Genomic DNA, 57,671 nt, shown 5'->3' with positions numbered 1-57,671 from the left:
GGCGGTGCTGCTGATTGAAGTGGACGGCATTCCCGAAGTGGTTCAGCGGGAAGCGGATACCGTAATCAAGGTTATTGAGAAAAACAACGGTAAAATCAAAGTTGCCAAAGATGATCAAGAACGGGACGGACTGTGGGCAGCCCGTCGGGCGGCTCTGCCGGCCCTGGCCCAGGTAAAACCCACCACGGTGCTGGAAGACGCCACCGTACCCCGCAGCCGGTTAACCGATATGCTGGTAGCCCTGCAGCAAATCGCTAAAAAATACAATTTGCAAATCGGCACCTTCGGCCATGCCGGCGACGGCAACCTGCACCCCACCATCCTGACCGACGCCCGGGATACCGAAGAAATGAAAAGAGTTCACCAGGCGGTGGATGAAATCTTTAAAGTGGCCCTGGAACTGGGCGGTACCATCAGCGGCGAACACGGCATCGGGATGGCTAAGGCCAAGTACCTGCCCCTGGAGTTTGGCGAACAGGGTGTGGAAGTCATGCGCAAGATAAAAAGAGCCCTTGATCCGGAGAATCTTTTAAACCCTGGTAAAATGCTGAGCTAAGGAGGGAACCGGGATGTCCATTTATGATGGATTAAAAGAAATTGAAGAAGAACTGATGAAATGCATGAAATGCGGCAACTGCCAGGCCGTATGCCCTATTTATAAAGAAACCCGTGCCGAAGCCAGTGTAGCCCGGGGGAAGTTAAAGTTAGCTGAGGCCATTTTAAAGGGGGAAATCGGTTATACTCCGGGAATCGCCAAACGCTTTGATCTTTGCCTAACCTGTGAGGCCTGCAGTGCCAACTGTCCCTGTGGTGTAAAGGTGCATGAGGTGATCCTGGCGGCCCGGGCGGAACTGGCACGTCAAAAGGGTCTGCCCACAGCCAAAAAAGCAGCCTTTAATTTGCTGCGGCACCCCAAATTGTTTGATTTGGGACTGCGCGTGGGGGGAAAGTTTCAGGGCCTGGCCTTTAAGAGAAAGAAGAAGGGCATGAGTCCTAGGTTTCCCATTGGTTTGGAATCCCGCCGGGTGCTGCCGTCTTTGGCGGAAAAACCGCTAAAATCTCTGATTCCCGAGGAAAGCAAGGTGAAGCAGCCCCGCCGGAAGGTTGCCTTTTTCTCCGGCTGTGTAACCAATTACATTTATACCTCTGTGGGTCAAGCGGTGGTAGAAGTGTTAAACTACAACGATATTGACGTTGTTTTTCCCAAAGAGCAGCACTGCTGCGGAGCGCCGGCTTTAATTAACGGCGACGTGGAATGCGCCCGGGAAATGGCAAAGTCTCATGTGGACTTGTTCAGCAAGCTGGATGTAGAGGCCATTATTACCATTTGCGGCACCTGTGGCGAATCCTTTAAGGAAAAATACGGCCAATTGCTGGAAAAGGATCCCATTTATGCCGGAAAGGCAAAGGCGATTGCTCAAAAGACCTATGATATTTCCGAATATCTGGTGGACGTGTTAAAGGTTGATTTCTCCAAACTGGGGCCCGTTGACATGACCTTTACCTATCACGAGCCCTGTCACCTAGGCCGGGGTTTGGGCATCACCCGTCAACCCCTGGAGATTTTACAAAACATTCCCGGTCTCATTTATAAGCCCTTGAAAGCACCTAATCGCTGCTGCGGTGGTGCCGGTTCATTTAGTTTAACCAACTATCCAATGTCTTATCAAATTCTCGGCAAGAAACTGGAGGACATCCAAGGTACCGGCGCCGACACGGTGATTACCGGCTGCGGGTCCTGCCGGATGCAGCTTGAAGACGGTCTGGCCCAGGAAAAAATGGGTCAAAACGTAATGCACATCATTGAAGTGGTGCATAAAGCGTACCAAAATCGGCAACAAAAAAAGGACCCGGCTCAAAAAGCGGGTTAATCGAGCAAAGCCCATGATTCTTCAGCCGGAATCATGGGCTTTGCTTATCTTGTTTTACCGGCCGTTTGTTGTATGTAGTCCAATATTGGTTTGAAAAATTTTCCTTTTTATGGTAATATTTTAAAGCATTCTTACTGCGGATCTTTACTGTGGGAAATCAATAGAAGAGGGAAGAAAGATGACGCCGGGGGATTTTCATTTTAAAATGCCTGCGGAATGGTCCAGGCATGCCTGCACCTTTATGGAATGGCCGGTGCATGAAGAACAATGGCCGGATTGCTACCATGAAGCCAAGGGAGCCTTTGCCGAAGTGGCCAGGACCATTGCCTCCTTTGAGCCTGTAACCATGCTGGCCAATCCGGAGCAGGCCCGGGAGGCGGCCCGTCTTTGCGGACCCACGGTCCGTATTGTGTCAATAGAACATGATGACTCCTGGATGCGGGACAACGGTCCGACCTTTGTGGTGAATCTCAAGGGGGAGGTGGCCGGGGTTAACTGGATTTTTAATGCCTGGGGAGAAAAGTTCCGTCCCTGGGCCAAGGACGATCAGGTGGCTCCGGAGCTCTTAAAACAGTTAGGGCTGCCCTGTTTTAACGCACCCATTGTCCTGGAGGGCGGGTCCGTTCACGTGGACGGGGAAGGAACCCTGCTGACCACCGAAGAATGCCTGCTGAATAAAAACAGGAACCCTCATTTAAGTAAAGAGGAGATCGAAGAAGTATTAAGAAAGTTTCTGGGTATTGAAAAATTGATTTGGTTAAAAAAAGGATTGTATGGGGATGAAACGGACGGCCATGTGGACAATGTGGCTTGCTTTGCCGAACCGGGAGTGATTTTAGTCCATACCTGCTCCAACCGCAACGAGCCCAATTATGAAATATTAAAGGAAAACCTCGCTATCCTGGAAAAGTCCAGCGATGCCAAGGGAAGAAAGCTGGAAATCATTAAAATGGAATTACCTCCGGTCCAATATTTCGGAGGAGAACGTTTAACATTAAGTTATATTAATTTCTACTTTGTTAACGGGGGGATTGTACTGCCTGTCTTTGGGGGAGAGTGTGAAGAGACGGACCGGCAGGCCCTGCAGGTTTTACAGAAGACCCTTTGCAACCGGAAGGTGGTTACGGTGAATGGGCTGCCCATCGTTAAAGGCGGCGGGAATGTACACTGCATTACCCAGCAAATGCCCGGTCCTTAGCCATAAAGCTTGGAGGAGGATAAGCATGCGTAAAATCATGGTGGCCGCGACCCAAATGTGCTGTTCCCGGGATGCCGCCAAAAATATTGCAAAGGCGGAAGGGCTTGTCCGGAAAGCCGCTTCCCGGGGCGCCAGGATTATTTTGCTGCAGGAACTTTTTGAAACCCCTTATTTCTGCCAGAAAGAAAAGGCTGAATTTTATCAACTGGCCGCTGAAACAGGAGACAATAAAGCGGTCCGGCATTTTTGCAAAATTGCCGAAGAGCTGGAGGTAGTCCTGCCCATCAGCTTTTTTGAAAGAAAGAACCAGGCACGGTATAATTCCGTGGCCGTAATTGATGCCAGCGGCGAGGTGCTGGGGGTTTACCGAAAGACCCACATACCGGATGGTCCCGGGTATGAAGAGAAATACTATTTTAATCCGGGAGACACAGGATTTAAGGTCTGGTGCACCCGGTATGCCCGCATCGGAGTAGGCATCTGCTGGGATCAATGGTATCCCGAAGCAGCCCGGTGCATGGCTCTGATGGGAGCGGAACTATTGCTGTACCCAACGGCCATTGGTTCCGAGCCCCGGAATGAGGGCCTTGATTCTAAAAATCACTGGCAGCTTTGCATGCAGGGGCATGCGGCGGCAAACCTCATTCCGGTGATAGCATCCAACCGCACCGGTGTTGAAACCATGGAGGATTCCAGGATTACTTTTTATGGTTCTTCCTTTATCGCCAACCCGTTGGGCGAAAAGGTGGCGGAAGCGGATCGCACCTCGGAAACCGTCCTGGTGGCTGAATTTGACTTGGAGAAAATTGACGCCCAAAGGGCCGAGTGGGGGATCTTTCGTGACAGAAGGCCTGAAATGTACAAAGCGATTTTAACTTCCGATGGAATTGTATAATCACTAGGCCAGCCGTTAGTTAAATTGCACCCCGGGGGTGCTTTTTTGTTTTGACACACAATTTACGATATGGTTGATAAATCAAAAATTTAAGGATGGTGTTGATTACCACATTTGGCGGAAGCCCGTTTGCTGTGCTGGGCTATTGCCAACATCATGTGCTGCTGGAGAATGGAAAAGGGGGACGAAGGGAGGCACTCCGGCAAATCCTTGGATTAGGTATGCCGTTCGTTTTGAGCGCAACCTGCAAAAAATAAATTTTTTTGCAGGATTGCAGATTTGGAATTTCTCTGTTATTATACGTTTTTAACCCTTTTACTCAGCCGATAAATTTCTCATGATTTGTGCTGTGCCGTGCAGGAGGACATCTTGTCCCGTCGAATCTTTTACGTTGCTTTATTGCCGATGCGGCCAGGGAAAAAATTTACCCGGGAAGCTTAAGGAGAGATCAGAAATAGAGGCGGGCTGGTTATTTCGGGGGTGTTATAGCTAATATAAAGGTCCGGCAATGATGTCGGCCTGGAAGGAGAAGGAAAAGAATGCCGGAGCAGGAGAGCAATCCATTACCCGGGGTATCCATGAATGAACAGAAGTTTAATAGGGGCCTTAAATCCAGGCATTTGCAGTTAATTGCCCTGGGGGGAATCATAGGAAGCGGCTATTTTCTTGGCACGGGTTATGTCATTGATTCGGCAGGGCCCGCCGCCTGTCTGGCTTATCTGCTGGGAGGTTTGATTGTTTTTTGTGTTATGCTGTGTATGGGCGAACTGGCTGTGGCCATCCCCATCTCCAGTTCCTTTGTAACCTACGCCAATGATTTTATTTCCCCGGCCTGGGCCTGCGGCATGGGCTGGTCTTACTGGCTTACCTGGGTATTTTATGTGCCGGCCGAAATGATTGCCGCGGGAATTATCATGAATCACTTCTTTCCGGCCGTCGGGACCATCTGGTGGGCCATCGGGTTTGGGTTGATCATTACCATTATCAATCTATCCTATGTGGGAACCTTTGGGGAATTGGAATTTTGGCTGGCCATTATCAAGATTTTTGCCATTATTATGTTTGTTATCCTAGCCATTCTGGTTTTCTCAGGCCTGCTGGGCAAGGAAGGATTTATGGGAACCTCCATCCTGCTGGGAGAAGGAGGCTTTACGCCCAAGGGTTCCTGGGCCGTCCTGCTGACTATGGTCATTATTCTGGTCAACTTTCAGGGTTCGGAAATTATCGGCCTGGCTGCCGGCGAAAGCAAGGAGCCGGAAAAAACCATTCCGGCGGCCGTTAAAAATGTTACCTGGCGCATTATTGCTCTCTATGTGATTCCGGTCTTTTTATTGGTTACCATCTTTCCCTGGGGCAAAGCCGGCCTGGAGGAAAGTGTATTTGCCGCGGCTCTCAATTTGTATGGTTTTAAATGGGCCGGCGGATTGTTCTCCTTTGTGGTGCTGACGGCGGCCATATCCTGTTCCAATTCCGGCCTTTACGGTTGTACCCGGGCGGTTTATGCTCTGGCCCGGGAAGGCATGGCCCCGGGTTGGCTGGGCAAGCTCAACCGCAACGGGGTTCCGCAAAACGCCACATTTTTATCCATTGCCGGGTGTTGGATTTGCGTAATGGCTTATACTTTAGACTCCAGTCAGACCATTTTTACCATTCTGCTGGCTTTATCGGGATTTTCCGGGGCCATTGCCTGGATTTCCATCTGTTGGTCCCAGCTTAATTTCCGCCGCAAGCTGCGGCGGGAAGGTTTTGATGCGGGACAGTTGAAGTTCCGCACCCCGCTGTTTCCCTATCTGACTCACTTTGCCATCTGGATACAGGTGGCCTGCCTGGGGGTTATTGCTTTTAATGAGGACCTGAGAATTTCCCTTTATATTGGCCTGCCCCTGTTGATCCTGCCCATGATCTGGTATAAGCTCTGGGGATATAAATTAAAACCGGCGGAAGTAAACCGGGTAAAATATGAAGACCTGTTTCGGGTGTACGGAAAGGATACCATATAATACCATTTTTGCAGTTTGTCAACGATGAAAAAATTTTTAATAACCAAGGCCCTCTCCTTCGAGAGGGCCTTGGTGTATATTTTAGGTTAAAAGATATTCCTGTACCGCGTCGCCAATTTGTTCTTTGTTGACAACCTTTTGGTGCAGTACCGGGCGCTGCTCCAGACCATGCAGTCCTCCCGGGATGGGCCAGCCGGTGTAGGAGGATAAATCCTGCAATAAGGCAAATTCACCTTTACCTTCCAGCGTTTCTTCACCCAGCAGGGCTTTGGCCACGCTGCCGTTGAACTTAAAGGGGCTGGCGGTGGAAGCAACCACGGTGTAGGTAGCGTCACCGGTTTCCCGGCGGTATTTTTCCAGCACGTTAACCGCTACGGCGGTGTGGGTGTCCAGCAGGTAGTTCTGCCGCTCCCAGACTTCTTTAATGGTGGCCAGGGTTTCCCCGTCGTCCGCCGAGCCGGACCAGAACAGAGCTTTCACTTTATTCCGGGTTTTTGCATCCACGGTATAGGAACCTTTGGTTTTTAATTCAGACATCCAGGCGTTAATTTGCTCTGCCTTGCGGTCGGTCAGCAGGTAGAGCAGCCGTTCCAGGTTGCTGGAGATAAGAATGTCCATGGAGGGAGACAGGGTCTTCAAAAACTCCCGGTTGCGGTCGTAGGTTCCGGTGTTAATGAAATCCGTCAGCACGTTATTGGCATTGGCCGCGCAGATAAGACGGTGGATGGGCAGACCCATGGACCGGGCGTAAAAACCGGCTAAAATATTGCCAAAGTTGCCGGTGGGAACCGCAAAGTTAATCTTTTCACCGGATTTAATGGTACCTTCTTTCACTAAATCCGCATAGGCCGAAAAATAGTAAACAATTTGAGGGACCAGGCGGCCCCAGTTAATGGAGTTGGCGGAGGAGAGATTAAAGCCCCGGTCATTAAATCGGGCCTTTAAAGCGCAGTCGCCAAAGACCTGCTTAACTCCGCTCTGGGCATCATCAAAATTTCCCCTTACCGCCACCACATGGACGTTGCCGCCGATTTGGGTCACCATCTGCCTTTTTTGCACTGCGCTAACCCCTTGTTCCGGGAAAAAGACCACAATGCTGGTCCCGGGCACATCGGCGAATCCTTCCAGAGCCGCCTTTCCCGTATCTCCGGAAGTGGCCACCAGTATCACGATATGGGTTTTTTCGCCGGTTTTCTCCAGCGCCTTAACCAAAAACCGGGGGAGGATCTGCAGGGCCATATCCTTAAAGGCGCAGGTGGGGCCGTGCCACAGTTCTAAAATCGAGGTATCGCCGGTGAGTTTTTTTATCGGAGCCACCTCGGGACTGTCAAACTTGCTGCCGCCGTAGGCAGCCTCCACGCACTGGGACAGCTCCTCGGCAGTATAGTCCGTCAGAAATTCCTTTAATATGAAAGTGGCTCGCTGACCGTAGGAAAGGGAGGACATCCTGTCAATGGCTTCCGGGCTAAAGGTTACCGGGGAAGTGGGGACAAAAAGACCTCCGTCAGGGGCAATGCCCAGCTTTATGGCTTCAGCGGAAGAAAGGACGGGACTGTTTCCGCGGGTGCTTTCGTACTTCATGAACAGGCCTCCTAAATCGTTATAAATAATGTCAATGCCTACATTAAACAATATTTTTCGATCTTCGTAAAGCAATTCCCTTTATTCCGGCCATAAATGAACTGTATACATGGTTCTTTCCTCTGTGAACTTAGGCTCCGGCCGGCGAGTCCGGTATCGCCGTAAAGGTACCGTCATACCCGTAATAAGCCATAAGGCCGTTTAGAATAGAAAGGGCGGCTTTTTCCGTGAAGTCCTCGGCCAGAATCCTTTTTAAATCTTCTGAGTTGCTTAGATAAGCAATCTCGACAATAACCGAAGGAAGCGGCAAAGCATGGTTCTTGGATAGAAATTCTCCGGTATTATTGTCATTTATCATATACATATTGCCCGGGATGCATCCCCGGTTTTGGGTCGCTAGATCTCCGACCAGGCTGCTGTGGATGCCTTCAGCCAGTTTTTTGCTCAAGGCATTATCGGCAAAATAATAGGTTTCCGTACCGTGTAAAGTCTCCGCCCTACCGGGAGGAGCGTTGTTGTAGTGAAGATTAATGATGGCGCCGCCCACCGAATAGGCAAAAGCTTTGCGCTCTTTAAGTTCCAGTTTTGTGTCGGTTTGGCGCGTTAAATAAATCTTTAGTTTGTTATCCTTGGTATGGTTGGCGATGGCTTCTATTTTTTTAGCCAATGCCAGGGTCAGATCCTTCTCTTTGGTCTCTCCATTTTCCGCTCCATTGTCCTGGCCGCCGTGAGCAGGATCAACGACAATAATTTGATCGTATACCTCCCAAGGATGCTTGGCCGCAAAATAAATATTTTCCGAGTCCTCGGAGGAAGCAAAAGCGGCAATTTGTTTCTCCTGCACGGTGAGAAGAACTTTTCCCCCTTTATTTTCAAGGGATACGGAATCAATGAGGCCTTGATGAATGGTAAAGCTTCCGGGAGTACAGGTTCCCTCCACAGCAAAAGTATATTTTTTCCCCAGATAATCATCCATTTGCTGCACATCCCCGGCAGACTTCACTTTTTCTGTTTTTTTAACAACAATCCGCTTATGAATCTCATCATAATAAATGGGAGTATCTATTTTCTTGCCCGCTTCGGATACCGTCCGGTTCAACAGGCTGATATCAACAAGGGAGCCGGCTTTTGCTTCCTTTGCTCCACCCAGAGGGTTGGTGAGAAAGAGGACCCCCAGTACAACCGCAATCACCGGAAGGATCAGGGAGCAACGTTTTTTGCCCTGATGATTTTGGAATTTGGATATCATGGTCATTCTCCTTTGCATATCTTTAAAAGATTTTCCCGCACTTACCTGGACCACCGCCGCCTTACCGGCGGCAAAGGTGGCAATGACTTTAATAATGGCCATGCCGTAAGCGGAATAGCGGGCTGGGTCCAGCCTTTTTAATACGTCTGCATCGCAGGCCGATTCACAATCACATTCCATTTTATAAAAGGCGTACCATAACAGGGGATTAAACCAATGGACGGACCGTAAAAGGGAAACCAGCCAGGTGACATATAAATCCTTGCGCTTATAATGCATTAATTCGTGCATAAAAACATACTGCAGCTCATCATCAGAAAGTTTGCTGTCCATATCCCGGGGAAGAATCAGTTTGGGGGCGGTAATTGAAAAAAATGACGGTGTACGCGCCCGGTTATCTTGAATGATTTGAATGTTTTCCCTGATGTGGAGCTTTGCTTTGGTTTCACTAAAAATTTTTTGTAAACGGAGGCTGACGCAGGGAGAGCAGCGTTTAAGATGGCGGTTAAAGCGGACCCAGGAAAAAATCAACAAACCAATCATGAAGATGAACCCAAGGAGCCATATCCCCCCTAAAACCGTTACAAGGGACAGGCTGTTTTCCGGCCCTAAGCTGGGCATCCGGCCGCCGGGTGGGTTTGGCTGCGGAGGTTCCGGGGAAGTTCCGGGTTCAGTGTTCTTCCAGTCATGCGGTCCTACAATCTCATACAGCTTTTTTTCTCCGGGTTCGTTTCCTACGAAGCCCTGGCTTTGTTCAGCGGCATATGTAAAAAGATTAAAGACACTGAAGGAGCTTTCAATATTGAAAGGCATCATCAGTCTGCAAAGAAGTAAAAACCAGATCAGATAAGCAAGGCGGGGATTCAGGCGTGAGCCCATCAGCTTTTTAAATAAGAGGATGCCCAGGGCCACCAGTGTCCCCATGAAGGATGTCTTGACAATCCACATCAGCAATAATTGAAGCAAAGCCGCCCCTCCTACCTTTTACTGTTTTCCAAAATTTTTATCAGTTCTGCCACCTCTTCCCGGGAAAGCTCCTTCTCCTGGACAAAGTTCAGCATAAAATGGCGGATGGAACCCTGATATAATTTATTTAAAAAGGTGTCTGTTTCCCTGTCCAGGTACTCCTTTTCTTCAATCAGCACGTGATAAACATAGGCATTTCCGTTGGCTGTATGGCCAATCACCCCTTTGTCCAATAAACGCCGGATCAGGGTTTTGATGGTTTTAGGCTTCCAGTCTTTGGTCTCTTGCAAGGTTTTTATAACCTCCGCCGCTTTGATGGGGGCTTTGTCCCAGAGGATGCGCATAACTTCCCATTCCGCATTGGATATTTGAGGAATATCCTTCATCCGTCTAACCTCCTTGATTAATACGCCTACAATTGTAAGCAATAAAAGATTACAATTGTAGGCGTATTTTGTCAAGGGTTTTTTGCTTAATTTTAGTCCATGCCCCTCATGTTGCCAGAACTGAAAATTATCGACAGAATGGCCAACAAGTCCCTTTTATTGCAAGGGAATGGAGGGGCTGCCGTAGAATTGTTTTTTAAAGAGAGGTTTTTCTGTTTTAAAAGAATTTTGGTTTATAAGGAGATGCCCATGGGCCTTCGATTTATCATTGGCAGGGCGGGCAGTGGAAAAAGCACCGCCTGCCTGGAGGAAATAAAAAAGGAAATTTTCCGTTCCCAAGAGGGTTCCTCCTTGATTTTGCTGGTTCCGGAACAAGCAACCTTCCAGAATGAGTATCGGCTGGCGGCGGACCCGGAACTGGGCGGGACCGTGCGGGTTCAGGTGCTGAGCTTTCGCCGTCTGGCTTACCGGGTGCTCCAGGAGGCGGGAGGAGCCGTGCGGGCCCATATTGGCGAACTGGGCAAAAGAATGGCCCTGCGGCGCATTCTGGAACAGCGCCGGTCCGAATTAAAAATATTTCACCGGGCGGCCAAACAGCCGGGATTTGCCGACAGCCTGGCGGGGATGCTGGGAGAATTAAAACTTTACCGGGTGCAGCCTGCGGATTTAAAAAAGAGCGGGGAGAAACTGGTGCAAGAGCCGGCGGCCGGCGGCCTGCCGGACAAGCTCCATGATTTGAACCTGCTTTATGGTGACCTGGAGGAGTTTCTGGAAGGACGGTTTACGGACCCCAATGACTATCTGAACCTGCTGGCGGAACGGCTGGAGCGTTCTTTGTTGCTCCGGGAAGCGGAGCTATACATCGACGGTTTTACGGGTTTTACTCCTCAGGAATTTTACGTTATACAAAAAATGCTGCCCCTGGCCAAAAGGCTAACCGTTGCCCTTTGCTTTGATCCGGCTTTGTTATCCGGCGGATATGCCGAGGCAGACGTCTTTCATCCCACGCTGGAGACGTACCATACCCTGCGGGAAATGGCCGAATCCCTGCGGGTTCCGGTAGAGCCGGTAATCGCCTTTAGCCAGGAAATCCCGGCCCGGTTTATGGATAATCGGGCGGTGGCTCACCTGGAACGCAGCTTTTTCTCCAGGCCCGCCGCCGGTCTGCCGGAAGAAAAGGGGGTAAAACTGGCGGCCTGCGCCAACCGCCGGGCCGAGGTGGAAGCGGCCGCCAGGGAACTGACGCGTCTAGCCCGGGACCAGGGGCTGCGCTGGCGGGATATGGTGGTCATGGTCCGGGATCTGCAGGCATACCATCACTTGGTTAGTACCATTTTTCAGGATTATGGCATCCCCTTTTTTATCGACCAAAAGAGAACCGTGGATCACCATCCCCTGGTGGAACTTATCCGCAGCGCGCTGGAAGTGGTCTTGCAAAACTGGGCTTATGACCCGGTTTTCCGGTATCTGAAAACAGACTTGGTACCGGTGGGGCGGGATGAAGTGGATCGACTGGAGAACTATGTTCTGGCCCACGGAATCCGGGGTTCCCGCTGGACGGACGACCGCCCGTGGACCTATTGCCGGCGCTATACCCTGGGAGAAGACCGGGAACCCGGCGAACAGGAACGCATTGAATTGGAGCGCATCAATCAAATTCGTTCCGCCGCTGCCGGTCACTTAAAAGAGTTTGCCCGGGCCATGGCCAAAGCCGGTGCGGTTCGGGAGATGACCACCGCCCTTTTTGAACTGCTGGACAGGCTTGATATTGCCGGACAGTTGGAGCAATGGGCCGGGGAAGCGGAGGAAAAGGGCCGGCTGACCGAGGCCAAGGAACATGCCCAGATTTGGAACAATGTGGTGCAACTGTTGGATGAAATAGTGGAGACCCTGGGGGAAGAAACTTTGACCCTGGAGGAATACGACCGGATACTGGATACCGGTTTGGAAAGTTTAAAATTAGGAATTATTCCTCCGGGACTGGATCAGGTGGTGGTGGGGACCCTACAGCGTTCCCGCAATCCCGATGTAAAGGCCGCCTTGGTGCTGGGAGTGAATGACGGGGTACTGCCGGCCCGGACGGTGGAAGAGGGATTGTTGTCGGATCTGGAGCGGGAGCAACTGCAAGAGCTGGGAATTCGCCTGGCTCCGGGCTCCCGGCGCAAACTGCTGGATGAGCAATACCTGGTGTATATCGCCCTGACCCGGGCCAGCCAGTGCCTCTGGATCAGCTATCCCCAGGCGGATGACGAGGGGAAAGGGCTGCATCCCTCCTGGGTCATTCACCGGATGAAGGAACTGCTGCCCAACCTGAAGGAACTTTCCGTTCCCGTAGAACCCCCGCACCCGGAGGGGGAGATGGACTTCATTGCCTCCCCGGGCCGCAGTTTATCCTATCTGGCGTCCATGCTCCGGGAGATGAAGGCCGGAAAGACGGTGGACTCTCTCTGGCTGGATGTCTATTCCTGGTTTACCCGGCAGGAGGAGTGGAGGAGCCGGTGCCTAAGGGTGCTGGCCGGGCTGGACCATGTAAACCAAGAGGCCCCTTTGCCGGGCAATCTTGGACGGAGGTTGTATGGCAGCCGCCTGAAAGCCAGCGTATCACGGCTGGAGAAATTTGCTGCCTGCCCCTTTGCCCACTTTCTTTCCCACGGTTTAAAGCTGAAGGAGCGGGGTTTGTTCAGGCTGGCGGCTCCGGATTTGGGACAGTTTTTTCATGAAGCCCTGAGGATGTTTGCGGAACGGGTTCAGGACCGGTCCCTGGATTGGGCGCAACTGACCGGGGAACAGGCCGCAGCCATGACCGAAGAGATTGTCCGTGAACTGGCTCCCCGGCTGCAGAATGAAATTCTGCTTAGTTCAGCACGGCACCGTTATTTTATTAACAAGTTAAAAAGGATTGTCCACCGGGCGGTTCTTACGCTGATGGAACATGCCAGAAGGGGCGGTTTCCGGCCGGTGGCCATGGAAATGGGTTTTGGAGACTACGGTCCTTTACCGTCCCTGGACCTGGACCTGGGAAAGGACTGCCAGATGGAAATGTCCGGCCGTATCGACCGGATTGATGCCGCCCGGGAGGGGGATCGCCTGTACCTGCGGGTAATCGATTACAAATCCGGGGAGACGGACTTAAAAATTGCCGACATCTTCCAGGGCTTAAAACTGCAACTGCTTACCTATCTGGATGTGGCCCTGCGTTCTTCGGAACTGCTGGTGCGGCAGCCGGCTCTTCCGGCGGGAATGATGTATTTTGCCGTCCGGGATCCTTTGGTTTCCAGCCCGGGGCCCCTTCCGGCGGAGCAGGCGGACAAAAACCTGCTCAAGCAGTTAAAAATGAAGGGACTGCTGCTGGCGGATCCCCTGGTCATCGCCCAGATGGACAACCAGATTAAAGGCTACTCCGAGCTGCTGCCGGTGGCCTTGAATAAAGAAGGACAATTTTATGGGAACTCCAGGGTCATCACTTTGGAACAGTTTGCAGGATTAAGGCAGTACCTGCTGGCAAAGCTCAGGGAGATTGGCCGGCAAATGGTGGCGGGGCAGGTGCAGATCAGTCCTTATCAGAAGGGCGGGGAAAAATCCTGCCGCTTCTGCCCCTTTCGGGCTGTGTGCCAGTTCGATCCCGCTCTGGAGGAGAATTTCTTTCGTTTGTTTACGGATCCGGAGGATGAAATCCTCTGGCCCTTTATAACCGGCGGTTCAGGAGGTGATTCTGCTGAGTGAGAAAAAATGGACCCAGGAACAAATGGCAGCCATCACCACCCGGGGGGAAAACCTGCTGGTGGCGGCAGCCGCCGGAGCCGGCAAGACGGCGGTGCTGGTAGAAAGGATTCTGCGCCTGCTCACCGATCCCCGGCAGCCGGTGGAAGTGGATCGTCTGCTGGTGGTTACCTTTACCAATGCCGCTGCGGCTGAAATGCGGGAGCGTATTGGCAGGGCTCTCACCGAACAATTGAATGAAAATCCCCAGGCAAAGCATTTGGCCCGTCAGGTGGCCCTGCTGAACCGGGCTTCCATCACCACTTTGCACTCCTTTTGCCTGGATCTGCTGCGCCGGTATTTCTATCAATTGGATCTGGACCCGGCCTTTCGCATTGCCGACGAAGTGGAAGCGGAACTTTTGCGGCTGGAAGTTTTGGAGGAACTCTTTGAACAACATTATGCCGGAGAGGACAACGGCGGTTTTACCCGTCTGGTGGATGCCTACGGAGGGCAGAAAGACGATGCCCGGCTGCAGGATCTGGTGCTGGAACTCTATCGTTTTTCCACCAGTCATCCCTGGCCCCGGTCCTGGCTGGCAGGCCTGGCGGATCCCTTTGAACTGCCGGAAGCCCCGGAGGAGATCGAAAAACTATCCTGGATTAAGCAAATCAAGGATCATATCGCCGAGGAAGTCTCCAGGGTTCTGGCCCTGCTGGAACAGGCGGTTTATTTGGCCCGGCGGCCCGGCGGCCCGGAACCTTATATCGGGACCCTGGAAGAAGACATGGTCCTGGTCCGGGAGTTAAGGGACCGGTGCGGCGGCAGTTGGCAGGAAATGTACAAAAGTTTTTCTTCCGTGCAGTGGGGCCGGCTCAAGGCCTGCCGGGGTGAGTACGATGAAGGATTGAAAGACCGGGTGCAGGGCCTGAGAAACCGAGCCAAAGAAAAGATGAAAGCCCTGCTGGACACCTATTTTTGCGCAGAACCGGCCGAACTTTTCCGGGATCTTGGGACCCTGGTTCCCCTGATCCGGAAACTGTCCTCCCTGACCATTGAATTTACGGAAGCCTACCGGCAGCGGAAGAAGGCCCGGGGACTGGTGGATTTTGGCGATTTGGAACATTACAGCCTGTCTTTGCTGCTGGACGAGAGCAGCCAACCGGGCCGGCTAATTCCTTCCCGGACAGCTCTGGAACTGAGAGAAGCTTATGCAGAGGTGCTGGTAGACGAATATCAGGATATTAACGAGGTTCAGGAGACCCTTTTGCAACTGGTGGCTAAACCCAACAACCGGTTTATGGTGGGGGATGTAAAGCAAAGCATTTATGGTTTTCGTCTGGCGGAACCGGGCTTGTTTTTAGAAAAATATCACCGCTATGCAGCGTCTTCCGAAAATGGCTGCCGGATTCTTTTAAGCCAAAATTTTAGAAGCCGGTCCGGCGTCATTGACGGGGTTAATTTTGTCTTCCGGCAGATTATGACCCGGGAAACCGGAGATGTGGATTATGACAGCGCGGCGGAATTGAAATACGGAGCCCATTATCCGGCTGCCGAAGATGAGCCCCTTGGACAAGAGGCGGTGGAACTGCACCTGATTAACCGAGAAGAGAAAGAGGAAGAAGTTCTTCCACCGGCTTCCGGCGGAGAAGGGGAAAGTATCAATGGCGCTGAAGAGCCGGAGCTGGACAGTGATCAGGCGGAGGCCAGGCTGGCGGGAAAGAGAATTCTGGAACTGATCCAGGGCGGCGCAGGGGCGGGTCCCTGCCGGGTCTGGGATAAAAATACCGGCACTTACCGACCCATCCGTTTCAAGGACATGGTGATCCTGCTGCGGGCCACCGCCGGACGGGCCAATACCTTCTTAGAGGAACTAAGGGGCCTGGGCATTCCCACCTATGCGGAACTGGGGACCGGATACTTTGAGGCCATTGAGGTGGAAACCTTTTTATCCCTTTTAAGAATTATTGACAATCCCCGGCAGGATGTTCCCCTGGCGGCGGTGCTGAGATCACCCATAGTGGGACTGAAGGCCGTTGATCTGGCCAGGATCAGCCTGTGCGCCGGGGAGGGCGATTTTTATGACCGGCTGCAGCGGGCGGCCCGGGAAGATCTGGGAGCCCTTGCTCAAACGTTGTCCGATTTTTTGGTACAGTTGGAAAAATGGCGTTCCTGGGCCCGCAGAGGGTCCCTGGCGGACCTGATCTGGAGGCTTTATGGGGAAACCGGGTATTACGATTATGTGGGCGGCATGGTGGGAGGCAGCCAGCGGCAGGCCAATTTGCGGATTTTGTACCACCGGGCCAGGCAATATGAGTCCACTTCCTTCCGGGGGCTTTTCAAATTCCTGCGTTTTGTGGAGCGAATCAGGGCCACCGGAAGCGATCTGGGTTCTGCCAGAACCCTGGGGGAAAATGAGGACGTGGTCCGCATCATGAGCATCCACAAAAGCAAGGGACTGGAATTCCCGGTGGTTTTTGTGGCCGGATTGGGCCGGCAGTTTAACCTTACCGGTTTAAATAAAGAGATGCTAATGCATAAATCCCTGGGCCTGGGACCCCAGATCATCAACTTGGAAACCCGGGTCAGCTACCCCAGCCTGCCCAAATTAATGATGAAGGAACGGTTAAAAAGGGAAGCCCTGGCGGAAGAAATGAGGGTGCTGTATGTAGCCCTGACCCGGGCCAGAGAAAGATTGGTACTGCTGGGGTCGGTAAAAAATCTGGGCCGTTCCCTGGAACACTGGTGCGGCGCAGTGGGTCAAGGGGGATGGCAACTGCCCGAGGCGGAGCTCCTGCAGGCTAAGACCTTTCTGGACTGGATCATTCCTGCGGTAGCCCGGCACCGGGAAGGCAGGGTTCTGCTGCAGCGGGCGGAGACAGAGGCTCTCCCCCCGGCTGTGGTGGCGGAGGACCGCTCCAAGTGGAGGATTGCCCTGTGGAAGCGGACGGAACTCCAGGACCAAGCCAGGGAAAGTAACTCCCAGGCAGAGTCTCTATTGGAAAAAGTGCGCTGTCTGGAACCTCTGGAGGATGCAGGACAGCGGGAGGAAGTAAGCAAAAGGTTAGGATGGCGTTATCCCCGGGCGGAAGTGGCGGCAAAAGCCGCCAAGGTGACGGTTACCGAAATCAAACGGAGATTTGATTCCCTGGACCATTTGGAAGAAAACTTTGAAACAGTGATTCCCAGGCTGGCCCGACGGCCGAAATTTTTACAGCAGGACCGGGGGCTGACCGGGGCCGAAAAGGGAACCATCCTGCACACGGTGATGCAGCATGTGGATCTCCGGGAAACTCCGGACCCGTTAAAAATCAGCGTTTTGCTGCAGGATCTGGTAGACAGGGAAATTTTGCTTCCGGAACAGGCCGCAACCGTTGATCCCCAAAGCATTGTACGCTTTTTCCAAAGCCCCCTGGGCCAGCGGGTTCTCCGGGCTAAAGGAGTTAGCCGGGAACTGCCTTTTACCTTAACGGTGCCGGCAGGGGAAATCTATCCCGATTTGCCGCCCCAGGGAGAACAGGCAGAGGTGGTGCTGGTGCAGGGGATTATTGACTGTTTGGTGGATGAAGGGGATGGCTTTTTATTGGTGGACTATAAATCGGACGCAGTTCGCCCGGGACAGCCTCCGGTAGCGGAACGGTACCGCGGGCAGATCAATTTGTACAGCAGGGCGGTGGAGAAAATTTTGCAGAGACCGGTGAGGGAAAGGGTTATTTATTTGTTTGACACCGGTGAAACGGTTTGGCTGTAAGTCTTGGGGGTAATTTTTGGGGGTCTAGTTGTTAGTCTTAGGGGTAATTCTTTGAGGTCCTGTTGTTAGCCTTAGGAGTATTTCGTTTGGATCCTGTTGTTGGTAGGTACTTGCAGGATCCAAAAGAAATGCGGCATTAGGCCAACAACAGGACCCAAAGAAAGGCAGTATGAGTCTAGACTATTCCGGCCAGGAGGCTTGGGGGGATTTGGTGAATTTTACTTCCCAGAACACCCTCATTTTCAGAGTGTCGTCCTTCTCAATATTACCGGACAGTTTTTTATTGGAGACCATCACGTCAAAGACACTGTTGACATAGGAATCGAACAACAGCTTGCCGGCTTCTTCCTTGCTGAAGGCAATGGGCAGACGGATGCCGTTCTGCCATTTTACCAGCAGAAAATACATGTCCAGTTCGGGATCATAGGCCCAGTTGGTGAAGTATTCACCGTCAGCCCTTTCCAAGGGTTCCGTCCAGGCCGGATGGACCAGAACCATGGTGGTCCGGGCCATATCATTGCCGTTTTCATCTTCATATTGCAAGTCCGCCCAGGCGCCAAAATCCGGGCTGTAGGCTGTGGCTCCGTATTCTTTAATAATATCCAGTTGTGACTGTTGCATTTTGAATTCCTCCTAAAAAATAAGCTTTATCCAAATTCACCCTGTGCCCATTATTCCCTGCTTAAAAAAATTCAATCTGCCGGTACTTGTTTTTTATCTGATCTTCCAGGCGAACCTTTAAATCAGGACGTCCTTCGCGCAGCCATAAGTTATAGCCCTGGGATTGCTCAATGCTTTCCCTGCTTTTTCCTGCCGTCATGCCCAGGTAGAAGCCGTCCAGGCGCCAGATGTACAGGAAGATTTTATCCGAAGAAGGACTTACCTGAACCTTGGCAATGCACCACTGATTCCTGTGCCACCAGTAAATGTAGCGTTGGTCGATATCCTGGGTAATCAAGGGCCGGACCCCCAAAGTAATCATATCTTTTCCAAATTCGCCAAACCTATGAAATTATCCTTTTTACAAAGCATCATTGTTTTTAAATAAGGGTTTATTGCATTTTTCTTACGAGGCAGGTTATGTTAGGAAACAGGGAGAATAAAAGCTTTTAAATCATAAAGCAGGAGGCTATGCCATGGGAATAAAGGATAAAGACTGGGGTGTTAACGTAGACCACCTTCCGGATTTCTGGGTGGATCCGGAAAAATTGTCTGTAATTCAGGATCTTATGTTTTCCGGGATCAATGTCATGCTGACGGGAGATCCCGGAACCGGCAAGACAGAGCTGACCAAGAGGCTGGCCCAGGCTCACGGACTGCCTTTTCACCGGGTCAATGTAGGGGCTATCCGGACACCCCGGGATTGGTTCGGCCACTGGGAGTTCATTGCCGGACAGACGGTTTTTATCCAGTCGGAACTCGTTGCCGCCATTCAAAGACCGGGGCTGGTGGCACTGGATGAATTCAACCGGGTAACCCCGGACATCCATAATTCCATCTACACCATTTTGGATCATAACCGGGAAGTCTATATTGAAGAAACCAAACAACATATTGCCGTTCATCCCCGGTGCATTTTCATCTCTACCGAGAACCGGGGGCGCAGCCATACCGGAACCTTTATGGAAGATACCGCAGTGGATGACCGTTTTGAATCCATCCGGTTGGAACTGCCTCCGGTGGAGGTCATGGCCGGACTGCTGGAGAAGGTTTACCAAGCGGACGGAGATCAGGCTCTGCTGTTAGCCAGAATCACTCATAAATTAAATGCCCTATTCCATGAGGAGAGCTTGAGCCGGCCCACCGGTTTCCGGCCGGCCATTTCCGCCTGCGCTTTATTAAGGCGGGGGCAGCCTTTAAAAACAGCCTTAAAATATACCTTCGTCAACCGTTTCTCCCCGGAGGGAGGCGTGGACAGCGAACAAACCACCGTGCTCCAGGTAATTCAGGCTTACCTGCCCTCCGGTAAATAAAGGGAAGTCTAAGAATAGAATATCCCCGAAAAGGTTAAAAAAGCTTATTTGAATGGAGGTGAGTTTGTTGACTGCAGTGAATCCAACAGAAGGCTGGAAAACAAAAAGTCTTTCGGATTTTTGGCTCTCCGGCCGGGGATTGGAAGGCGACGGGGCGAATCACGGGAATTGCGCTCTTTTCAGTCACCGGCTGTTGGCCTCGGAGGATATGGATGCCCAGGCTATGGTCATGACCGCTATTCTGGGAGCGGTTTCCAGGGTGGTGGATATCGTTCACGGCCGGAATAAATTTACCGTTCATTTCTCTTCCAAAGAGACCCGGACGGATTTTGCCAGAAAGCAAATCGCTCTCAGCGCCGAACCCCTGATGGACCCGCCTCCTTGTTATTTATTGCCGGATATTGTGGATGTTTTAACCGGCATGGCTCTGCACCAAGCGGCCCATGCCCAGTTCAGCAGTCCGGAATTCTATACCGAAATGCCGGGAAATCCTTTCATGGCCGTCATACGCAAGGTGGTAGAGGAGGTTTTTGTGGAGCATTTAACCTCTCTTTATTATCCCGGCTACAGGGGATATTTCTGGAAGTACCGCCGGTACGAATTTGATCTTGATCTGGAGAAATGGGCCCACAAACCCCGTAAGAATTTAATGGAGAACGAGTTAAATCTGCGTGCCACCGAATTTTTGCTGGCTCTGAGATCCACCCGGGACTATAAACCCTCGGTGGCCAGGGTTCAACAGGTGGTAGACCTGGTAAAAAAGGCGGTTTTAATCGACAATCCGGATCGTTTAAAAAGATTAAGCACCCGCAACCTAGCCAAAAGGGCCTATAATGAACTGTTCGGGAACATGATCCAGCATGATATTGCTTATTCTCTCCCCAGCTCACTGCTGGATTACCAGAATCGGGGCGACTACCAGGCAGAAACAGGAAGTGCCGGTGCCAAAGATAGAACCAACATTCCCAGTGATTTGCAAAACTTGATCCAAAATATGCGCCAGGAACAGCTTCAGGTGGCCAATATGGCGGAAATTATGGAAGCAGGTCTGGATCCCGATTATCCCCCGCCACCGCCTCCCATGGTGGTGTTTCGGAGGCCAGTGATGGATGAAGGGGCCGCAGAACGCTACGAAAAGGCCAGAACCACCGTGAAGCCCTTTATTATCCGGTTAAGAAACCGATTGTCTTGGGCCAATACCCGTCAGGTCATTCACCAATACCACCTGCCCAGCGGGGAACTGGACGAGGACGCCCTTTATCAGGCGGCTTACTCCAATAAGCTTTTCCAACGTTCGGAAGTGATTGAAACGCGAACCCGCAATTTAGATATGGCTTTATTGATCGATACCAGCGCCTCCATGGTTTACCCGGCCGCCGAAGGAATATCCAGAATCGAACTGGCTAGAAATCTGGCCGCCTTGTTCGTGGAAGCCATGGAACCGGTGGATTCGGTGCAGACCTGGGTCTTTGGATTTAACCTCAAAGTGGCGGTAAATATGCAGGAACTGTATTCCCCCTCCCTTACCCAGAAGGCACGCCTGGGCATGTCCGGAGCGGAAGGAACCACCCCGGAGGGCAGTGCGGTAAAATATTGCGCTCTCCGGTTAATGTCCGAGGGCAGAAGGTGGGTGCAGAAGGTTTTAATTGTTATCACCGATGGAAACCCCAATCCGGGACCTGAAACCAAGCTGGTTAAAGAACAGGTGCGCCGCCTGAAGAACCTGGGATGTAAAACCATTCATATTTCTGTGGGAGATCGACCGGGGGACTATGGGTATGAACACAGCATCCCCTGGAGTGATTATAATACGGTGGTTATTGAATTTGGCAGATTGCTCAAAAAACTTGTTGAAGAAGAATAGGTTACAACAAAGAATGAACCCGCCGGCAACCATGGCGGGTTCATTCTTTGTCATCGGAGAGGGGCTTTTGAAGTACAAGCTTAAATAAATAATTTTGTCAATAGTTTTTTAAAAAATATTTTTTAAAATTTTATAATTGGTAAATTTAACTTTGACTTCCAAAAAACAGGAGTAAGATAAAACAAAAATTCTAAAATTGTCGTACAAATCCGGGTAATGACAAATGATTTTTGTCATACAGACGATAATGTGGTTATATTGGATATAGTGTGATGAAAACATCGAAAAATAGCAAAAGAAAAATTGAATTTGTGCAAAATAAAACTTGAAATCAAAAAAACCTTTTGATAGCATAACCCCAAATAATAGACCACAAAGAAGAATTTTTTCATAACAAAAGCATAAGATTATCTTTTTAAATTTTTTTAAAAAACTAAGTAGTTTTTGATAAAACTTAATGTCAATTGGATTACGAACTTTTTATGAAATTACAAATTTTTTAAACGGGATAAAGGGGGGAAGACCTTGTTTTTCCGTAAAATTACCACCAAAAAAAACGGCAAAGAGTATGTTTATGTAAAACTTATTGAAAATTACCGTATGGAAGGTAAGGTAAAACAACGTGTCATTGCGAACTTTGGCAGCATTGATAATCTTTCTCCCGAAAGAATTAACTATTTGATTGCCAGCCTGAGAAAACTGCACAACGAGCTGGATATACAGGATAAGGAATCTGCAATGTCCTTGGGGGATAGCCGGATTTCCGAAGTACGAAATATTCTTTCCAGTACAGGCATAAAAGGCGGCTTGGTCCAGGTGCTGGGAGAAGGTCAAACCTATGAGGTGGCTGAAGCCATGCTGCTGAAGTCATTGCTGGCCGGAGAAGTAAACAGCCCTATTCAGGAGTCCTGCAAAGAATTGGGATTCATCAACGCCACCAGTTTGCAATTCTATCAGATTATGAAGCAGTTGGGGGAGGAAAGGACCAGGGCTGTCCTAAATACCGGGGGTCTGCTTTACGCCGGAAGTAATGAAATTATTCACAAACCAAGATTTGTCAGTTTAACCACTGGGATATTTGAGGGCACTTCTTTTGAAATGGATCTTCCGGGGAGCCTTTTTTACCCTCAGAATTATCAAAAACCCTTTATTCTTTTGTTAGCCTGTGACATTCAAGGCTTCGTTATGGATTTTGAATACGCCGAGGAAAAAAAAGAAATACAAGATCGTTTACATCAACTAATTGATCGATTAGCCTGTAAAACGGACCATCCCATGCTTGTTCTGGACGGTGAAAACCTTTTAAGCACCGGGGCTGCCAATTATCTGGTGGCTAGAGAAGTTCCGGAAGACATTAACAACAACCAGAACCACGAAGTTCTCCAGGGAAAGCAATTCTTTACTACGGTTTCTTATGAACAAAAAAGTCCAACTCAAATGAAAGAGGTTAAAGCCAATTTGGCCAAGGCCTGTGCGGGGTTGGAAACCATTAAAGCAGATATTTTGCTGGGGAATGTAAATAAAGAGGCGGTTGTCAGGCGCAAAGCCGAATCCGTGATCAAAACCAATAATTGCCAGGATATGGTATCCTTTAGCTTTAATGAATTAACTCAAACCTTTGAGTATCAAATTAATGAAGAAGCGGTTAAACAAAAAAATCAATCCATTATTACTCAGACCTGGGTTGTTGAACCCACAGCCGCTTTTGTGCCTGTATTCGACAGTATTCCTGTGAAAACAAGCACTTTTAGAGTAATAACCGATCAATTAAAAATGCCGCCCATTAACATGTATGTAGATTACCACTATTCCCCGGAAATTATCTCGGGTCACATTCAACTCGAGATTATTAAACAAAAAATAACCAGGACTCTGAATGAATCACGGCAAGGGGGTGAAGCCTAAGGCGCAAATAAATTTTCAACTGTTAATTTTGCTATTCATTTTAAATTGTAGCACTTTATAGGGCTTTATTCAAGAACTGCTTGCCAGAAAGTACTAAATATTTGTCACTACAATCCGGATAAGAGTTAGAAAGTACTTTGTATGAACGCTAAAGGAGGTTGCCTGCATGAGGGGAATATTTAATGCCCTGATGTCTGCATCCAGAGCCCATGCTAAATGGGAACTGGAAATGTCCAACAACATTGTCCGCAACAGAAAGCATTTGCTTATTTTAGCTGTTATGATGCTTCCCTTGATTATTCCTGCCATTGGCCACGCGGCGGACCTTCCCGCATTTATCGGAGGGAAAAGCGCCTATGGACCTTCCCACTATAATCCGGTTATGTTTTACGGCTCCATGGCAGTGGGTGTTTGTGCCGGATTGATTACCGGCTGTATCGGTGCCGGCGGTGGCTTTGTAATCACCCCTGCATTAATGAGCTTAGGTGTTAAAGGGATTCTGGCCGTAGGTACTGACCAGTTCCATATTTTTGCCAAGGCCATTATGGGTACGGTTATTCATAAAAAATTAGGGAACGTGAATGTGGCTTTGGCCATTGCCTTCCTGGTAGGTTCCGGTATCGGGGTAACCGCAGGCGGAACCTTGAACCGGGCTCTGTTTAACGCTAACCCGGTAATGAGTGATTTTATGATTAGTTCTGTTTATGTCGTCATGCTGGGCTTCCTGGGCTTTTATTCCATGTATGACTTTCTTAAATCCAGGGGCGACAAGAACCAGAGCCAAGACGTCCACGGCGGTCCTGCGGGTTTAACCCCGCTGGCGGTTAAACTGCAAAAAATTAATCTTGCACCCATGGTGACCTTTGACGAAGACATTACTCCCGGCGGCCGCAAGATTTCCGGCTGGTTTGTAGCCGCTTGCGGTGCTGTAGTGGGCTTTGCCGCAGCTATCATGGGAGTGGGCGGCGGCTTCCTGACCTTCCCCATGTTTGTTTATGGTCTGGGTGTTTCTTCCTTCACCACCGTAGGAACCGATATTCTGCAGATTATTTTTACCGCTGGTTATAGCTCCATTGCCCAATATGCGATTTATGGTTATATCTTCTATACTCTGGCTATGGGCATGCTGGTGGGTTCCTTGCTGGGGATTCAGATCGGCGCAGCCACCACCAAAGTAGTTTCCGGTATGTATATCCGGGCGTTCTACGCCATTGCCATTCTGGCCGGTTTTGTTAACCGCTTGTTTGCCCTGCCGGAAAAAATGGCTCAGATGGGCTATATTTCCATGGAGGCTTCCACCGGTAAACTGCTTGCGGATATTGGTGCCTGGATTTTCTTTGGTCTGGTCATTGTCTTTGCCGGCTGGATTATTATTAGCTTTATCAAAGGGATTCCCATCTTGAGGGCTGAGTCTGACAAAGGTGCTGTAACCGCCGGCGGGAAAGGAGTGAGCCATTAATGATTAGAGACAGTAAAGCCTTTATCATTGGCGTGGTCATGATGGTGTCCTTCCTGGGCATTTACCTGTATATGATGAGTCCCTCCTTTGGAAATGGCAGGAATGGATTGGAGTTTGCCGACGATTTGTTTAATTCTATCTCAAAAGGATCCGTGGAAAATGTCATTGGTGCCGAGCTGGAGAAAACAGCGAAGTTTGACGGTACTGAGATTGCTGTGGAGCTGAAAGGCAAGGATGAAAGCCAGGCCGAGCGGTGGTCCCAAGTTCTGCAAAAAGTTGAAGGTGCCGAGGTCAGTGTGAACAAGGAAGTAGTCTCCTTTAAAGGGGATCTGGGTAAGGTATTTGCGAGTATTTCCGCAGACTGCCAGGCCATGTTTGAAAATAATGGCGATGTAATACAACAGAAATACAATACCGATCCCAGGGATGCAACCAACCGCTGGTACAATATTACCAAGGCCATGACCAAAAGTCTTGACGCACAGGAGAGCTTTAAAGAATCTCTGGCACTTCAAAGTTATCAACAGAAGGTTATCGAACCCGCCTATAACTATTACGGTGTGGAGATCCTGCATGTTTCCGAGCATGCACCTCTGATGACCTTTATGATGGTGTTTTATATGGTTTACACCCTGTGGTATGGTTTCGCCATTTATTACCTGTGCCAGGGTCTGGGTATCACCATGAGTAAGTCCGGGAAAAAAGCAGAAGCATAAAAGGTGTTTATAAAAAATAATACCCGCCCAAGGCGGAACACGGTAGGGAAGTTTCTCATTTCCCTGTCAGAAAAGACACAGGTTTTATCCTGTGTCTTTTCTGCGTTCATTTCATTGTTATCTATAAATGGACGGCAGAATGGGTTAAATAAAAAGATCAACAGAACAATTTTTGTCAATACATTTTTTGAAAAAAGCACAAAAAAAGTATTTTAGCCTTTAGAAGTGCTAAATTTAATTCGGAAGTGGAGCAAAAACTGGTAAGCAACAGAAGAAACTTAATGACGATATTATTCTGTCACATCAATTATAATCATGATTAAAGGCTATTTATTCATGACAAATAAAATAATTGGCTAAAAAAGTTTTTGTTTTGTGCGAAAAAGTGCTTGCATTCAAAAATACCATTTTATATCATTACCCCAAAATAGAAAGACAAAAAACCTTTTTAAAAATCGTTTGAGCTTAGTTAAAATATTTTTTTTAGGATATGAAATATGCTTTTAAATGAGAAGAGGTGATGGGGTTTGTTTTTCAGGAAAATTACCACCAAAAAAAATGGTAAAGAATACGTCTACATTAAGCTTATTGAAAATTACCGTTTGGATGGCAAGGTTAAACAGCGAGTGGTGGCAAACTTCGGGAGTATTGAAAATCTTTCTCCTGCCAGGATTAATTACCTGATCTCAAGCCTCAAAAAACTACACAACGAATTAGAAACGCCGGAGAATAAGGTCAAAGAATTACCGTTCTCTGAATCCTGGGTGGCGGAAGTAAAAATTGAGTTGGAGCGTTCCCGGGTGAAAGAGGCTTTAATAGAAGTTTTGAATGAAAACCAGTATAAGCTAGCGGAGGCTCTCATTATTAAAGGGATGCTGGCTGGGGAATTGAATCGTCCGGTGCATGAGGTCTGTGGGGAATTAGGTCTGGTGGAAGGCACAAGCTTACAATTTTATAACCTGGTAAAAAGATTGGGAGAAGAAAAGATAAGGCAGGCTTTAATAAAAACCAGGCTTTCCAGCATACAAGATAGGGAAAAAAATCACAATTTGATTTTCATTCACCTGTTGCCGGGAGTATTTGAAGGAACCACCTTTGATGTGGATGTTGCCAGTAACATCTATATTCCTCAAAGTTATCACAAGCAAATCAACCTGCTTCTTGCCTGCCAGGGGAATGGCAGCCTGATTGAATTTGAGGTTGCCGATTCGGCTGAGCATTACCAGGAGGAACAATTGCAAATACTGGTCAACCGATTGATTAATTCATTCGATGGTACGGTTGTTGTTTTGGATGGGGAGGACCGCATCAGCGGTAAAAGTGATCGGTATGTGATCGCCAGACCTGCCGGTGAAATTCCGAAAGAAAAGATCACCGCTCTGGACAGCGGAAGTGTGGACTTGGAACATCAGATTTGCTTTAAAGTGAATTGTTATGAACAAAAAAGCAAGGTCCGGATAAAAGAAATAGAGGCTAATCTGGCCCGGGTTTCCGCAGGGCTGGAGACCCTTAAAGCAGACATATTGTTAGGAAAGTTAAACAAAGAAAGCGCGGTCCGGAAAAAAGCGGAAGCGGTCATTAAAGCCAATGAATGCCAGGAACTGGTAAGCTACAATTTTAGCGAAGCCACACAGAAATTTGGCTATCAGATTCATGAGGATAAAGTAAAAGAAAAGTGCCGGTCCATCGTTACCAGCACCTGGGCCATTCAAAAGCAGGATTTAAAAAATACCATCCTTCCTGCCATTACAACGGTTCATATCAAAACAGACTGTTTAAAAACCATCCGAGACCAACTAAAGGTTCCTCCCATGAATCTGTATGTGGATTATCACTATTCTCCAGAGATTATCTCAGGTCATATACAACTTGAGATGATTAAATATCAACTATCAAGGGGCCCAGTGAAAGGAGGTGAGGCTCCGGAAAGCTCAGTAAGGCCATAACTGACTAATACCTATTTTAAGAAATAAGCACCTTGAACAACAGGAAAAAGCACTATTCTGGGATTTTGCAATGGTTATGAATAACGCAAGCACATTTTTTAGTACAAAATAACCGAGTTTAAGGAGGTTACCTAAATGAGGGGATTGTATGAGGCTCTAATGAGTGCCTCCAGGGCCCATGCCAAATGGGAACTGGAAATGTCCAATAATATCGTCCGCAACAGAAAACATCTGCTGATTTTGGCGATTATGATGCTGCCCCTGATTATCCCCGCCATTGGTCATGCCGCCGATCTGCCGGCATTTCTTGGCGGTAAGAGTGCTTTCGGACCGTCTCACTTTACTCCCTTTATGTTCTACGGGTCCATGGCGGTGGGTGTTTGTGCCGGCTTAATTACCGGCTGCATCGGCGCCGGCGGTGGCTTTGTTATTACTCCCGCCCTGATGAGCCTGGGCGTAAAAGGGATCCTGGCCGTAGGTACAGACCAGTTCCATATTTTTGCTAAGGCCATTATGGGAACCGTAATTCATAAGAAACTGGGCAACGTTAACATTCCTCTGGCCATCGCTTTTCTCTGTGGTTCCGGTATCGGCGTAACCGCCGGCGGTACCCTGAACCGGGCCCTGTTTAATATGAACCCCGTGTTCAGTGATTTTGTCATCAGTGCCGTTTACGTAGTCATGCTTGGTTTCCTGGGTTTTTACTCCATGTATGATTTTCTTAAAACCAGAGGGCAGGCAGCCAAGGGCGATGCCCACGGCGGTCCTATCGGCATGACCAAACTGGCCCTCCGGTTGCAGAAAATTAAACTTGCCCCCATGGTGAAGTTTGATGAAGACCTGGGCGGTCGTCAGATTTCCGGTTGGTTTGTAGCCATCTGCGGTGCTGTGGTCGGTTTTGCCGCAGCCATCATGGGTGTGGGCGGCGGCTTCCTGACCTTCCCCATGTTTGTTTACGGTCTGGGCGTATCCTCCTTCACCACCGTGGGAACGGATATCCTGCAAATTATTTTTACCGCTGGTTATAGTTCTATCGTACAGTACGCTATTTACGGTTACATCTTTTATACCCTGGCTATGGGCATGTTGGTTGGCTCCCTGCTGGGCATTCAAATCGGCGCAGCCACCACCAAGGTTGTACCCGGTATCTATATTCGCGCTTTTTACGCCATTGCCATCCTGGCGGGTTTTGTTAACAGGGCCTTTGCTCTTCCTGAGAAGATGGGTCAGATGGGTTATATTAAGCTGACTCCTGAAACCGGAAAACTCCTTGCTGATATTGGCGCCTGGATTTTCTTCGGCCTGGTCATTCTCTTTGCCGGCTGGATTATCCTCAGCTTTATCCGGGGAATTCCCACCCTGAGAGCCGAAACCGCCAAAGCCGATGTAACGGACGGGAAAGGAGTGAGCCATTAATGATAAGAGATAGTAAAGCCTTTACCATCGGGCTGATTATGCTGATCTCCTTTTGTGGCATCTATTTCTATATGATGACCCCTTCCTTTGGTAACGGAAGAAACGGCCTGGACTTTGCCGACGATTTGTTTAACTCCATCTCCAAAGGCTCCGTGCAGGATGTAGTTACCAGTGAGGTTAAAAAAGCAGCCAACTGGGAAGGAACTGAGATTGCTGTTAATTTGAAGTGCAAGGATGAAGAACAGGCTGCAAGATGGGCTGATGCCCTGCAAAAAGTTGAAGATGCAGATGTTCAAGTGGATAAAGCAAACGTTGCTTTAAAGGCGGATATGGGTAAGCTGCTCAACAATATTTCCGAAGACTGTATGAACATGTTTGAGAATAAAGGGGATGTGGTCCAGCAGAAATACAACACCGATCCCCGGGATGCCACCAACCGCTGGTACAGCATTACCAAGGCCGTGGCTAAGGATTTAGAAGTTCAAAAGAGCTTCACTGAATCCGTGTATATTCAAAACTACCAGAAAAAGATGATTGAACCGGCCTATAATTATTACGGAGTTGAAACCAAGTTTGTTAGTGAAAATAAAGGGATCATGAGCTTCATGCTAATCTTCTACATGATCTACACTCTGTGGTATGGCTTTGCCATCTACTATATCTGCGGCGGGTTGGGAATTACCATGACCAAGGGAGGAAAAAAATCCGAGGCCTAGTAAGCCCAACGTCAACAATTCTGAACACCCTGAAAAAGGGTGTTTTTTTATTTCGTTAAGAAAAGTACAGGTAAATATATATGCTGCCAAACTGAAATATTTAATACACATTTGAACAGATATTAAAACAAAGATAAAAAATCCGTGTAAATCCGCAGAAATCCGTACAATCCGCGTTCTATTGGTTTTTTTCTTTTTTAGGAGTATGTTAAGATCAATTAAAGTGGATAAATTTTTCCCCAAACATTTGTTCACCCATGGTATGATAGACTTATCCTCTTTTATATTAAAATTATTTACCGAGGTGACTGTATGGATTTGTTCAGTTCGACCAGGAGCAGCCTGCAGGCGGCTCCCCTGGCTGAAAGGCTCCGCCCTCGCAATTTGGATGAATTTACCGGACAGCAACACATTGTCGGCAGGGGAAAGCTGCTTCGCAGAGCCATCGAAGCGGACCAACTGGGGTCGATTATTTTCTATGGTCCTCCGGGCACCGGCAAGACCACTCTGGCCAGTATTATATCGCAAATGACCTCCGCCAATTTTGTTAAAATGAACGCGGTATCTGCGGGGGTTTCAGAAATCCGGGAAGAAATAAAAAAAGCCCGGGATCATTTAAAATTTTACGGCAAGAAAACCATTTTCTTTATTGATGAAATTCACTCCTTAAAAAGAGGAACCCAACAGGACTGCCTGCTGGAAGCGGTGGAAAAAGGAGAAGTGGTGCTTGTTGGAGCCACCACCCAAAATCCCTACTTTGAACTAAATGGCGCCCTCCTAAGCAGGTCCCGCATCTTTCAACTTTTGCAGCACTCCGAAGAAGACCTCAACACGTTGATTCAGCAGGCTTTATCCGACGAGGAACGGGGATTGGGCGGCTATCGGGTGCAATTGGAGGAGGCAGCCCGGCAGCATTTTATTAAAATGTGCGGTGGTGATGCCCGGAACCTTTTAAATGCCCTGGAGTTGGCAGTGTTATCCACAGCCCCCGCTGAAGACGGCTACCGGCATATTACCCTGGAGGTAGCCGAGGATTCGACCCAGCAAAGGTATATCCACTATGATAAAACAGGAGATCATTATTATGATGTCATCTCCGCCTTTATCAAGAGTATCCGGGGTTCAGACCCGGATGCCGCGCTGCATTATTATGCCCGGATGACGGCAGCCGGAGAGGATCAGCGTTTCATTGTACGCCGGTTAATGGTTCACGCCTCTGAGGATGTAGGACTGGCCGACCCTCAGGCCATGTTGATGGCCCATGCGGCGTGGAATGCCCTAGAAACGATAGGCATGCCGGAGGCCCGGATTCCCATTGCCCAATGTATCATTTACTTGGCCGCCGCTCCTAAAAGCAACAGTGTGATCAATGCCATTGACCGGGCGATGAAAGATATTAAGGAAAAAAACATCGGTGTGGTTCCGCCGCACCTTCGGGATACCCATTATAGAGGTGCCAAGGGACTGGGCCATGGGGGCTATAAATATCCTCATGATTACCCCGGGCACTGGGTGGCTCAGCAGTACCTCCCGGATAACCTAAAGGGCAGGATTTACTATGAGCCGTCAGACCAAGGTAAAGAAAAATTAATGATCAAGAGAGAGAGCTAGCAAGGATTACTCTTGAGGGTGGAGAATTATGTAATTAACTGTTACTTTTTGGGGGAGGGATCAGGGTGAGCGACTTTATGACCAGTGCACAGGATTTTTCCAAGCGCCGGGTTCAACTGGCCTACTTGGACATCACCGAACAGGAAACGGAATTAATGGCAGCCCATAAGGACCTGTTTATAAAAGAGGCCGAGCGGGTGGTAGAGGGCTTCTACCAGCACTTGCTGAACTTTTCTTATTTAAAGGAACTAATTGAAAAACATAGTACCGTTGAAAAACTAAAGGGAGTTCAGAAAAGATATTTTATTTCCCTGTGTGATCCCCTGGATCATGCCTATATAGAAACAAGACTGGCCATTGGCAAGAAACATCAGCAAATCGGACTGTATCCCAAGTGGTACATGGGAGCCTATCAGATTTATCACAGTGAAATCCAGAGGATTTTGGCAGAGCACCATGGAGCCGGAACCGAGGCATACAAGCAGGCCCTGGAAGCCTTTATGAAAAGAATCAATCTGGATATGCAGTTAGCCATTGAAAATTATATTCTGGACCAACTGCAGCAGCTTATTTCTTTCCAGCAGGACATTGGTTCCGTGGCGGAAATTATTGATGACATTGCCGAGCAGACCAACATGCTTTCCTTGAATGCTTCCATTGAGGCTGCCAGGGCGGGGGACCACGGACGCACCTTTGCGGTGGTGGCCCAGGAGGTTCGCAAATTGGCCGAGAGGTCCTCTCAATCCGCCAGGGATATTGCCAAGATGGTTTCTTCCAACCAGGAGGCCATTGAGAAGATGAAGAAATCCTCGGAAGAGTAAAGAGCGATAAAGGGAGTATCCAAGAACCATCGACCAAAAGGAAATGGAACGCGGATTTAACGGATTGTACGGATTTGCGCGGATTTTATTTTAAAGATAATTCAATCCTTGAGAATCGGTAAAAATCCGTACAATCCGTGTTCTGTTATTTTTTTAGAAAATAAGGAACTGCACATTAGCAACCCTTCAGGGTTCTTTTTGCAGCAGTACCTTTATTACAAAGATATTTTACTAAAACAGCACCGCTGATGAGGTGATGGAATGGCCACGGTTTTAAAATGGCCCGGAAAAGAGAAATCCAAAGCAGGAAAGCCGCCTTCCCGGTCCGGAGTACTTGGTTTTTTCCTTGGTTTGTTTGACCCGGTTGAACCCATGGGCAAGGGGCTGGCCGGGGAGATAAAAGTTGCCCGCCAATTAAGCCGGGATCTAGGAGATGCCTGGATCATCATCAATGATTTTAAAATCATCACCGCCGGCGGCAGAACCCAGATCGATCATTTGGTGCTGGGGCCTCCCGGTATTTTTTGTCTGGAAACCAAGAACTGGCAAACTGCTGCCTGCAATGACCAGGGTCACTGGTTTCGTTGGCAAAGGGGGGGCTGGCTGCCGCAAAAAAGTCCGGTGGAACAGAACCAGGGAAAAATTAAAAGGCTTGAGGAAATGCTCAAGCCGGTGGACGCCGGGGTAAAGGTTCAGGGAATCATTGTTTTCGCCAATCCGGGAAAGTTTGATTTTTCCCTGGCCCGGCTGCCGGATGATACAAAGGTTTTTGGGTTGCCGGGTTTGCTTCAATGGTTTAACGGCCTGGAACAGGAAAACAGGGTTTATTCAAAGGAAGCCCTGGAAAAATTCATCCCTGTGCTTATGAAATAAAACTTCTCGGCCGGACAGTGAATTTAAAAGTGAACCATGCTCTAATCCATGATATAGCCGATCTTAGAGAAGATATCCTTGGCCCGAATAATCCCCACCGGTTTTCCGTTTTCAACCACAGGCAGGGTGTTTACCTTGTTGTCGACAATCATTTCAACAGCCTTCATGATCTCATCGTCCGGTCCGATGGAAAAGACTTTGCGATCCTTCATAATTTGCCGTACCGGGATTTCTTCCGCGGATTCATAGGATTTTGTAACAAAAAGAGTCCAAAGATAGTTGGAGGGAAATTCTTTGCCCTTTTCATGCATCATCAATGCCTTTAAAATCCCGCGTATGGTTAAAATCCCCACCAACTTGCCGGAGGGATTGGTTACCAAAATGGAGGTATGTCCACGGGTGACGCCTTTTTCATCTAAAGAAAAGGAGGATTGCAGCTTTTGAATGGCATCTTTTACCGTATCTAATTCATTTACCGTAAGATAATCTTCCGGGCTAATCATAATCTCTTTGACCGATACATGTTTCATTGGATTCCCTCACATCGTTAATAAATTTGACCGTTCAATTTACCTGCCTAGAAATAAACGGTTCTTAAATAACCATTTATTATAATATGACAACTATACTGAATACGTCAATCATTCTTATCAAAGCAGCCAAACACGATTTTTTTACAGTTTCCCCCGTTCTCGTTTTTTCTTGCTTACGGTGTCCGCGAAGTATGAATTTAGAAGGTTTCTCCGCGAACTGCATGGTCTGTTGTCATACAGAATAGAGTGCTTAAGTTTCCGATAATTCCACCCATTCTTCCAAATAACCATCCAGGGTGGACCTGCGGCTGTCTAATTCTGCACTAAGTTTTAAACAGGATTCATAATCCCTGGTTACTTCCGGGTTTTCCAATGCTATTTCAATTTGCCTCACTGCTTCTTCCGTTTGCCGAATCAAACTTTCCAATTCCTCAATTCTTTTGAGACGCTTTCTTTCCAAACGCTGGGCTTCTTTGTTTTCCAAATAACTTTTTTTACTCTCCTGGGGGTTTAAGGATGCCGTTTTTTCTTTTAGGGGCAGACCCTGCTGATCCCTTTTTTCCAGATAGTAATCATAACCGCCCGTATAATTGTGAATGCCATCCGCAGTAAGTTCGATAATCCGGGTGGCCATTTTATTTAAAAAATAACGGTCGTGGGAAACAAAAAGAATGGTTCCCGGGTAATCCACCAGGGCGCTTTCTAATACCTCCCGGCTTAAGATGTCCAGGTGGTTGGTGGGCTCGTCCAGAATTAACAGGTTTGCCTTTTGCAACATTAATTTAGCCAAGCTGAGGCGGGCTTTTTCCCCGCCGCTTAGATTATCAACTTTTTTATAAACGTCTTCTCCCTGAAACAGAAAATTGCCCAGCAGGGTCCGAATGTCCCTTTCATCGGTGAGCCTGTAAGCGTCCCAAAGTTCATCCAGCACCGTTTTACCCGAAGAGAGCCTTTCCTGCTCCTGGGAATAATAACCGATGCTGAGATTGCTGCCCTGGCGGATACTCCCGCCCAAGGGAGCCAATTCGCCCACCAGGGTTTTCAGCAGGGTAGTTTTGCCGGTGCCGTTAGGACCCAGCAGGGCGACGCTTTCCCCCCGCTCCACAGAAAAAGTAATATTTTGGGACAGGGAAATCCCTCCGGGATAACCGATCTTTAGATCGGAAACCTGCAGTACATCCTTGCCGCTGGGATGATGAATTTGAAAAGAAAAGCATACCCGTTTTTGAGCGGCCGATGGGGCGTCCAGCCGTTCCATTTTTTCCAGGGCCTTTAAACGGCTTTGCGCTCTTTTGGTGGTGGAGGCCCTGGCCATGTTGCGCTGGATAAAATCTTTGGCCCGGTTTATTTCCTCCTGCTGTTGTTCATACTGCTTCAGTTGGCTTTTCTGTTGCTGGGCTTTGAGCTCCACGAATCCCGAATAATTGCTTTTATAGGTGGTGGCCTGGCCATATTCCAGTTCAACTACTTTGCTAACCACTTTATCCAAAAAATAGCGGTCGTGAGAGACCACCAGAAGAGCGCCGGAATAGTTTTGCAGATACTGCTCCAGCCAGGCCAGGGAGTCAACGTCCAGGTAATTGGTGGGTTCATCCAGGATCAACAGGTCCGGCTTAAGCAATAAGTTCTTGGCCAGGGCCAGTCGGGTCTTTTGTCCGCCGCTTAAGACCGAAACCGGCGAGTTGTCCTGCACCTCGGGAAAATCCAAGCCCTGCAGGATGCCCCGGATGTGGGAACGATAAGTGTATCCTCCCTGGTGGCGGAAATTTTCCGCCAGGAGAGCGTATTGATTCATAATCCGCTGGTGGCGGACGGGATCTGACTTGCTCTCGGAATCTCCCATCATTTCCTCCAGCCTGCGCATTTGCTGTTCCTGATCCACTAAATGCTGAAATACCGAGATCATTTCTTCATAGATCGTTCGGGTGGATTCCAATCCCGAATCCTGGGCCAGGTAGCCGGTGGTCAAGCCGGCACACCGGTTAATTTCCCCGGCATCGGGAACCAATTGGCCGGCTAATAGCTTTAGCAGGGTGGTTTTACCGGCCCCGTTCACTCCCACTAAACCAACTCTTTCATTTTTCTGAATAGACAGATTTATATGATTTAATATTTGTTTTGCACCAAAGTATTTAGAAATGTCCTTCGCTTGTAGTAAAATCATTGTTATACTCCTCCAATTACTCAGTTTACCCTATGGGAGAAGTCAAAACAAGAACGGAACTTTTCTTTATATCTTCCGTGGACAAAATAAAAAATGGCAAAGAGGCTGGTGCCGCCGGCCCGGTTTCTTTGCAAGAAATCAACAGGGTGGGGAATAATGAAAAATTGGGACAGTCAATTTACCAGGGCTTTAGTGGGCTTATTTGTTTGCTCTTGTGCAACCTTTGCGGACATTTATTCCATACAGCCCCTTTTACCGACTTTTACGGAACATTTCGGAGTTTCTCCTACAGTATCCAGCCTTTCCGTTTCCCTGGTGGTGGTGGCCATTGCCTTATCGCTATTTTATTATGGCCCCCTTTCGGATGCCGTAGGGCGGAAAAACCTGTTGACCCTGGTGTTGATCGGGGCCAGTGTGCCAACCCTGGCTGCGGGTTTTGCCCAAAATTTTCATTTTATTTTGCTTACCCGGTTCATCCAGGGATTGATGCTGGGAGGGCTGCAGTCGGTGGCCATGGCTTATATTGGTGAGGAAATTGACAAAAAGCGGCTGGCTTTGGCCATGGGCCTTTATATTAGCGGAAATTCCATCGGGGGGATGGCCGGGAGGATTATCAGCGGGTCCATCGCCTATCATTTTTCCTGGCAGGCTGTATTTTGGACCTTTGGCTTATTCAATCTGGTGGCAGGGATGCTGGTATTGATCCTTTTGCCCCCTTCAAAGAATTTTCAGCCGCATCCCTTTAATTTAAGAAGCGGCCTGATAGATATGATGGCTCACTTAAAAAATCCGGCACTGGTGGGTTGTTATTTAGTGGGTTTTTGTTTGATGTTTAGTTTTGTAGGGGTTTATAATTATGCTAGTTTCCTGTTGGCAGGGCCTCCTTATTTTCTGTCCACCCGGGCCATCGGCTTGATTTTTTTGACCTATCTGGCGGGAACCGTCAGCTCTACTTTATCCGGAGCTTTAGCCAACCGCTGGGGCAACCCCGCAACCATTGCCTTGAATACTCTGATTTCCATGACCGGGATGCTGCTGACCTTCAGCAATAATATTTACCTGTTTATTCTTGGGCTGACCCTCTTTTGTTTTGGCTTTTTCGGAGGGCACTCGGCGGCCAGTTCCTGGGTCAGCATGAATGCCAAAGGAGCCCGTTGCGGAGCCTCGAGCCTGTACTTGGTAATGTTTTATTTTGGCGGAGGATTGGGCGGCGTCCTGCTGGGACCCCTTTGGATCAACTGGAAATGGCCGGGAGTGATGCTGGGAACCATGGTTTGCCTGGCTGTTGCCATTGGGCTGGCTAAATATTTGCAAGGCTTAAGAAGATTCGCAAGAAGTTAAGCAAAGAGCCAAAGGCAGGAGGATAACTGAAAAGAGAGACCAACTATATGAAGTCAAGAGAAAAATAAGAGAAGGAAGTAAAAAAGTAGTAGCGAAAAAAGGCATGCTTAAGCAAACTGTCGGGATATCCGGCAGCAAAAAGAGAAAGGAATGGTTAGGCCTGAGGGATAAAAATGGAGTTGTTTTTAAGCAGACTGAAGATCACACGAACAAGTTTTTTGCCGACATGGCTCAAAGCGACAAATTGATGCTTACCCTCGGATTTTTTCTTCGCCATATAAGACTTGAAGGTGGGGTCGCGCATGGCAATAAGTCTAGCGGCGTTTATTAAAGCCCAGCGGAGATAAGAGGAACCGCGCTTGACCATCGGAGTGGAATTGGCGGAGAACTTACCGGACTGATAAGTAGAAGGGTCCAGACCGGCAAAAGCAAGGAGCTTAGCCGGAGTGGCAAAGCGAGTAATGTCGCCGACCTCGGCCAGGATGATGGCTCCAAGGGTATAAGATATGCCCGGTACCGTGAGAATGGGAGAATCAAGCGCCACCATAACCTCCCTGATACGGGCATCGATGGCAGAGATCTGAGTCTGGAGAAAACGGACGGTTTGAATCGTCTGGACCAGCTCGAAGCTGAGCGCAGGAGAGCAGGAACCGATAGAAACCTTGGCAAGCTCACGAATCTGGATCGCCTTCTCTCTGCCATACCTTCCTTGTGAGGCTTCTGCAAGGAGGCTCGTAAGGCGAGTCAAATGACATTGGGCGATGGCCTGAGCGGAGGGGAACTGGCTGAGGAGGGCAAGACAAGAATTCTGATGGATGGACCAGACGGCCGTATGAAGCCGGAAAGAGGATCGTAAGCTGCCGGTTATAGGACGTTTTCAGTTTAGAGCGTATAGAAAGCAGACGAAACCGGTGCCGGGTTAGTGCTTTCAGCTCGGAGATATGATATGATGCGGGAGAATAGGGCTTGGTGTCATCGGAGAAGAGCATGGCAGCCAGGAATCTTGCATCCGACTTGTCGGTCTTGGTTTTTCTCAGAGTCTGTGCCTTACGGTATAGATTGACATGGAGGGGATTGAAGGTAGTGACTTCAAACCCCTGTCCAATGAGAAAGTTTGTGAGATTCGTGCTGAAATGGCCGGTGGATTCCAGCCCTATTTTTACGTTTAGAGATCCGGAAGCCGATTTTAAGGAAACGATGTTGCTTATCAGCGTCTCAAAACCGTTGCGGTCATTGGTAAAGGTGAAGTTTTCAAAGAGGGCGGAGCCATCGCGATTCAGGATGCAGCAGTCGTGTTTCCGGGACGCTACATCGATACCCACGTAGATCAAAGAATCATCTCCCATTGATTGATTTTGGCGCTGTGTGTCCACGCACTTCATGCTGAATGTATCCTTGTCCGATATGAAGCGTCCAATGCGCTATCCAACCGATAAACAAATGAGCATGAAGCTGTGGTTGTAGCCTCTAAGGTATAACCAGTCGGCCGTACCGCTGTAGGTGATCAAACCAATCCACAGCGCAGACAACATTTTAACCCATAATCGGGAGAAAGGTAATGGAGCCCTTTCCGGACTCCATTATACAAGGTGTAAAGATGGAGCAAAAGGCCCCTCTTTGGACAAAGGATTTTGTTTTAATTTGCCTGACCAATTTAATGGTATTTACCAGCTTCTATTTTTTATTGCCCACACTGCCGGTTTTTGTAACCGATATGCTGGGAGGCGATGAGAGTAATGTAGGGTATATCATCGGCGTGCTGTCCCTAACGGCCGTTTTGGTTCGCCCGCTGTCCGGGTTCCTTCTGGATGCCGTTGGCAGGAGAAAAATACTCTTTTTCTCCCTGGTGGCCTTTTCCCTGGCCATGGGCGCCTATTATTTTGTCACCAGTTTAACTTTATTGTTCCTTTTAAGAGTGCTGCACGGTCTTTCCTGGGGCTTTACCACCACCGGAGCGGGCACCGTGGCTGCGGATGTTGTGCCTCCCGCCAGAAGAGGAGAGGGATTGGGCTATTACGGGTTATCCAATACCCTGGCCATGGCCTTGGGACCCAGTGCGGGCCTGCTCATTCTGGACAGGACTAGTTTCTCCATGCTGTTTATCGCCGGGTTTATCATCGCAGTGGCCGGGCTGCTAGCCTCCCAGGGCATCGCCTACCGGCATGAAGTTAAGGGGAAGATCCGCAGCAAGCTTTCCTTTAGCGATTTTTTTGAACCCAAGGTATACTCCCTTTCCTGGATCATGTTTTTTACCGCTGTGGTTTACGGCGGGATTGTATCCTTCATCACCCTTCTGGGCAAGAAAATTGGTGTAGGCAATCCCGGTATTTATTTTTTAATTTATGCTCTGACGCTTTTGCTGGTAAGGCCCTATGCCGGGAAAACCTTTGACCGGAAGGGCCCTCTGCCCATCATGGCCGCAGGCTTTGTGGCCATTGCCCTGGCCTTTGTGCTACTCTTTGCGGCCCGGGGAGAGTGGCTGTTTTCAGCCTCGGCGGTGGCCATGGGCATTGGCTTTGGCATCGTTCATCCCACGGCCATGGCCATGGCCATTAACCGGGTAGAGCCTTTCCGGCGGGGTGCGGCCAATGGGACTCTTTTTAGCGCCTTTGACCTGGGGATTGGTTTGGGTTCCATTTTGCTGGGTATATTATCTGAAAAAGTAGGACTATCCTACATGTATTTGACCTGTGCCGTAATTATCTTGATTCCCTTAACCTTGTTTTATCTAAAGGACGCCAAAGCATATTACAGGGAAAAGCAGTGGGACGGTTAACAGGAATCTCAAAAGACCTCCAGAGTCACTTCTATAGTGGCCCCGGAGGTCTTTTTAAACTTTACGTATATTAAGTGCAATAAGGGTAATTTAACCTTCTTTTATAAATATTATTAAATATAGATTTAATTAGTGAAAAATATATTGTTGTTATTTGTAGGATAAGGTATTTTATATATAAAGAATAATTTTAAATATGATTAGAAAGGAGTTGCTTGTTTATTGTGAGTTTATTTAAGAGGATCAGCGATAATATCAGGGCCAATATCAATTCCCTGCTGGATAAAGCAGAGGACCCGGAAAAAATGTTGGATCAATATCTGAGGGACATGGCGGAAGACATTACCGATGCCGAGGCTGCCGTGGCACGGCAGTTGGCGGTTGCCAGGAAGTTCAAGGCGCAGATGGAGGAGGCCCTGAACCTGGTTGAAAAACGAGGGGATCAGGCAGTAGAAGCCTTGCAAAAAGAACGTGAAGATCTGGCCCGTAAAGCCCTGGAAGACAAAAAAGTGAACAAAGTCAAGGCCGAGAACTATCGGCGGCAGTATGAAAACAACCAGTCCACGGCCGAATTACTCAAGTCCCAGTTGAAGGAAATGAAGAGTGAATATGAGAAACTGCGTGTCAAACGGGAAGTTCTGGCAGCCAGAGCACAGTCAGCCAAAGCACAAAAAGAGATCTACGGGGTTATTGGTAGTTTTGGTCAAGAAAGCGCCCGGCGGGACTTTGAGCGGATGGAGGATAAAGTCTTGCGGATGGAAGCAGAGGCACAGGTGGCCGCAGAATTTTCCGGTGCTGAAAAAAGCCTGGATGAAGAACTGAAGGCTCTGGGCGATGATGATATCGATCAGGAATTGGCCAGCCTGAAAGAAAGTCTGCTAACGAAGAAAGAATAATGTTTCATTACCCGGATAGTTCACCGGCCGGAAAGTGTTCCGGGGAGGGAGAGGGATGCTGACTTTTTATTGGATTTGTCTAATGGGCGGGGTGCTTTTTGCAGTGATTACCATTGTTTTTGGAGACATTCTGGGCGACCTGCTGGACGGTTTTTTTGAAGTCCTGTCCATGGACGGCCTTGATCTTTTCCAGCCGGTGGTTTTAGTCGGCGGAATTACTGTCTTGGGCGGAACCGGAATTATGCTCGATCAGTCTACAAACTTGGAAGCCTTCCCGATCCTGCTGCTTTCTCTCATGGCCTCGGCAGTGATTTCCCTGCTGGTTTATTTTTCTTATGTTAGGCCGATGAAAAACAGCGAAAATTCCACCGGTTTTTCAATGCAGGATCTGGTGGGTAAAATCGGTGAAGTAACGATTTCCATTCCGGAGGCAGGCTATGGAGAGGTGCTGATAAAAGTGGGAGCCGGCAATACCAATCAGATTGCCGCCAGTCTGGATGAAGAAGAAATTCCCGCCGGAGCCAAAGTAGTGGTTATAGAAGCTAGAGACAGTACTGTCTATGTTTTCCAATATGAAGATGAATAACAAGGGGGAGAGGTTATGCTGGGAGGTTTGGCATGGGGGATGATTTTCATTCCGTTGCTGGTTTTAAGCGTCATTATTGTCCTTGGATTGGCTTTTTGGGCTAGGTATAAGACGGTGGGACCCGATGAAGCGATGATTGTTACCGGTTCTTTCCTGGGGATAAAAAATGTACATACCGACGAATCAGGACGCAAAATTAAAATTGTTCGGGGTGGCGGGGCTTTCATACTGCCTATTTTTCAGCAAGGAGAGTTTATTTCACTATTGTCCCATAAGCTGGATGTAACCACACCGGAGGTTTATACCGAGCAGGGCGTGCCGGTGATGGCGGATGGGGTGGCCATTATTAAGATCGGCGGTTCGGTGGAAGATGTGGCTACAGCAGCGGAACAATTTATGGGTAAGTCTACGGAGGACTTAAAACAAGAGGCCCAGGAAGTTCTGGAAGGGCATTTGCGGGCAATTTTAGGTACCATGACCGTAGAAGAAGTATACCGCAACCGGGATAAATTCGCCCAGGAGGTACAAGGCGTGGCGGCGAAGGATTTGAAAAAAATGGGTTTGCAAATTGTATCCTTTACTATTAAAGATATCCGGGATAAAAACGGCTACCTGGAGGCCCTGGGAAAACCGAGAATTGCTGCGGTTAAGCGGGACGCCGAGGTGGCGGAAGCGGAGGCCATCCGGGATGCCCGGATACAGAAGGCCAAGGCGGACGAAGAAGGTCAAAAAGCCGAATTGCTCAGGGATACAAATATTGCCGAAGCCTCCAAAGAAAAAGAACTCAAGGTGGCTTCTTTCAAAAAAGAGCAGGATACGGTTAAAGCGGAAGCCGATCAGGCTTATAATATTCAGGAGGCACGTTCTCAGCAGCGGGTTACCGAAGAACAAATGAAGATTGCCATTGTGAAAAAGGAAAAAGAGATAGAACTGGAAGAAAAGGAAATACTACGCCGTGAGAAGCAATATGACGCCGAGGTAAAGAAAAAGGCGGATGCCGACCGGTATGCGGTAGAACAGTCTGCCGAGGCCGATAAAGCCAAAAAAATGCGGGAAGCCGATGCGCTCAAATATAAGATTGAGGCCGAGGCCAAGGCCAGTGCCGAACAGAAACGTCTGGAAGGACTGGCCATTGCCGATGCGGAACGAGCCAAAGGAACAGCGGAAGCAGAAGTGGTGAGACTCAAGGGTCTGGCTGAAGCCGAGGCCAAGGAAAAACTGGCGGAGGCTTTTGAAAAATTCGGCCAGGCGGCGGTACTGGACATTATCGTTAAGATGCTGCCGGAGCTGGCCGGAAAAGTTGCGGCGCCCTTAAGCGCCATTGATAAGCTGACGGTTGTAGATACAGGCAGCGGAGAGGGGGCTGCAAGGTTAAGCAATTATGTAACCTCTCTTATGGCCACCACTCCGGAGATGTTAAAAAATGTATCGGGTATTGACTTAGAAGATTTGGTCAAAAAACTAACCCGGGAGACCGTGATTTCTGCCGAAAAGCAATTGGAAGATACAAGGACGGCATAAAAGCATCCGCTCCAAATGACTGGCGGATAACAGGCATTTTGAGGTGATCTTGATGTATCCAAAGGATCAATGGTATGAGGCGATAACATTCAGGCGCTCCAGGCGAGCCTTTCAAAACAGGGAAATACCGGACCCGTTAATTAAAAATTTGCAAAGACTTTGCCAGGAATTCCGGTTTCCCGAGGCCAGGGCGGCAATGGTCCTGAAACCTGCAGATGAAATCTTTAAAGGAATTCTCGGCTCCTATGGCAAAATTAAAGGGGCTCCCGCTTATATTGCCTTTATCGGCAATACCGGATATCCCTATTTTCAGGAAAAAGTGGGCTATCTGGGGGAAGGAGTCATACTGGAGGCCACCGGACTGGGCTTGTCCACCTGCTGGGTAGGAGGGTTTTTTAAACCGGATGTACTGGCGGAACATCTTTCATTGGCTTGCGGAGAGAAAGTGCTGGCCGTTACTCCTGTGGGTTACTCGCGGGAGGATTACTCCCTGGGGGAAAAGGTAATGAGCGGGATGGTAAAGGGAAAAAAGAGAAAAGCGCTGGCGGAAATGACCGAAGGACTGGCAGAGGTTCACTGGCCCCGGTGGATAAAGACCGCCCTGGAAGCGGCCCGTCTGGCGCCCTCGGCGGTAAACCGCCAGCCCTGGCGGTTTAAGGTGGAGCCGGAACAAATTACCCTTTTGCTGGATTCCATGGAGGATACCTATCAGATCTCCAAAAGGCTGGATTGCGGTATTGCCATGCTGCACCTGGAACTGGGGGCCAGGGCTGCCGGGGTATCGGGGAACTGGGAGTATCCTGGAGAACAGGCGGTGGGCATTTTTACCCTATAAAACCAGGAACCGCCGGCAAAAAGCCGGCGGTTCCTCAGAAGTGGGGATGAAGATTAGTTCACGGCGCACTCGGGACAGTTAGGATGAATGGCGCATTTTATTTTTTTATAGCCTGTAAGCGCAGGAGCGACGACAAAGTAGATAAACATCATGGTCAAAGGGTTAACGACGGATAAGTATCTCATAATCGGAACCTCCTTGGAAATGTTTCTGGATTTATAGTACAATTTAGAATATTTAAATAACGTCATCTCACTGACGTTATTTTGTCATTCTTCTGACCTCAAAAGAAAATATGAACTTATTTTTACAAGGTCGAGAGAAGGTAATTGGCATTGATTTTAAAAGGATTGCTCAATTATTTTTAAAAAATGATTTTGCTTTAGCATTGCTGATTGGTCCATAGGGGCGATCTTTGTACAAAAAAAAACATGATTAACCCATAAGGAGAGGATCATTTTGTCTACAAAAACCAAAATTACCGTGGTTGCCGAAAACTCCGTTACCAAGAGGAATTTGCTGGCGGAACATGGTTTGTCTCTTTATATTGAGGCTGGAGGATATAAATTGCTCTTTGACTGCGGGCAGGGTCTGGCCATTGATACCAACCTCAAAACCCTGAAAATCAATCCCGGCGAGATTGATGCCATTGCCCTCAGCCACGGTCACAATGACCACACCGGCGGTCTGCAAAAGGTGCTGGCCTTGAGCGGCCCCAAGCCCCTTTACGGCCACCCGGATATTTTTAATGAGAAATACGCCACCACTAGCGAAGGAAATTACCGGGCCAACGGCATTCCTTTTACCCGCAATGAACTGGAAAAGCTGGGAGCGGATATTCACTTAAGCCCGGGTCCGGTGCAGTTAACCGAGAATGTTCTCCTTTGTGGACAGGTTCCCCGAGTAACGGATTTTGAGGAAATAAATCTTCATTTTGCGGTAAAGAAGGAAGGCAGGTATCAACCAGACCCGCTGCTGGATGACCAGGCCTTATTTATAAATACACCCGGGGGATTGGTGGTGGTGGTCGGCTGCAGCCACTCCGGCCTGATTAATATTCTGCGGTATGCCCGGGAAATTACAGGGCAGGAACGTATTTTTGGAGTGGTTGGCGGCACCCATCTTGTGGCCGCCAATGAAGAACGCCTGCAGAAGACCATTCAGGCCTTGCAGGAAATGCAGGTGGAGTTGGTGGCGGTTTCCCACTGTACGGGATTTCACGCCCAGGTTAAATTGCAGGAAGTCTTTGGAGACGGATTTGTGTTAAACAATGTGGGGAATACCCTTTATTTCTAGCAAGGAAGGAAAAAGGAAGGGCACCGAGGGTAAATGGGTTGCCGCTAGGACTCCTGCCGCACAATGAGCCGCAGCTTTTGTTCCCGAGGGAGTTCTTTAATTTTTTTCTCCCGGGAGAGGGCTTGCCCCCGGGTATACCCCTCTTCCATATAAACAAGCACTACCGGCAGTCTTCCCCGGGTAAATTTACTGGCCTTGCCCAGGTTATGCATTTTTAGTCTTTGCTCCAGATTGTTGGTAATGCCGGTATAAAGAGATTGGTCGGCACAACGCAATATGTAAACCACATAGTTCAGGGGTTCCGTTAACTGATTTTGTTCCAATTGCATTTAACTCCTTTTTAATCGGTGAATCTAGATAAAATTGTAATAAAAATGAGGACATCTTTCTAGCTCAGGAGGGAATTTAATCCCTCCTGATAGACAGAAAATCTTTAATTTTGGAGGAAAATTGTATGACGGAGAAAGAGAAAGCCGCCAAAGGATTTTTATATAACGCAAACCATGATGTTTCTTTGATGGAGGAACGCCGCTGGTGCGCCAGCTTGTGTTATGAATACAATCAACTGCATCCTGCAAAGACCGAGGAACGGGAACGCTTGCTGCGCCGAATTCTTGGGCAAGCCTCTAACAATTTTGTAATTGAGCAGCCCTTTCTATGCGATTACGGTTATAATATCAAAATTGGTGAAAATTTTTATGCAAATCATCATTGCACCGTTTTAGACGGTGCAAAGGTTGCCTTTGGAGATAATGTATTTATCGCTCCTAATTGCGGGTTTTATACAGCAGGGCATCCCTTGGATACCGAACAACGCAATCAGGGATTGGAGTATGCCTATCCTATAACTGTTGGGGATAATGTCTGGATTGGAGCTCATGTTGCTGTACTGCCCGGAGTCACCATTGGCAATAACTCAGTCATTGGAGCAGGCAGTATTATTACCAAGGATATTCCATCCGGTGTAATTGCCGCAGGAAATCCCTGCAAGATAATCCGGGAAATAACGGAAGAAGATAGAAAAAAATATTGGAAAGCTTGATGGATTGAAGCTTGACCTTAGTTGATAGACCGAAACAGAGTTCGATCCCGGGAGAACCAACCTGAAAAAGAAAAAAGAACGCTCTTATGTCACTGGATAAACAACCAGGTCTGGAAAAGGACCTGGTTGTTTTTATATTGCAGTTGGATTCAGCGTATTATTTTTTGCCCTTTATCATGTATTCCTGCCGGGGACAGGAGCCTTTGCAATCTCTGTAAAAATTATAACAGGTGAAGAATAACCAACCCACCTGGGTTTGGCCGCTTTCATAATCCATTTTTGGTTCAATGGTAATATTCTTCTGGATTTTTTCGCAAAATTGATCCGCCATTTTTTCACACCTCCTTATTCATCAACTAACTTTAATAAGTATTATATTCCATAAATGGTTACAATACAACTTAACTAGTAGATAATGCAAGGTAAAATAATGTATTAACATTAATAAAAATAAAAGTAATTATCTATAATTTAAATTTATAACAAATAGATAAAATTAGTTTATATATAAAAAACAGTTGATGATAGTAAATTGTATTTTGTCAGAACAGAAGGAACCGGACAGAAAGCAGCGAAGTAAAAGAAATTGTCTTAAAGAATGGAAATATTGATTTCCGTATACAAAGGAAGGAAAATCCATGCTAAGAATCTCCGGAATTAAATTATCCCTGGATCAGGATGAAAGGGATTTAAAAAATGTTCTTCTGACGAAATTAAAGATAAAAGAAGGGGAACTCAAAAAACACCAGATTTTTAAGCGCTCTGTCGACGCCAGAAAAAGGGAAAACATCTATTTGGTTTATACCGTGGATGTTGAGGTAAGCAATGCCCATAAAATACTGGCCAGGCACGCCAGGGATATTGATGTTGCGCCCGCTCCATCATTAACTTATGAATATGTGGAACCCGGCAAGTCGCCCCTGGAGAATCGACCGGTGATTATTGGTACCGGACCGGCAGGCCTTTTTGCCGGCTTAATTTTGGCCCAGACGGGTTACCGCCCTTTACTGCTGGAACGTGGGGCGGATGTGGATCGGCGAACGAAAAGAGTTGAGGATTTCTGGGCCCAAGGAAGACTGGACGGCGAATGTAATGTCCAGTTTGGCGAGGGCGGTGCGGGAACTTTTTCCGATGGCAAACTGACCACCCTGATCCGGGATTTGAGATGCCGCAAAGTTCTAGAGGAATTGGTGAGGGCCGGCGCTCCGGAAGAAATTTTATACGCCCATAAACCTCATGTGGGAACCGATATTTTAAAAACCGTGGTGAAAAATCTCAGGCAGGAAATTATTCGGCTGGGCGGGGAAGTCCGTTTTCAGGCCAAGGTGACCGACCTGCTGGTGGAACAGGGAGCGGTGAAAGGCCTGGTGGTAAACGAAAGTGAAAGCATTGCGGCGGGCTTAGTGATCCTGGCCATTGGCCACAGTGCCAGGGATACCTTTGCCATGCTCCATAACCGGAAGGTAGTCATGACGCCCAAGGCCTTTTCCATCGGTGTGCGCATTGAACATCCCCAGCAGTTGATTAATGCAGCCCAGTATCGGGAATTCGCCCGTCACGAGAAGCTAGGTCCTGCGGAATATAAGCTGGCCTACCACTCTCCGGGAGGCAGGTCCGCTTATACCTTCTGCATGTGCCCCGGGGGAACGGTGGTGGCGGCGGCTTCTGAAAAAGGAGGGGTAGTGACCAACGGCATGAGCATACACGCCCGGAATGGAGAAAACGCCAACAGTGCCCTATTGGTCAGTGTTACTCCTGCTGATTTTGGCAGCAGCCATCCCCTGTCGGGTATTGAGTTTCAGCGGCGTTGGGAGCGCCTGGCCTTTGAACTGGGAGGGAAAAATTATCACGCTCCGGCTCAATTGCTAAGGGATTTCCTGGCAGACCAGTCTTCTTGCTCAGGTCTAGGACAAGTTCAGCCTTCTTACCGGCCGGGGGTGACCATGGTGGAATTAAAAAAATGCCTGCCGCCCTATGTGGTATCTGTCTTAAGGGAGGCCATTCCTGAATTTGATAAAAAAATGAAAGGGTTTGCCCTGCCGGATGCAGTCTTAACCGGCGTTGAAACCCGCAGTTCCTCTCCGGTGCGCATTGAAAGGAATGAACGGCGGGAAGCCAGTGTTTTGGGCCTTTATCCTGCCGGCGAAGGAGCCGGGTACGCTGGGGGAATCATTTCTGCCGCCGTAGACGGAATCCGGGTGGCGGAGGCGGTGTCAAGCCAATACAAACCAATGGAGGATGGAGCCGTTGTCTAAGGATAAACCGCTTAAAATCGTGATCGTTGGCGGGGGGGCCGCAGGCATGTTGTCAGCCATTACCGCCGCAGCCAAAGGGGCCCGGGTAACCCTTTTGGAAAAAAACCAGAGGATTGGCAAAAAGCTTTTGGCCACCGGAAACGGCAGGTGCAACCTGACCAATATCCACATGCATCTTTCCCATTTCCATGGCCGCAATCCCAAGTTTGCCTACTCCGCTTTAAACCGTTTTAATCAGGATCAGACCATCCAGTTTTTCGAGCGTCTGGGTGTTTGCCATAAGATAGAGGACGGAGGAAAAGTATTTCCTTTTTCCAACCAGGCTTCCAGCGTGCTGGATGTGTTAAGATACGAACTGGATTGGCGGGGAGTGGAGGTTATGGTTGACTCCGAAGTGAAGGATATCCGCCAAGAAAAGCAAGGCTTTGTGCTTACGTTGAAGGGAAAGGAACCCCTGAGGGCCGACCGGGTTATTTTAACCACCGGCGGAAAGGCGGCGCCCAACCTGGGAACCACCGGAAGCGGTTATCTGCTGGCTGAAAAACTGGGTCATAAAATTGTTGACCCCTTCCCTTCCCTGGTGCAGTTAAAATTAGCAGAGCCTTTTTTAAAGCAGATTATGGGAGTTAAGTTTGAGGGAGCAGCGGAAATCATCGTTAATAATAAAACCCTGGCCCGGTCAGCGGGAGAAATTTTGTTTACCGATTACGGAATATCGGGTCCGGCCATATTCCAATTAAGCCGGACAGCGGCTCAACAGCTTAAAGGGCAGGAACCGGTCTGGGTAAAGGTTTCTCTGGTAAACCATCTCCCGGAGGATGAACTGAGGCAATATCTGGCCAAGCGTTTTGCGGAAGGGCCGCAAAAAAACCTGCTGTTTAGTTTGGTTGGTTTTATACATAAAAAGCTTATACCGGCTTTGCTGAAACAGGCCGGACTGCAGGATGTCAACAAGAAGGCCGCCGACCTGGCTCCGGAGGAAAAAGAGAAAATTGCGGTCATTCTTCAGGATTGGCGCTTTCAGGTAACCGCCACCAATACCTGGACTGCGGCCCAGGCAACCGCCGGCGGGATAGAAACCGGGGAAATCCATCCCCAGACCATGGAATCCAAGCTGGTGCCGGGTTTGTTTTTTGCCGGGGAAATTATTGATATCGACGGGGATTGCGGCGGCTACAATCTGCAATGGGCCTGGTCTTCCGGGTATGTTGCAGGCACCAGTGCCGCTGCCTGGTAGAATTGTTCCAGTTCCAGGCAGGAGTTCCAGGCTTAGCCTAGAAATATTTCTTAATTATCAGTTTTCATTAAGATCCCTGAAATTTGAGAGTTGGAGTGATATTTTTTGAATGAAGCCGCCCAAAAAATAAAAAATAAACGGTTAATCTTTGTCCTTGCCTTTATTTTCCTGACCTTATTATATAAATTTGTCAATCTGCAAATGGTTGATATGAAGGTGAGTGAATCCATCCAGCAATACGTGATACTGGCCCAGCGGTTGACCTTTGTTGTTTTATACCTGTGGTTCGGTTATTCCGTGGGAATCAACAAACAAACCACCTGGTTCATGAGTATGCTGGCAGTTCTACATCCCCTAACCCCCCTGATCGGTTTAATGGTCTTGCTGTTTAAAAGCGGGCAAATGCAAATCCAAGCCGCCAAAGGAATATCTTCCAAAGCCGTAGAGGTCAAAGGCTCGGAGAATAAAAAGGAAAGTGAAAAGGGCCGATCTGGCTCCAGGGAGTCTCAACGGAAAAAAAAGAACAGAAAGTAACAAAGGTGGCGTAAGCGCCACCTTTCCTTTTGACGGAAATCATCTTTAAAGAAAGCCATGGCCCGATGAGAGAAACATACTCTGATTAATTTGCGGAATAATAGGAAAAAGAGTCTTGTTCCAGGAGGCTGTCGTGACCAACTTAACTTACGATCAGATATTCAGCAAGCTGGTAAAATCCGCTTATGACGGGAACCTGTCCGAGGAAATTGATCGGCTGCAGCAAGAGCAGGATGAACAGCTAAATCAGTATATTCATTATGCCACCGGCAAAGGAGATCCGGAAAGGGTTGTTTTTAAAGTAAAGGACTGTGGTTTTGACTGTGGGTGCGAAGAGGACGGCTGTCAGGTCTCCTGCCTGCTGGAAGCCATTGAAAGGGACGAACAGGGCCGTGTGGTCATCAACGGCAACACCTGCACCGACTGCGGGCAGTGTGTGGATGAGTGTAAATATGGCTGCCTGGTGGATAAAAAGGAGTTTATTCCTTTGGTGGAGGTCTTGAAAGATCGCAAGGTACCGGTTTTTGGCATTATCGCCCCTGCTTTTATCGGACAGTTTGGTCCGGACGTAACGCCGGGCAAGATGCGGGCCGCCCTAAAGAAGCTGGGTTTTTACGGCATGGTGGAGGTTGCCCTTTTTGCGGATATATTAACTTTCAGAGAAGCTTTGGAGTTTGACAGCCATGTGCACAAAGAAGGGGATTTCGTTATCACCAGCATGTGTTGTCCCATGTGGGTGTCCATGATAAAAAGGGTTTACCGGAAAATGGCTTTCCATATTACTCCGTCTGTTTCCCCTATGATCGCCTGCGGCCGGGGAGTGAAAAAATTGCATTCCGAGGCCAAAGTGGTCTTTATCGGACCCTGCATAGCCAAAAAGGCGGAGGCTAAGGAGCCGGATGTCAAGGACGCTGTGGATGTGGTGATTACCTTTAAAGAGTTAAAGCAAATCTTTGAAGCCACGGGGATTCAGCCGGCGGAGATGCCCGAAGATGAAAAGGAACATTCTTCTACCGGGGGAAGAATTTACGCCAGAACCGGGGGAGTCAGCAAAGCGGTGGCGGACACGCTTAAACGAATCAGACCGGATAAACCAATTCAAATAAAGGCTGTGCAAGCCCATGGGGTGAAAGCCTGCCGGCAAATGCTCCAGGAGGCCCTGGAGGGCAAAATTACAGCCAATTTTTATGAAGGAATGGGCTGTGTGGGAGGTTGTATCGGGGGTCCCCATGTATTAATTGATGCTGAAGAAGGGAGGAGATGGGTTGATCAATACGGGGAAGAAGCCAGCAGCCTTACCCCTGCGGATAACAAATATGTATTAGCTCTTTTAAAGAGTTTGGGGTTTGCAGAAATCGAGGATCTTTTTAATGAGGAAAAATCCAAAATCTTCAGCAGAAGTCTTAACGAAGAAAAAAGCCTTGATTAAGGCTTTTTGTCTTAGTGGTCCTTGTGCATAAGAAAGGTTAATATTTTAGAGAACTGTATGTTCACCAGTTCACTGACCGGGACCCCGGTTTCCTCGGAGCGTTTTTCAATAACGTGCAATTGGTTGCGCAGAAATTCATAAATAATGTACTCCGCCACATCCTCGGGGGTAGAACCTTGTTTTTCCGCATACTGTTCAAGCATTTGCTGGGTTTCATCGGATAAGTTCAGTTCAAATTCTTTGTTTTCGTCCATAGACTCCATCCTTTCAAAAATTGGTGACAAGTTAAGATTCGAGGTTCATTTTTTATAACCTTCTAAAAAGTACATAAAAGTACAAAATAAAATAAACTTCTTACTTGGACTATTATTTTATCTTTCCAGGGATTCTTATTCAGCAGACCGCTTATGTCTTGGTTATACGGTTAAACCCGGGAGTGTACCCGGACCCGGAAGAGCGGAAGGAAGAGCCAATTAGACCTGCGCACCTTTTAAAGCTACAGCACAAAATCCAGCAACTGCAAATCAAGATGGAAAAAGCAGCGGTGGCTATCAGGATCAGGCAAAGGGCGGGTAAGCCCATCAGTGTCCATAGGGGAATCAGCCGACGGGTTAGCATAGCAGCAGCCTCCTTATGTGAAATAAATCACATTTTTGCTTGTAATATACCATAATTTAAAAATTTATTAATAAGAGTTAGCTATGTTCTAATAGAAAAATTATAAAAACAATACTGATAATTTGCTGTTGATTTGTTTTGATTGGTAGAAAAACAAGGGGAGATAAATAAAATATTCACAAGGGGTTTGGGCAGGGAGTGTCGAAGAACAGGATAAATATGCTTATAAAGCAAGGGGAGATACGAATGACGCTTCACAATTATAAACAGCAGTTGATGCAAAAACTGGATGACGGTTCTTTGCCGGGAATCTCCTTAGATCATGAGTTTACCTTTGCGTGCAAGGACCAGTGCATGGGACGGTGCTGTAACACCATAACCATCCTACTGGACCCCTGGGATGTGGAAATCATGGCCAGGCATTTAGGCATTTCAGGTCGTGAGTTTGTTGCGGAATACTGTAAATATGATTTTGGTCAGGGATTAAAATGGCCCTATGTGCGCTTAAAACATGCTGAAGATGGCCCCTGCATCTTTATGCTGCCGGGCGGGCGCTGTGAAATTTATCCTGTGCGGTCCCGAAACTGTAGAACCTATCCCATCGGACGGGCTGTTCGCTTTGAGGAGAAAGGCACCAAAAGGGACAAAATTTTTATGATTGAAAAAATGGACTTCTGTCTGGGGCATAACTGTGATCAACCCTGGACCGTTAAAAAATGGTTTGAAGATGCCCAGTGCCAGAAATTTTATGAATTGTCGGACTTATATCTGGAAGTCATTGACTACGCCACCAAACAACTGGACAGTCCCAGGTGGATGAACAGAAACATTGCCCAGATGCTCATGCCCCTGCTTTACGGGCCGGATCTGTTGCGTCAAAAGCTGAGTATTAGCGAACAGGAAGTTGACCATGAGGAGTTTTACCGCCGGCGGATGAAGGCTTTAAAAGTGATCTTGACAGATATTGCCGCCGAATTTGGCTACGGACCCTGTGCCCGACAAAAGGAGAGCGACGATTCCCCAGCCATGCCCGGTGGAAGTTTAATGGATCGAATGAAAGTAGTGCTTATTACGGGTAAGGAGTAAATAAGACTTTCGGAGAGAGGACAAAAGGGCTTTGCATCGCAACGGAAGACAGCAGATAACCGGGCGGCGAAAAACGGACGAATAAGCAATAGAACACGGATTGAACGGATAATACGGATTTCCGCGGATTTTATTAAAAATTTATAAAATCCGCGAGAATCCGTGGAAATCCGCAAAATCCGCGTTCTATTTTTTATTTTTGGGAAATGAAGGGCGCGCAATCCAACCATCCGGTTTTTTTGCAGCAACCCTCCTTGTATTTCTTAAAGATTAAGCGGTTTTGTGCTGATCGTCGTGGTCAAGAATCTTAAAGTTTTCCACAATGAAGCAGTAAGCCAAGACACCGATGGAGACCAGGCCGATGCTTACAAACCATTCCCACACAGAGGGGAAGTAGGAGCCGCCGGAGGCGCCGGACATGCCGGTGAACACAACATTCATACGGTTTAAGATCAAGCCGCCGCTGACCAGTAAACCATAGATGAAGAGGCCGGAACGGGAGGCGCTCATACTGCTGAAAACAATGATGATGGGGATGATAACCCCTGCCACCAGTTCAAGCAGGAACAGGTTGCCTTCCAGGTTTCCGGCAAAGACCAGATTCCATACATTGCGGTTGGATAAATCGAAGATCTTCAGAATTAAATAGAGGATCATGAAATACCCGCCAATTCTGGCCAGTCCCCGGATAACATCAATGGGTACCTTATGCTTATAGGCATTGCCCGCCAGGGTTGTTTCCACAGCAATCATGGCCGGACCCACAAAGAAGGACGAAATCAGGAAGAAATAAGGAATCAGCGTAGACCACCAGAGGGGGTACAATTTGTCGACAGCAATGAGATAGAGACCCCCCAGGGAAGACTGGTGCAGGGTGGGGAAGATAATTCCCACAATGAGCAGTACCGGCATGGCTTTTCTAAAGAGATTATTCCATTTGATGCCGACCCGCTCGGTGAAGATTTCTCCAAACTCCAGCACTTGGATGGTGGTATAGCAGGATACGCACCAGAAAACTTCAAAAAGTACCGAAGTGTGTCCCCAGGATACAAAGGGACGCCAGAAATTGAACCACTGGCCGATATCCAGGAACAGACCGGCCATGACCAGCAGGTAGCCCAGCAGTGAAGTCAGCATGGCGCTGCGAGCGATGGCATGGAAATGGTCCCGGTGTAATACATGAACAATAATTGCGGTAAAATAGCCGCCGCCGGCCAAAGCAACGCCGGTCAGGACGTCAAAGCCGATCCACAAACCCCAGGGCCACTCGTCATTTAAATTAGTAACCAGGCCCAGGCCGGTGGCCAGACGGAAAATGGAGATAGCCACTGCCAGTGCGGCCAAAAGAATCAATAATTTTCTTATGGGAGTTAGTTTAAAACTCCAACCTTGATTGGCCATTGCGTTCCCCCCTATAGGTTTTTTAATAGGTATCAAAGAGAAGATCCAATTATAGTTTAACGTTTTTATTTGAGTCTTTGGCTATTTCATTACGTCGTTTGGTGTAATGATAAAGTCCGGTTAAAATGACACCCCAACTGACGGCTACAATGGGTGTGTACTTCAAGAAGTTATGAGAATAGGTAGGCAGAGGGATAGTGCCCAGATTTACGTTAAAGCCCAGTGTGGCGAAGGGAACATCAGAGATATACAGCCAAGAAGTGCCTCCAGCCTGGTTTTCCCCATAGACTTCTTTTATATATCTATTATCTTGAATAATAGCAGACTTTGCGGCTTTAAGCATTTCATCCCGCTCACCAAAGGTAAACACGCCGGCAGGGCAGACGGAAACGCAGGCAGGGGCTTCACCCTTGGCCACCTTGGTAGAGCACATCTGGCATTTAGAGACCAGGGGGAAGGTTTTCTCCCATTCATATTTGGGAATGTTAAAGGGACAGGCAATCATGCAGTAACGGCAGCCAACGCACAAATGAGGATAATAGACCACCGGGCCCTCGGGAGTTTTTTGCAAGGCCTTGGCAAAACAAGCTGAGGCGCAGGCAGGTTCCTGACAGTGCAGGCACTGCTGTTTTACAAAACGCCAGACGGGTTTACCCTCCTGAGAAGCCACTTGATTAAAATGAACCACCGTCCAGTTTTTGTCCGATAACTTGGCTTTATCGCCAAGGGTAGGGTTTTTGTCATCGTATTCTAAATCGTTCCAGAGTTTGCAGGCTACTGTACAACTGCCGCAGCCCACACACTTGGTAAGATCAACCAATACACCTTTTGCCATTTATTTCACCTCCGAAATTAAACTTGCTTTTTAACGGTTAGGGTATCGCCGCGATCGGTATACTCGGTGTGCAGCAGTTCTTCGGCCAAATGGCTCATAGGCTGCTCCAGGTAATTCTTATACAACTGCAGAACCTCGCTATTTTCATGGCTCAGGCGCTTTTTGTACATTTTGGCGTCCATGGTGTACAGGCTGTTTAGACGGGCTTGGCGTACCTGGTCAGAGGGAGGCAATGATGTTCGGGGTTGACCGCCGCCGCCGATGCAGCCGCCAGGACAGCTCATAAACTCAATAAAATGATAACGGGGTGGATTGCCCTGTTTCAAATCGACCCGCAGTTGATCCAGAATTTTACGGGCATTGCTAAGGCCGGAACAAATGGCTACATTGACCTGACCCACGCCGGGAATTTCCAGGGAAGCCTCTTTAACGCCATTCAAGCCTCGAACGGGAGTCAGGTTCAATAACGCGTCCGGAGGATTTTGCTTGGTAATCAGGAAGTAGGCGGAGCGGACGGCCGCTTCCATGACGCCGCCGGTGGTGCCGAAGATAACCGCGGCTCCGGTGCCTTCGCCCAGGATGGAATCATATTGAGCGTCTTCCAGCTTGGTCAGGTCGATGCCTTTGGACTTAATTAACCGGGCCAATTCGCGGGTGGTTAATACAATATCAACGTCCCTGATCTGGGGCTTGCCGATTTTATGGCCGGCATCGTTCATTTCCGGGCGCTGACATTCATACTTCTTGGCCGTACACGGCATGATGGAAACAGAAACAATCTTTTCCGGGTCAAGCCCCTTTTGCTCGGCATAATACGTCTTAACCACCGCGCCCAGCATTTGCTGGGGAGACTTGGCTGAAGACATGTGTCCCAGCAGGTCCGGGTAAAAATATTCACAGAATTTAACCCAGCCGGGGCTGCAGGAGGTAAACTGGGGCAGAGGATGATCTAACTCGCCGGTTACCCGTTTGACCAGCTCGGTGCCTTCTTCCATAATGGTCAGATCTGCAGAAAAATTAGTATCAAAAACCCCATCAAAGCCTAGTTTTTTAAGGGCGGCAACCTGTTTGCCCTCTACAATGCTGCCTGCCGGCATACCAAACTCCTCACCCAGGGCAACCCGGGTGGCCGGGGCGGTTTGTACCACTACGTGTACATTTTCGTCCTCCAGGGCTTTGACCACCTTATCAATATCGTCCACTTCAGTGATGGCCGCAGTGGGGCACCACAGTGTGCACTGGCCGCAGTTTACACAGGTGATGTCGTCTTTAATGGGAGTCTCATAATAGCCATAAACCGTTTGGATCCTTTCACAGGCCTCAATGCATTGGCCGCAGAGGATGCATTTTTGATCATCCCGGGTGATGGAAGGATTGTTGGGATCAATAGGAATGCGGCCCTTCACTTGTACGGGCCAGGAACTGGCTACCTGATACTGCTGGGGCAGCCATCCTTTGCCTCCGGCTTGATCCGTACTGCAGCCGGTAATGGTTGCGGCCACACCGGCTAATCCGACTCCCCCAAGCATCTTGAGGAAACCACGCCGGGTTACGGGTTTTGGCGTTGTCGTGCGGTTTTCCATGAACTTTCCTCCTTTGTGTTTTTTATGGAAAAAATAAAAATAAGGCAAAATTTAAAATCTTTTTTATTTATATGTATTAAAGAAGAAACAAAAATAGGCCAGGCTGTGCGGAAAACACATGGCTGGCCCAAGCATGTAAGTTCCTTCCGCACCTTTGCCATGAAGTCACTTTAGTAAGCCCGGTGATTAGGATAAATGTGTTGTTTGAGAAAAAGAATACAATCATCAATTAGTTATTCTTCGGAATATTAGTAATTCCTTCACTAATTGAAATTTTTTGAACATTTTTTTCAATCGTATTTTATGCTTATAAAGGCAGCAATAAAATGTGAAAGACAACCCCTTCCGGATCACCTTGTTTTAATTGACAGGCCTTAATCATAAGGAAAAATAAAAAATCTACCCAAGAGTTAGAGGCAGTCCTTTTGGGTAGATTAATTTTCTTATTGGCCATCCTAGGAACGGCATAACGTGATTGGCCCTTTTCTGCGGATTATTCAATAGTTTATTCCGTCTCCTGGGCATGAATAAAGGAAAGAAAGGTTTCACACGGAGGGGAGAGGTTGCGATCTTTCTTGAAGATCAATGAAAAATTCCGCACAATGGTTACATTGGCTATTTTGCAGACTTTTACCGTTTTTAGCTGAATCTCTTTGCTCACAGCCAGGGCCGATAAAATACTGGCGCCCAGTCCGGCTTCCACCGCGCCAATGACCGCCTGGGTATTTCCCATTTCCATGACCGTATTCAGTTCCGAAGGATCTAACCCGGCTGATTTCAAGCTATCTTCCATCACAACCCTGGTTC

At 48.4% G+C, this 57,671-nt stretch carries 49 protein-coding genes (2 of these 49 cut by a window edge); 31 read left to right on the top strand and 18 right to left on the bottom strand.

Annotated features, from left to right (window positions below; genetic code table 11):
- The 5 genes from DESRU_RS13400 to DESRU_RS13380 form a co-directional block, all read left to right on the top strand.
- A protein-coding gene (locus DESRU_RS13400) for an FAD-binding oxidoreductase (protein WP_013842628.1) crosses the window boundary here: on the top strand, nucleotides 1-556 show its end. It extends 824 nt beyond the left edge of the window; only the last 556 of its 1,380 coding nucleotides appear in the window; its start codon lies off the left edge, out of view; its stop codon occupies nucleotides 554-556.
- A gap of 13 nt (nucleotides 557-569) precedes the next feature.
- On the top strand, nucleotides 570-1,871 hold the full coding sequence (locus tag DESRU_RS13395) for a (Fe-S)-binding protein (protein WP_013842627.1): 1,302 nt from the start codon (nucleotides 570-572) through the stop codon (nucleotides 1,869-1,871).
- Between the two features lie 178 nt (nucleotides 1,872-2,049).
- Entirely contained in the window at nucleotides 2,050-3,069 is a 1,020-nt protein-coding gene (gene aguA, locus DESRU_RS13390) for an agmatine deiminase (protein WP_013842626.1), read from the top strand.
- 25 nt (nucleotides 3,070-3,094) lie between these two features.
- A complete protein-coding gene (aguB, locus tag DESRU_RS13385; RefSeq protein ID WP_013842625.1) occupies nucleotides 3,095-3,964 on the top strand; it encodes an N-carbamoylputrescine amidase in 870 nt (289 codons plus the stop codon).
- 539 nt (nucleotides 3,965-4,503) lie between these two features.
- The gene (locus tag DESRU_RS13380) at nucleotides 4,504-5,964 is read left to right on the top strand and encodes an amino acid permease (protein WP_013842624.1); all 1,461 of its coding nucleotides are present in this window, start codon (nucleotides 4,504-4,506) and stop codon (nucleotides 5,962-5,964) included.
- A gap of 81 nt (nucleotides 5,965-6,045) precedes the next feature.
- Here DESRU_RS13380 and thrC read toward each other — a convergent pair whose 3' ends face one another.
- From thrC to DESRU_RS13365, 3 genes are all read right to left on the bottom strand, one after another.
- The gene (gene thrC / locus DESRU_RS13375; protein WP_013842623.1) at nucleotides 6,046-7,545 is read right to left on the bottom strand and encodes a threonine synthase; all 1,500 of its coding nucleotides are present in this window, start codon (nucleotides 7,543-7,545) and stop codon (nucleotides 6,046-6,048) included.
- A gap of 130 nt (nucleotides 7,546-7,675) precedes the next feature.
- Nucleotides 7,676-9,760: an N-acetylmuramoyl-L-alanine amidase gene (locus DESRU_RS13370; protein ID WP_013842622.1), complete on the bottom strand. Its 2,085-nt coding sequence runs from the start codon at nucleotides 9,758-9,760 to the stop codon at nucleotides 7,676-7,678.
- 11 nt (nucleotides 9,761-9,771) lie between these two features.
- The gene (locus DESRU_RS13365) at nucleotides 9,772-10,146 is read right to left on the bottom strand and encodes a BlaI/MecI/CopY family transcriptional regulator (protein WP_013842621.1); all 375 of its coding nucleotides are present in this window, start codon (nucleotides 10,144-10,146) and stop codon (nucleotides 9,772-9,774) included.
- Nucleotides 10,147-10,395: 249 nt separating this feature from the next.
- On the opposite strand from DESRU_RS13365, the gene addB reads away from it, so the two are divergent.
- Both addB and addA read left to right on the top strand, forming a co-directional pair.
- Complete coding sequence (gene addB / locus DESRU_RS13360; protein ID WP_013842620.1) at nucleotides 10,396-13,869, top strand: helicase-exonuclease AddAB subunit AddB; 3,474 nt, start codon at nucleotides 10,396-10,398, stop codon at nucleotides 13,867-13,869.
- Entirely contained in the window at nucleotides 13,862-17,596 is a 3,735-nt protein-coding gene (addA, locus tag DESRU_RS13355) for a helicase-exonuclease AddAB subunit AddA (protein ID WP_041275785.1), read from the top strand. The genes addB and addA overlap by 8 nt, the downstream gene beginning before the upstream one ends.
- A gap of 180 nt (nucleotides 17,597-17,776) precedes the next feature.
- Here the strand turns inward: addA and DESRU_RS13350 are convergent, their stop codons facing one another.
- Nucleotides 17,777-18,217 carry a hypothetical protein gene (locus tag DESRU_RS13350; protein WP_013842618.1) on the bottom strand — a complete coding sequence of 147 codons (441 nt, stop codon included), beginning with the start codon at nucleotides 18,215-18,217 and terminating at the stop codon, nucleotides 17,777-17,779.
- Between the two features lie 61 nt (nucleotides 18,218-18,278).
- Nucleotides 18,279-18,578 (bottom strand): hypothetical protein, encoded by a 300-nt coding sequence (locus DESRU_RS13345; protein WP_013842617.1) that lies wholly within the window; start codon nucleotides 18,576-18,578, stop codon nucleotides 18,279-18,281.
- Between the two features lie 154 nt (nucleotides 18,579-18,732).
- Here DESRU_RS13345 and DESRU_RS13340 point away from each other — a divergent pair, with 154 nt between their 5' ends.
- From DESRU_RS13340 to DESRU_RS13285, 11 genes are all read left to right on the top strand, one after another.
- The gene (locus DESRU_RS13340) at nucleotides 18,733-19,569 is read left to right on the top strand and encodes an AAA family ATPase (protein ID WP_013842616.1); all 837 of its coding nucleotides are present in this window, start codon (nucleotides 18,733-18,735) and stop codon (nucleotides 19,567-19,569) included.
- Nucleotides 19,570-19,645: 76 nt separating this feature from the next.
- Nucleotides 19,646-21,433 (top strand): vWA domain-containing protein, encoded by a 1,788-nt coding sequence (locus DESRU_RS13335; protein ID WP_238446297.1) that lies wholly within the window; start codon nucleotides 19,646-19,648, stop codon nucleotides 21,431-21,433.
- A 525-nt stretch (nucleotides 21,434-21,958) separates the two neighbouring features.
- Complete coding sequence (locus DESRU_RS13325; RefSeq protein ID WP_013842614.1) at nucleotides 21,959-23,338, top strand: hypothetical protein; 1,380 nt, start codon at nucleotides 21,959-21,961, stop codon at nucleotides 23,336-23,338.
- Between the two features lie 166 nt (nucleotides 23,339-23,504).
- The gene (locus DESRU_RS13320; RefSeq protein WP_013842613.1) at nucleotides 23,505-24,797 is read left to right on the top strand and encodes a sulfite exporter TauE/SafE family protein; all 1,293 of its coding nucleotides are present in this window, start codon (nucleotides 23,505-23,507) and stop codon (nucleotides 24,795-24,797) included.
- Nucleotides 24,797-25,513: a hypothetical protein gene (locus DESRU_RS13315; RefSeq protein WP_013842612.1), complete on the top strand. Its 717-nt coding sequence runs from the start codon at nucleotides 24,797-24,799 to the stop codon at nucleotides 25,511-25,513. Before DESRU_RS13320 ends, DESRU_RS13315 begins: the two co-directional genes overlap by 1 nt.
- A gap of 527 nt (nucleotides 25,514-26,040) precedes the next feature.
- Nucleotides 26,041-27,459: a hypothetical protein gene (locus DESRU_RS13310; RefSeq protein ID WP_013842611.1), complete on the top strand. Its 1,419-nt coding sequence runs from the start codon at nucleotides 26,041-26,043 to the stop codon at nucleotides 27,457-27,459.
- 135 nt (nucleotides 27,460-27,594) lie between these two features.
- Nucleotides 27,595-28,875 (top strand): sulfite exporter TauE/SafE family protein, encoded by a 1,281-nt coding sequence (locus DESRU_RS13305; protein WP_013842610.1) that lies wholly within the window; start codon nucleotides 27,595-27,597, stop codon nucleotides 28,873-28,875.
- Complete coding sequence (locus DESRU_RS13300; protein WP_013842609.1) at nucleotides 28,875-29,591, top strand: hypothetical protein; 717 nt, start codon at nucleotides 28,875-28,877, stop codon at nucleotides 29,589-29,591. Before DESRU_RS13305 ends, DESRU_RS13300 begins: the two co-directional genes overlap by 1 nt.
- Nucleotides 29,592-29,903: 312 nt before the next feature.
- On the top strand, nucleotides 29,904-31,202 hold the full coding sequence (locus DESRU_RS13295) for a replication-associated recombination protein A (protein ID WP_013842608.1): 1,299 nt from the start codon (nucleotides 29,904-29,906) through the stop codon (nucleotides 31,200-31,202).
- A 77-nt stretch (nucleotides 31,203-31,279) separates the two neighbouring features.
- Nucleotides 31,280-32,023: a protoglobin domain-containing protein gene (locus tag DESRU_RS21525; protein ID WP_041275784.1), complete on the top strand. Its 744-nt coding sequence runs from the start codon at nucleotides 31,280-31,282 to the stop codon at nucleotides 32,021-32,023.
- A gap of 261 nt (nucleotides 32,024-32,284) precedes the next feature.
- On the top strand, nucleotides 32,285-32,896 hold the full coding sequence (locus DESRU_RS13285; protein WP_013842606.1) for a nuclease-related domain-containing protein: 612 nt from the start codon (nucleotides 32,285-32,287) through the stop codon (nucleotides 32,894-32,896).
- Nucleotides 32,897-32,937: 41 nt separating this feature from the next.
- On the opposite strand, the gene DESRU_RS13280 is transcribed toward DESRU_RS13285, so the two are convergent.
- Both DESRU_RS13280 and DESRU_RS13275 read right to left on the bottom strand, forming a co-directional pair.
- A complete protein-coding gene (locus DESRU_RS13280; RefSeq protein WP_013842605.1) occupies nucleotides 32,938-33,426 on the bottom strand; it encodes a CBS domain-containing protein in 489 nt (162 codons plus the stop codon).
- A 253-nt stretch (nucleotides 33,427-33,679) separates the two neighbouring features.
- Nucleotides 33,680-35,593: an ABC-F family ATP-binding cassette domain-containing protein gene (locus tag DESRU_RS13275; protein ID WP_013842604.1), complete on the bottom strand. Its 1,914-nt coding sequence runs from the start codon at nucleotides 35,591-35,593 to the stop codon at nucleotides 33,680-33,682.
- A 156-nt stretch (nucleotides 35,594-35,749) separates the two neighbouring features.
- Here DESRU_RS13275 and DESRU_RS13270 point away from each other — a divergent pair, with 156 nt between their 5' ends.
- Complete coding sequence (locus tag DESRU_RS13270) at nucleotides 35,750-36,934, top strand: MFS transporter (protein WP_013842603.1); 1,185 nt, start codon at nucleotides 35,750-35,752, stop codon at nucleotides 36,932-36,934.
- Nucleotides 36,935-37,088: 154 nt separating this feature from the next.
- Here the strand turns inward: DESRU_RS13270 and DESRU_RS21660 are convergent, their stop codons facing one another.
- Together DESRU_RS21660 and DESRU_RS21655 are read right to left on the bottom strand one after the other, a co-directional pair.
- Nucleotides 37,089-37,481 carry a transposase gene (locus tag DESRU_RS21660; protein WP_337998875.1) on the bottom strand — a complete coding sequence of 131 codons (393 nt, stop codon included), beginning with the start codon at nucleotides 37,479-37,481 and terminating at the stop codon, nucleotides 37,089-37,091.
- Between the two features lie 124 nt (nucleotides 37,482-37,605).
- On the bottom strand, nucleotides 37,606-38,280 hold the full coding sequence (locus DESRU_RS21655; protein WP_337998876.1) for an IS110 family transposase: 675 nt from the start codon (nucleotides 38,278-38,280) through the stop codon (nucleotides 37,606-37,608).
- 212 nt (nucleotides 38,281-38,492) lie between these two features.
- Here DESRU_RS21655 and DESRU_RS13260 point away from each other — a divergent pair, with 212 nt between their 5' ends.
- The 5 genes from DESRU_RS13260 (at nucleotide 38,493) to DESRU_RS13240 (ending at nucleotide 43,548) form a co-directional block, all read left to right on the top strand.
- On the top strand, nucleotides 38,493-39,710 hold the full coding sequence (locus DESRU_RS13260; protein ID WP_013842602.1) for an MFS transporter: 1,218 nt from the start codon (nucleotides 38,493-38,495) through the stop codon (nucleotides 39,708-39,710).
- A gap of 224 nt (nucleotides 39,711-39,934) precedes the next feature.
- A complete protein-coding gene (locus DESRU_RS13255) occupies nucleotides 39,935-40,606 on the top strand; it encodes a PspA/IM30 family protein (RefSeq protein ID WP_041275782.1) in 672 nt (223 codons plus the stop codon).
- A 55-nt stretch (nucleotides 40,607-40,661) separates the two neighbouring features.
- Nucleotides 40,662-41,192 (top strand): NfeD family protein, encoded by a 531-nt coding sequence (locus DESRU_RS13250; RefSeq protein ID WP_013842600.1) that lies wholly within the window; start codon nucleotides 40,662-40,664, stop codon nucleotides 41,190-41,192.
- 15 nt (nucleotides 41,193-41,207) lie between these two features.
- Entirely contained in the window at nucleotides 41,208-42,713 is a 1,506-nt protein-coding gene (locus tag DESRU_RS13245) for a flotillin family protein (protein ID WP_013842599.1), read from the top strand.
- A 52-nt stretch (nucleotides 42,714-42,765) separates the two neighbouring features.
- Nucleotides 42,766-43,548, top strand: a complete 783-nt coding sequence (locus DESRU_RS13240) for a nitroreductase family protein (RefSeq protein WP_013842598.1) — start codon at nucleotides 42,766-42,768, stop codon at nucleotides 43,546-43,548.
- A 53-nt stretch (nucleotides 43,549-43,601) separates the two neighbouring features.
- Here DESRU_RS13240 and DESRU_RS21520 read toward each other — a convergent pair whose 3' ends face one another.
- Nucleotides 43,602-43,733 (bottom strand): hypothetical protein, encoded by a 132-nt coding sequence (locus DESRU_RS21520; RefSeq protein ID WP_013842597.1) that lies wholly within the window; start codon nucleotides 43,731-43,733, stop codon nucleotides 43,602-43,604.
- Nucleotides 43,734-44,007: 274 nt separating this feature from the next.
- Between DESRU_RS21520 and DESRU_RS13235 the strand changes: the two genes are divergently transcribed.
- Nucleotides 44,008-44,844, top strand: a complete 837-nt coding sequence (locus tag DESRU_RS13235) for an MBL fold metallo-hydrolase (protein WP_013842596.1) — start codon at nucleotides 44,008-44,010, stop codon at nucleotides 44,842-44,844.
- A 44-nt stretch (nucleotides 44,845-44,888) separates the two neighbouring features.
- On the opposite strand, the gene DESRU_RS13230 is transcribed toward DESRU_RS13235, so the two are convergent.
- Nucleotides 44,889-45,173: a GIY-YIG nuclease family protein gene (locus tag DESRU_RS13230; protein ID WP_041275420.1), complete on the bottom strand. Its 285-nt coding sequence runs from the start codon at nucleotides 45,171-45,173 to the stop codon at nucleotides 44,889-44,891.
- A 125-nt stretch (nucleotides 45,174-45,298) separates the two neighbouring features.
- Here DESRU_RS13230 and DESRU_RS13225 point away from each other — a divergent pair, with 125 nt between their 5' ends.
- Nucleotides 45,299-45,886 (top strand): sugar O-acetyltransferase, encoded by a 588-nt coding sequence (locus DESRU_RS13225; RefSeq protein WP_013842594.1) that lies wholly within the window; start codon nucleotides 45,299-45,301, stop codon nucleotides 45,884-45,886.
- 157 nt (nucleotides 45,887-46,043) lie between these two features.
- Here the strand turns inward: DESRU_RS13225 and DESRU_RS20905 are convergent, their stop codons facing one another.
- A complete protein-coding gene (locus DESRU_RS20905) occupies nucleotides 46,044-46,217 on the bottom strand; it encodes a hypothetical protein (protein ID WP_013842593.1) in 174 nt (57 codons plus the stop codon).
- A 307-nt stretch (nucleotides 46,218-46,524) separates the two neighbouring features.
- Here DESRU_RS20905 and DESRU_RS13220 point away from each other — a divergent pair, with 307 nt between their 5' ends.
- The 4 genes from DESRU_RS13220 to DESRU_RS13205 all read left to right on the top strand — a co-directional run bounded on the left by DESRU_RS13220 (nucleotide 46,525) and on the right by DESRU_RS13205 (nucleotide 51,341).
- The gene (locus DESRU_RS13220; RefSeq protein ID WP_013842592.1) at nucleotides 46,525-48,141 is read left to right on the top strand and encodes an NAD(P)/FAD-dependent oxidoreductase; all 1,617 of its coding nucleotides are present in this window, start codon (nucleotides 46,525-46,527) and stop codon (nucleotides 48,139-48,141) included.
- Nucleotides 48,134-49,378, top strand: coding sequence for a BaiN/RdsA family NAD(P)/FAD-dependent oxidoreductase (locus tag DESRU_RS13215; RefSeq protein ID WP_013842591.1), 1,245 nt, complete (start codon nucleotides 48,134-48,136; stop codon nucleotides 49,376-49,378). Before DESRU_RS13220 ends, DESRU_RS13215 begins: the two co-directional genes overlap by 8 nt.
- Before the next feature lie 105 nt (nucleotides 49,379-49,483).
- Nucleotides 49,484-49,912: a hypothetical protein gene (locus DESRU_RS13210; protein WP_013842590.1), complete on the top strand. Its 429-nt coding sequence runs from the start codon at nucleotides 49,484-49,486 to the stop codon at nucleotides 49,910-49,912.
- A 133-nt stretch (nucleotides 49,913-50,045) separates the two neighbouring features.
- On the top strand, nucleotides 50,046-51,341 hold the full coding sequence (locus tag DESRU_RS13205) for a [Fe-Fe] hydrogenase large subunit C-terminal domain-containing protein (protein WP_013842589.1): 1,296 nt from the start codon (nucleotides 50,046-50,048) through the stop codon (nucleotides 51,339-51,341).
- Between the two features lie 11 nt (nucleotides 51,342-51,352).
- Here the strand turns inward: DESRU_RS13205 and DESRU_RS13200 are convergent, their stop codons facing one another.
- Both DESRU_RS13200 and DESRU_RS13195 read right to left on the bottom strand, forming a co-directional pair.
- On the bottom strand, nucleotides 51,353-51,595 hold the full coding sequence (locus DESRU_RS13200; protein ID WP_013842588.1) for a hypothetical protein: 243 nt from the start codon (nucleotides 51,593-51,595) through the stop codon (nucleotides 51,353-51,355).
- A gap of 151 nt (nucleotides 51,596-51,746) precedes the next feature.
- Nucleotides 51,747-51,959 carry a hypothetical protein gene (locus tag DESRU_RS13195; RefSeq protein WP_013842587.1) on the bottom strand — a complete coding sequence of 71 codons (213 nt, stop codon included), beginning with the start codon at nucleotides 51,957-51,959 and terminating at the stop codon, nucleotides 51,747-51,749.
- 246 nt (nucleotides 51,960-52,205) lie between these two features.
- On the opposite strand from DESRU_RS13195, the gene DESRU_RS13190 reads away from it, so the two are divergent.
- Nucleotides 52,206-53,045 (top strand): YkgJ family cysteine cluster protein, encoded by an 840-nt coding sequence (locus DESRU_RS13190; protein WP_013842586.1) that lies wholly within the window; start codon nucleotides 52,206-52,208, stop codon nucleotides 53,043-53,045.
- A 270-nt stretch (nucleotides 53,046-53,315) separates the two neighbouring features.
- Here DESRU_RS13190 and nrfD read toward each other — a convergent pair whose 3' ends face one another.
- From nrfD to DESRU_RS13170, 4 genes are all read right to left on the bottom strand, one after another.
- Complete coding sequence (gene nrfD, locus DESRU_RS13185) at nucleotides 53,316-54,446, bottom strand: NrfD/PsrC family molybdoenzyme membrane anchor subunit (RefSeq protein WP_013842585.1); 1,131 nt, start codon at nucleotides 54,444-54,446, stop codon at nucleotides 53,316-53,318.
- 49 nt (nucleotides 54,447-54,495) lie between these two features.
- Nucleotides 54,496-55,281 carry a 4Fe-4S dicluster domain-containing protein gene (locus tag DESRU_RS13180; RefSeq protein ID WP_013842584.1) on the bottom strand — a complete coding sequence of 262 codons (786 nt, stop codon included), beginning with the start codon at nucleotides 55,279-55,281 and terminating at the stop codon, nucleotides 54,496-54,498.
- Between the two features lie 17 nt (nucleotides 55,282-55,298).
- Nucleotides 55,299-56,864 (bottom strand): [FeFe] hydrogenase, group A, encoded by a 1,566-nt coding sequence (locus tag DESRU_RS13175; protein WP_013842583.1) that lies wholly within the window; start codon nucleotides 56,862-56,864, stop codon nucleotides 55,299-55,301.
- A 505-nt stretch (nucleotides 56,865-57,369) separates the two neighbouring features.
- On the bottom strand, nucleotides 57,370-57,671 hold the 3' portion of the coding sequence (locus DESRU_RS13170; protein ID WP_013842582.1) for a LysR family transcriptional regulator. It continues 595 nt past the right edge of the window; the window shows 302 of its 897 coding nt (coding positions 596-897); its start codon lies off the right edge, out of view; it ends in the stop codon at nucleotides 57,370-57,372.

The sequence above is a fragment of the Desulforamulus ruminis DSM 2154 genome, from assembly GCF_000215085.1.
GTDB lineage: Bacteria > Bacillota > Desulfotomaculia > Desulfotomaculales > Desulfotomaculaceae > Desulfotomaculum > Desulfotomaculum ruminis.
The sequence above is the reverse complement of the archived record's forward strand: the minus strand, read 5'-3'. Positions and strand labels throughout refer to the sequence as shown.

Excerpts from the sequence above, each read along its gene's own strand:
- DESRU_RS13395 (WP_013842627.1), top strand. The coding sequence starts at position 570 with ATGTCCATTTATGATGGATTAAAAGAAATTGAAGAAGAACTGATGAAA.
- aguA (WP_013842626.1), top strand. The coding sequence starts at position 2,050 with ATGACGCCGGGGGATTTTCATTTTAAAATGCCTGCGGAATGGTCCAGG.
- aguB (WP_013842625.1), top strand. The coding sequence starts at position 3,095 with ATGCGTAAAATCATGGTGGCCGCGACCCAAATGTGCTGTTCCCGGGAT.
- DESRU_RS13380 (WP_013842624.1), top strand. The coding sequence starts at position 4,504 with ATGCCGGAGCAGGAGAGCAATCCATTACCCGGGGTATCCATGAATGAA.
- thrC (WP_013842623.1), bottom strand. The coding sequence starts at position 7,545 with ATGAAGTACGAAAGCACCCGCGGAAACAGTCCCGTCCTTTCTTCCGCT.
- DESRU_RS13365 (WP_013842621.1), bottom strand. The coding sequence starts at position 10,146 with ATGAAGGATATTCCTCAAATATCCAATGCGGAATGGGAAGTTATGCGC.
- addB (WP_013842620.1), top strand. The coding sequence starts at position 10,396 with ATGGGCCTTCGATTTATCATTGGCAGGGCGGGCAGTGGAAAAAGCACC.
- DESRU_RS13350 (WP_013842618.1), bottom strand. The coding sequence starts at position 18,217 with ATGCAACAGTCACAACTGGATATTATTAAAGAATACGGAGCCACAGCC.
- DESRU_RS13345 (WP_013842617.1), bottom strand. The coding sequence starts at position 18,578 with ATGATTACTTTGGGGGTCCGGCCCTTGATTACCCAGGATATCGACCAA.
- DESRU_RS13340 (WP_013842616.1), top strand. The coding sequence starts at position 18,733 with ATGGGAATAAAGGATAAAGACTGGGGTGTTAACGTAGACCACCTTCCG.
- DESRU_RS13320 (WP_013842613.1), top strand. The coding sequence starts at position 23,505 with ATGAGGGGAATATTTAATGCCCTGATGTCTGCATCCAGAGCCCATGCT.
- DESRU_RS13315 (WP_013842612.1), top strand. The coding sequence starts at position 24,797 with ATGATTAGAGACAGTAAAGCCTTTATCATTGGCGTGGTCATGATGGTG.
- DESRU_RS13305 (WP_013842610.1), top strand. The coding sequence starts at position 27,595 with ATGAGGGGATTGTATGAGGCTCTAATGAGTGCCTCCAGGGCCCATGCC.
- DESRU_RS13300 (WP_013842609.1), top strand. The coding sequence starts at position 28,875 with ATGATAAGAGATAGTAAAGCCTTTACCATCGGGCTGATTATGCTGATC.
- DESRU_RS13295 (WP_013842608.1), top strand. The coding sequence starts at position 29,904 with ATGGATTTGTTCAGTTCGACCAGGAGCAGCCTGCAGGCGGCTCCCCTG.
- DESRU_RS21525 (WP_041275784.1), top strand. The coding sequence starts at position 31,280 with ATGACCAGTGCACAGGATTTTTCCAAGCGCCGGGTTCAACTGGCCTAC.
- DESRU_RS13285 (WP_013842606.1), top strand. The coding sequence starts at position 32,285 with ATGGCCACGGTTTTAAAATGGCCCGGAAAAGAGAAATCCAAAGCAGGA.
- DESRU_RS13280 (WP_013842605.1), bottom strand. The coding sequence starts at position 33,426 with ATGAAACATGTATCGGTCAAAGAGATTATGATTAGCCCGGAAGATTAT.
- DESRU_RS13275 (WP_013842604.1), bottom strand. The coding sequence starts at position 35,593 with ATGATTTTACTACAAGCGAAGGACATTTCTAAATACTTTGGTGCAAAA.
- DESRU_RS13270 (WP_013842603.1), top strand. The coding sequence starts at position 35,750 with ATGAAAAATTGGGACAGTCAATTTACCAGGGCTTTAGTGGGCTTATTT.
- DESRU_RS21660 (WP_337998875.1), bottom strand. The coding sequence starts at position 37,481 with ATGGTGGCGCTTGATTCTCCCATTCTCACGGTACCGGGCATATCTTAT.
- DESRU_RS21655 (WP_337998876.1), bottom strand. The coding sequence starts at position 38,280 with ATGGGAGATGATTCTTTGATCTACGTGGGTATCGATGTAGCGTCCCGG.
- DESRU_RS13260 (WP_013842602.1), top strand. The coding sequence starts at position 38,493 with ATGGAGCCCTTTCCGGACTCCATTATACAAGGTGTAAAGATGGAGCAA.
- DESRU_RS13250 (WP_013842600.1), top strand. The coding sequence starts at position 40,662 with ATGCTGACTTTTTATTGGATTTGTCTAATGGGCGGGGTGCTTTTTGCA.
- DESRU_RS13245 (WP_013842599.1), top strand. The coding sequence starts at position 41,208 with ATGCTGGGAGGTTTGGCATGGGGGATGATTTTCATTCCGTTGCTGGTT.
- DESRU_RS13240 (WP_013842598.1), top strand. The coding sequence starts at position 42,766 with ATGTATCCAAAGGATCAATGGTATGAGGCGATAACATTCAGGCGCTCC.
- DESRU_RS21520 (WP_013842597.1), bottom strand. The coding sequence starts at position 43,733 with ATGAGATACTTATCCGTCGTTAACCCTTTGACCATGATGTTTATCTAC.
- DESRU_RS13230 (WP_041275420.1), bottom strand. The coding sequence starts at position 45,173 with ATGCAATTGGAACAAAATCAGTTAACGGAACCCCTGAACTATGTGGTT.
- DESRU_RS13225 (WP_013842594.1), top strand. The coding sequence starts at position 45,299 with ATGACGGAGAAAGAGAAAGCCGCCAAAGGATTTTTATATAACGCAAAC.
- DESRU_RS20905 (WP_013842593.1), bottom strand. The coding sequence starts at position 46,217 with ATGGCGGATCAATTTTGCGAAAAAATCCAGAAGAATATTACCATTGAA.
- DESRU_RS13220 (WP_013842592.1), top strand. The coding sequence starts at position 46,525 with ATGCTAAGAATCTCCGGAATTAAATTATCCCTGGATCAGGATGAAAGG.
- DESRU_RS13200 (WP_013842588.1), bottom strand. The coding sequence starts at position 51,595 with ATGGACGAAAACAAAGAATTTGAACTGAACTTATCCGATGAAACCCAG.
- DESRU_RS13195 (WP_013842587.1), bottom strand. The coding sequence starts at position 51,959 with ATGCTAACCCGTCGGCTGATTCCCCTATGGACACTGATGGGCTTACCC.
- DESRU_RS13190 (WP_013842586.1), top strand. The coding sequence starts at position 52,206 with ATGACGCTTCACAATTATAAACAGCAGTTGATGCAAAAACTGGATGAC.
- nrfD (WP_013842585.1), bottom strand. The coding sequence starts at position 54,446 with ATGGCCAATCAAGGTTGGAGTTTTAAACTAACTCCCATAAGAAAATTA.
- DESRU_RS13180 (WP_013842584.1), bottom strand. The coding sequence starts at position 55,281 with ATGGCAAAAGGTGTATTGGTTGATCTTACCAAGTGTGTGGGCTGCGGC.
- DESRU_RS13175 (WP_013842583.1), bottom strand. The coding sequence starts at position 56,864 with ATGGAAAACCGCACGACAACGCCAAAACCCGTAACCCGGCGTGGTTTC.